This window comes from Mesorhizobium sp. M0048, from assembly GCF_040323405.1.
GTDB lineage: Bacteria > Pseudomonadota > Alphaproteobacteria > Rhizobiales > Rhizobiaceae > Mesorhizobium.
In genome coordinates this window covers 54,440-111,129 of the sequence record NZ_JAMYUV010000009.1, presented here as the reverse complement: position 1 = coordinate 111,129, position 56,690 = coordinate 54,440, and the positions used below count along the sequence as shown (strand labels likewise).

Annotated in this window: 52 protein-coding genes and 1 pseudogene (1 of these 53 cut by a window edge); 29 read left to right on the top strand and 24 right to left on the bottom strand. The window is 63.4% G+C overall.

Annotated elements, in window-relative coordinates:
• The 8 genes and pseudogenes from NKJ84_RS12235 to phnG form a co-directional block, all read right to left on the bottom strand.
• Positions 1-554 (bottom strand): annotated as a pseudogene (locus tag NKJ84_RS12235) (DUF1868 domain-containing protein); it reaches 145 nt to the left of the window's first position.
• 552 nt (positions 555-1,106) lie between these two features.
• Positions 1,107-1,724, bottom strand: a complete 618-nt coding sequence (locus tag NKJ84_RS12230; protein ID WP_352506652.1) for a DapH/DapD/GlmU-related protein — start codon at positions 1,722-1,724, stop codon at positions 1,107-1,109.
• Positions 1,721-2,428, bottom strand: coding sequence for a phosphonate C-P lyase system protein PhnL (phnL, locus tag NKJ84_RS12225; protein WP_352506651.1), 708 nt, complete (start codon positions 2,426-2,428; stop codon positions 1,721-1,723). Before phnL ends, NKJ84_RS12230 begins: the two co-directional genes overlap by 4 nt.
• Before the next feature lie 211 nt (positions 2,429-2,639).
• Positions 2,640-3,416 (bottom strand): phosphonate C-P lyase system protein PhnK, encoded by a 777-nt coding sequence (gene phnK / locus NKJ84_RS12220; RefSeq protein WP_065009749.1) that lies wholly within the window; start codon positions 3,414-3,416, stop codon positions 2,640-2,642.
• Positions 3,413-4,324 carry an alpha-D-ribose 1-methylphosphonate 5-phosphate C-P-lyase PhnJ gene (locus NKJ84_RS12215; RefSeq protein WP_352506650.1) on the bottom strand — a complete coding sequence of 304 codons (912 nt, stop codon included), beginning with the start codon at positions 4,322-4,324 and terminating at the stop codon, positions 3,413-3,415. The genes phnK and NKJ84_RS12215 overlap by 4 nt, the downstream gene beginning before the upstream one ends.
• A complete protein-coding gene (locus NKJ84_RS12210; RefSeq protein ID WP_352506649.1) occupies positions 4,321-5,433 on the bottom strand; it encodes a carbon-phosphorus lyase complex subunit in 1,113 nt (370 codons plus the stop codon). Before NKJ84_RS12210 ends, NKJ84_RS12215 begins: the two co-directional genes overlap by 4 nt.
• Position 5,434: 1 nt before the next feature.
• On the bottom strand, positions 5,435-6,046 hold the full coding sequence (gene phnH, locus NKJ84_RS12205) for a phosphonate C-P lyase system protein PhnH (protein ID WP_352506648.1): 612 nt from the start codon (positions 6,044-6,046) through the stop codon (positions 5,435-5,437).
• Positions 6,046-6,501, bottom strand: a complete 456-nt coding sequence (gene phnG, locus NKJ84_RS12200; protein WP_352506647.1) for a phosphonate C-P lyase system protein PhnG — start codon at positions 6,499-6,501, stop codon at positions 6,046-6,048. The genes phnH and phnG overlap by 1 nt, the downstream gene beginning before the upstream one ends.
• Before the next feature lie 134 nt (positions 6,502-6,635).
• On the opposite strand from phnG, the gene phnF reads away from it, so the two are divergent.
• A complete protein-coding gene (gene phnF / locus NKJ84_RS12195; RefSeq protein WP_352506646.1) occupies positions 6,636-7,379 on the top strand; it encodes a phosphonate metabolism transcriptional regulator PhnF in 744 nt (247 codons plus the stop codon).
• Positions 7,380-7,391: 12 nt separating this feature from the next.
• Here the strand turns inward: phnF and NKJ84_RS12190 are convergent, their stop codons facing one another.
• The 5 genes from NKJ84_RS12190 to NKJ84_RS12170 form a co-directional block, all read right to left on the bottom strand.
• The gene (locus NKJ84_RS12190) at positions 7,392-8,408 is read right to left on the bottom strand and encodes a zinc-binding alcohol dehydrogenase family protein (RefSeq protein WP_352506645.1); all 1,017 of its coding nucleotides are present in this window, start codon (positions 8,406-8,408) and stop codon (positions 7,392-7,394) included.
• A 70-nt stretch (positions 8,409-8,478) separates the two neighbouring features.
• The gene (locus NKJ84_RS12185) at positions 8,479-9,444 is read right to left on the bottom strand and encodes an ABC transporter permease (RefSeq protein ID WP_352506644.1); all 966 of its coding nucleotides are present in this window, start codon (positions 9,442-9,444) and stop codon (positions 8,479-8,481) included.
• Positions 9,441-10,994, bottom strand: a complete 1,554-nt coding sequence (locus NKJ84_RS12180; RefSeq protein ID WP_352506643.1) for a sugar ABC transporter ATP-binding protein — start codon at positions 10,992-10,994, stop codon at positions 9,441-9,443. The genes NKJ84_RS12185 and NKJ84_RS12180 overlap by 4 nt, the downstream gene beginning before the upstream one ends.
• Positions 10,995-11,094: 100 nt before the next feature.
• Positions 11,095-12,090: an ABC transporter substrate-binding protein gene (locus tag NKJ84_RS12175; RefSeq protein WP_254816763.1), complete on the bottom strand. Its 996-nt coding sequence runs from the start codon at positions 12,088-12,090 to the stop codon at positions 11,095-11,097.
• Between the two features lie 329 nt (positions 12,091-12,419).
• The gene (locus NKJ84_RS12170) at positions 12,420-13,925 is read right to left on the bottom strand and encodes a UxaA family hydrolase (protein ID WP_352506642.1); all 1,506 of its coding nucleotides are present in this window, start codon (positions 13,923-13,925) and stop codon (positions 12,420-12,422) included.
• Positions 13,926-14,181: 256 nt separating this feature from the next.
• Between NKJ84_RS12170 and NKJ84_RS12165 the strand changes: the two genes are divergently transcribed.
• The 6 genes from NKJ84_RS12165 to gnd all read left to right on the top strand — a co-directional run bounded on the left by NKJ84_RS12165 (position 14,182) and on the right by gnd (position 19,986).
• Positions 14,182-15,084, top strand: a complete 903-nt coding sequence (locus NKJ84_RS12165; protein ID WP_352506641.1) for a GntR family transcriptional regulator — start codon at positions 14,182-14,184, stop codon at positions 15,082-15,084.
• A gap of 119 nt (positions 15,085-15,203) precedes the next feature.
• Entirely contained in the window at positions 15,204-15,560 is a 357-nt protein-coding gene (locus NKJ84_RS12160; RefSeq protein WP_023675211.1) for a DUF2946 family protein, read from the top strand.
• Between the two features lie 99 nt (positions 15,561-15,659).
• On the top strand, positions 15,660-16,196 hold the full coding sequence (locus NKJ84_RS12155; protein ID WP_352506640.1) for a copper chaperone PCu(A)C: 537 nt from the start codon (positions 15,660-15,662) through the stop codon (positions 16,194-16,196).
• A gap of 25 nt (positions 16,197-16,221) precedes the next feature.
• Positions 16,222-16,740, top strand: coding sequence for a YcnI family copper-binding membrane protein (locus NKJ84_RS12150; protein WP_352506639.1), 519 nt, complete (start codon positions 16,222-16,224; stop codon positions 16,738-16,740).
• A gap of 56 nt (positions 16,741-16,796) precedes the next feature.
• Entirely contained in the window at positions 16,797-18,422 is a 1,626-nt protein-coding gene (locus NKJ84_RS12145; protein ID WP_352506638.1) for a copper resistance CopC/CopD family protein, read from the top strand.
• 139 nt (positions 18,423-18,561) lie between these two features.
• Positions 18,562-19,986: an NADP-dependent phosphogluconate dehydrogenase gene (gene gnd / locus NKJ84_RS12140; RefSeq protein WP_352506637.1), complete on the top strand. Its 1,425-nt coding sequence runs from the start codon at positions 18,562-18,564 to the stop codon at positions 19,984-19,986.
• Between the two features lie 192 nt (positions 19,987-20,178).
• Here gnd and NKJ84_RS12135 read toward each other — a convergent pair whose 3' ends face one another.
• The 3 genes from NKJ84_RS12135 to NKJ84_RS12125 all read right to left on the bottom strand — a co-directional run bounded on the left by NKJ84_RS12135 (position 20,179) and on the right by NKJ84_RS12125 (position 24,114).
• Entirely contained in the window at positions 20,179-21,897 is a 1,719-nt protein-coding gene (locus NKJ84_RS12135) for an adenylate/guanylate cyclase domain-containing protein (RefSeq protein WP_352506693.1), read from the bottom strand.
• A gap of 416 nt (positions 21,898-22,313) precedes the next feature.
• Entirely contained in the window at positions 22,314-22,742 is a 429-nt protein-coding gene (locus NKJ84_RS12130; protein WP_352476371.1) for a YybH family protein, read from the bottom strand.
• Between the two features lie 322 nt (positions 22,743-23,064).
• On the bottom strand, positions 23,065-24,114 hold the full coding sequence (locus NKJ84_RS12125; protein WP_352506636.1) for a LacI family transcriptional regulator: 1,050 nt from the start codon (positions 24,112-24,114) through the stop codon (positions 23,065-23,067).
• A gap of 392 nt (positions 24,115-24,506) precedes the next feature.
• On the opposite strand from NKJ84_RS12125, the gene NKJ84_RS12120 reads away from it, so the two are divergent.
• The 8 genes from NKJ84_RS12120 (at position 24,507) to NKJ84_RS12085 (ending at position 32,779) form a co-directional block, all read left to right on the top strand.
• A complete protein-coding gene (locus NKJ84_RS12120) occupies positions 24,507-25,745 on the top strand; it encodes an ABC transporter substrate-binding protein (RefSeq protein ID WP_352506635.1) in 1,239 nt (412 codons plus the stop codon).
• 107 nt (positions 25,746-25,852) lie between these two features.
• On the top strand, positions 25,853-26,746 hold the full coding sequence (locus NKJ84_RS12115; RefSeq protein WP_352476374.1) for a carbohydrate ABC transporter permease: 894 nt from the start codon (positions 25,853-25,855) through the stop codon (positions 26,744-26,746).
• Positions 26,739-27,674 carry a carbohydrate ABC transporter permease gene (locus NKJ84_RS12110; protein WP_352476375.1) on the top strand — a complete coding sequence of 312 codons (936 nt, stop codon included), beginning with the start codon at positions 26,739-26,741 and terminating at the stop codon, positions 27,672-27,674. The genes NKJ84_RS12115 and NKJ84_RS12110 overlap by 8 nt, the downstream gene beginning before the upstream one ends.
• A gap of 5 nt (positions 27,675-27,679) precedes the next feature.
• Positions 27,680-28,810 (top strand): ABC transporter ATP-binding protein, encoded by a 1,131-nt coding sequence (locus NKJ84_RS12105; protein ID WP_352506634.1) that lies wholly within the window; start codon positions 27,680-27,682, stop codon positions 28,808-28,810.
• 74 nt (positions 28,811-28,884) lie between these two features.
• Complete coding sequence (locus NKJ84_RS12100) at positions 28,885-29,631, top strand: sugar phosphate isomerase/epimerase family protein (protein ID WP_352506633.1); 747 nt, start codon at positions 28,885-28,887, stop codon at positions 29,629-29,631.
• A gap of 12 nt (positions 29,632-29,643) precedes the next feature.
• Positions 29,644-30,792 (top strand): Gfo/Idh/MocA family protein, encoded by a 1,149-nt coding sequence (locus NKJ84_RS12095; RefSeq protein WP_352506632.1) that lies wholly within the window; start codon positions 29,644-29,646, stop codon positions 30,790-30,792.
• 130 nt (positions 30,793-30,922) lie between these two features.
• Positions 30,923-31,969 (top strand): L-glyceraldehyde 3-phosphate reductase, encoded by a 1,047-nt coding sequence (mgrA, locus tag NKJ84_RS12090; RefSeq protein WP_352506631.1) that lies wholly within the window; start codon positions 30,923-30,925, stop codon positions 31,967-31,969.
• A gap of 117 nt (positions 31,970-32,086) precedes the next feature.
• On the top strand, positions 32,087-32,779 hold the full coding sequence (locus tag NKJ84_RS12085; protein WP_352506630.1) for a substrate-binding domain-containing protein: 693 nt from the start codon (positions 32,087-32,089) through the stop codon (positions 32,777-32,779).
• A 55-nt stretch (positions 32,780-32,834) separates the two neighbouring features.
• Here the strand turns inward: NKJ84_RS12085 and NKJ84_RS12080 are convergent, their stop codons facing one another.
• Complete coding sequence (locus NKJ84_RS12080) at positions 32,835-33,164, bottom strand: DUF2934 domain-containing protein (RefSeq protein WP_352506629.1); 330 nt, start codon at positions 33,162-33,164, stop codon at positions 32,835-32,837.
• Positions 33,165-33,353: 189 nt separating this feature from the next.
• Between NKJ84_RS12080 and NKJ84_RS12075 the strand changes: the two genes are divergently transcribed.
• Positions 33,354-33,704, top strand: a complete 351-nt coding sequence (locus tag NKJ84_RS12075) for a hypothetical protein (RefSeq protein ID WP_352506628.1) — start codon at positions 33,354-33,356, stop codon at positions 33,702-33,704.
• Between the two features lie 67 nt (positions 33,705-33,771).
• Here NKJ84_RS12075 and NKJ84_RS12070 read toward each other — a convergent pair whose 3' ends face one another.
• Both NKJ84_RS12070 and NKJ84_RS12065 read right to left on the bottom strand, forming a co-directional pair.
• Complete coding sequence (locus NKJ84_RS12070) at positions 33,772-34,263, bottom strand: trypsin-like serine protease (RefSeq protein ID WP_352506627.1); 492 nt, start codon at positions 34,261-34,263, stop codon at positions 33,772-33,774.
• Positions 34,233-34,859: a S1 family peptidase gene (locus tag NKJ84_RS12065; RefSeq protein WP_352506626.1), complete on the bottom strand. Its 627-nt coding sequence runs from the start codon at positions 34,857-34,859 to the stop codon at positions 34,233-34,235. The genes NKJ84_RS12070 and NKJ84_RS12065 overlap by 31 nt, the downstream gene beginning before the upstream one ends.
• A 392-nt stretch (positions 34,860-35,251) precedes the next feature.
• On the opposite strand from NKJ84_RS12065, the gene NKJ84_RS12060 reads away from it, so the two are divergent.
• On the top strand, positions 35,252-36,334 hold the full coding sequence (locus NKJ84_RS12060) for a trypsin-like serine peptidase (RefSeq protein WP_352506625.1): 1,083 nt from the start codon (positions 35,252-35,254) through the stop codon (positions 36,332-36,334).
• 83 nt (positions 36,335-36,417) lie between these two features.
• On the opposite strand, the gene NKJ84_RS12055 is transcribed toward NKJ84_RS12060, so the two are convergent.
• From NKJ84_RS12055 to NKJ84_RS12045, 3 genes are all read right to left on the bottom strand, one after another.
• Positions 36,418-37,122 carry a DUF4760 domain-containing protein gene (locus NKJ84_RS12055; RefSeq protein WP_352506624.1) on the bottom strand — a complete coding sequence of 235 codons (705 nt, stop codon included), beginning with the start codon at positions 37,120-37,122 and terminating at the stop codon, positions 36,418-36,420.
• Positions 37,119-37,499, bottom strand: coding sequence for a hypothetical protein (locus NKJ84_RS12050; protein ID WP_352506623.1), 381 nt, complete (start codon positions 37,497-37,499; stop codon positions 37,119-37,121). The genes NKJ84_RS12055 and NKJ84_RS12050 overlap by 4 nt, the downstream gene beginning before the upstream one ends.
• A gap of 102 nt (positions 37,500-37,601) precedes the next feature.
• On the bottom strand, positions 37,602-39,803 hold the full coding sequence (locus NKJ84_RS12045; protein WP_352506622.1) for a caspase family protein: 2,202 nt from the start codon (positions 39,801-39,803) through the stop codon (positions 37,602-37,604).
• A 210-nt stretch (positions 39,804-40,013) separates the two neighbouring features.
• Here NKJ84_RS12045 and NKJ84_RS12040 point away from each other — a divergent pair, with 210 nt between their 5' ends.
• Positions 40,014-40,418 (top strand): Fur family transcriptional regulator, encoded by a 405-nt coding sequence (locus NKJ84_RS12040; protein ID WP_023721937.1) that lies wholly within the window; start codon positions 40,014-40,016, stop codon positions 40,416-40,418.
• Between the two features lie 110 nt (positions 40,419-40,528).
• On the opposite strand, the gene polA is transcribed toward NKJ84_RS12040, so the two are convergent.
• Entirely contained in the window at positions 40,529-43,477 is a 2,949-nt protein-coding gene (polA, locus tag NKJ84_RS12035) for a DNA polymerase I (RefSeq protein WP_352506621.1), read from the bottom strand.
• Between the two features lie 442 nt (positions 43,478-43,919).
• Between polA and NKJ84_RS12030 the strand changes: the two genes are divergently transcribed.
• The 5 genes from NKJ84_RS12030 to NKJ84_RS12010 all read left to right on the top strand — a co-directional run bounded on the left by NKJ84_RS12030 (position 43,920) and on the right by NKJ84_RS12010 (position 49,816).
• Positions 43,920-45,305: a M20/M25/M40 family metallo-hydrolase gene (locus tag NKJ84_RS12030; protein ID WP_352506620.1), complete on the top strand. Its 1,386-nt coding sequence runs from the start codon at positions 43,920-43,922 to the stop codon at positions 45,303-45,305.
• Positions 45,306-45,408: 103 nt separating this feature from the next.
• On the top strand, positions 45,409-46,029 hold the full coding sequence (locus tag NKJ84_RS12025; protein WP_023675237.1) for a ribonuclease D: 621 nt from the start codon (positions 45,409-45,411) through the stop codon (positions 46,027-46,029).
• A gap of 43 nt (positions 46,030-46,072) precedes the next feature.
• Entirely contained in the window at positions 46,073-46,324 is a 252-nt protein-coding gene (locus NKJ84_RS12020; RefSeq protein ID WP_352468327.1) for a hypothetical protein, read from the top strand.
• 425 nt (positions 46,325-46,749) lie between these two features.
• Positions 46,750-49,002: a transglycosylase domain-containing protein gene (locus tag NKJ84_RS12015; protein ID WP_352506619.1), complete on the top strand. Its 2,253-nt coding sequence runs from the start codon at positions 46,750-46,752 to the stop codon at positions 49,000-49,002.
• A 61-nt stretch (positions 49,003-49,063) separates the two neighbouring features.
• Positions 49,064-49,816, top strand: coding sequence for an SDR family NAD(P)-dependent oxidoreductase (locus NKJ84_RS12010; RefSeq protein WP_254816795.1), 753 nt, complete (start codon positions 49,064-49,066; stop codon positions 49,814-49,816).
• A 177-nt stretch (positions 49,817-49,993) separates the two neighbouring features.
• Here NKJ84_RS12010 and NKJ84_RS12005 read toward each other — a convergent pair whose 3' ends face one another.
• A complete protein-coding gene (locus NKJ84_RS12005) occupies positions 49,994-50,443 on the bottom strand; it encodes a baeRF12 domain-containing protein (protein ID WP_352506618.1) in 450 nt (149 codons plus the stop codon).
• 435 nt (positions 50,444-50,878) lie between these two features.
• Between NKJ84_RS12005 and cysG the strand changes: the two genes are divergently transcribed.
• The 6 genes from cysG (at position 50,879) to NKJ84_RS11975 (ending at position 56,608) form a co-directional block, all read left to right on the top strand.
• The gene (gene cysG, locus NKJ84_RS12000) at positions 50,879-52,330 is read left to right on the top strand and encodes a siroheme synthase CysG (RefSeq protein WP_352506617.1); all 1,452 of its coding nucleotides are present in this window, start codon (positions 50,879-50,881) and stop codon (positions 52,328-52,330) included.
• Positions 52,327-52,632, top strand: a complete 306-nt coding sequence (locus NKJ84_RS11995; RefSeq protein WP_352506616.1) for a DUF2849 domain-containing protein — start codon at positions 52,327-52,329, stop codon at positions 52,630-52,632. Before cysG ends, NKJ84_RS11995 begins: the two co-directional genes overlap by 4 nt.
• A 73-nt stretch (positions 52,633-52,705) precedes the next feature.
• The gene (locus NKJ84_RS11990) at positions 52,706-54,376 is read left to right on the top strand and encodes a nitrite/sulfite reductase (protein ID WP_352506615.1); all 1,671 of its coding nucleotides are present in this window, start codon (positions 52,706-52,708) and stop codon (positions 54,374-54,376) included.
• Entirely contained in the window at positions 54,351-55,115 is a 765-nt protein-coding gene (locus tag NKJ84_RS11985) for a phosphoadenylyl-sulfate reductase (protein WP_352506614.1), read from the top strand. Before NKJ84_RS11990 ends, NKJ84_RS11985 begins: the two co-directional genes overlap by 26 nt.
• 209 nt (positions 55,116-55,324) lie before the next feature.
• Complete coding sequence (locus NKJ84_RS11980) at positions 55,325-55,861, top strand: DUF934 domain-containing protein (RefSeq protein ID WP_254816801.1); 537 nt, start codon at positions 55,325-55,327, stop codon at positions 55,859-55,861.
• A gap of 126 nt (positions 55,862-55,987) precedes the next feature.
• Complete coding sequence (locus tag NKJ84_RS11975) at positions 55,988-56,608, top strand: DJ-1/PfpI family protein (protein WP_352506613.1); 621 nt, start codon at positions 55,988-55,990, stop codon at positions 56,606-56,608.
• Positions 56,609-56,690: the final 82 nt, after the last annotated feature.

Below are 56,690 nucleotides of genomic sequence, written 5' to 3'. Positions count from 1 at the left end.
CGTCGAGACGGCGGATCTGATAGGCGAAGGTTATGTGGAACGTGTAGCTGTCGTGGTCGGGATGCCGATATCCGAAGGGCGCCGACAAGGCATCGCGTCATGCGCGCAGGATACGCACGTCCTCATCGGTTGCGCCGGCAACGGTCAAGCCCGTCGGCACGACATCGACAACCCTGATCTTGAAGGCGCCGCGGCCTTCGAAGCCGTTCAGGCGTTCCTGATAGAGGCGGGTCATGTCGTCGATGCTGGTGTCGAGGGGCGCATCCTCAGGCCAATAGGGAGCCGGCGCCGATATTCGATGATGTCCTGGAACAGCGTCATGTGCAGGCTGGAGAGGCCAGCCGGTCGGTATCGGGCATGGCGCGCATCCGCTCACGCACTTCGACCACCACTGCCTCGGACGGCGAGCCGTCGACGAGATGGCAGACGACCGTGTTGCCGGGCTCGGTCAGGAAATTGCCAGAGGTGTCGTAGCGCCTGCCGAGATGCAGCGGAGGGGTCGGGTTCGAGCCGGCAAAGTATCCGGCGAGCGAAGGTTTGACTGAAACAGGCATTGCGATCTCCAGAGGAAAGGCCGCGTTCTGCCCCGACGATGTGTCAGGGACATGAAAACCGTGCCAAGAAGTAGAATATCAAAGGCAGGATTCGCCAAGCGATGCTGCCGGGGTTTGCACATCATCAAGATTGAAATAAAGATTCAAACTCGTATCAAAGAGAGGCTGCCTAATTGCTACGTTGGCGCCAGTGGTTGCGGCTGTATGCTGCAGGGGTAGTCGCTGCGATAAGTTTCACAGTGGCCCTGGTTTTGATGTCCGTATATCGGGTTGGTAGCTTGAACCATCCAATATCGGGATACTTGTACAATTATGCAAATGGGCGCGACGCGGCCATTATTCTAATGATTCTCATTTTTTTAATTGCGCTAGTTACGATAAATTTTGCAAATAAGATTGAGGAAAAAACCAAATCGCTTGTAGATATTGGTTATGACAAAAAAATTATAGAACTTATCAGGTTTAATCAGACTGGTGGTGCTATTCTTATCACGTTAGGATTTCTTTCTATTATTTTGGACATTTGCCCGAGCGGCTGACTTATTCGGGACGTCAACCCCCATGCTTCTCCAAAAACTGATTGGCCGACAGTTCCCGAAAATCGTCGAGCGCGGCGCGCAGCCGGGCGTGGTCCCAATCCCACCAGGCGAGCGCCTGGTAGCGCTCCGCGGTGCGGCGGTCGAAGCGCTCGCGGATCGGCTTGGCCGGCACGCCGCCGACGATGGTGTAGGGCGCGACGTCCTTCGACACCACGGCACCCGCACCGACCGCGGCGCCATCGCCGACGGTGATGCCGGGCAGGATGGTCGAGCCGTGGCCGAGCCAGGTGTCGTGGCCGATGGTGACGCGCTTGGCGCGGCGCTGGGCGAAGAATTCGCTCTCGTGCTCGGCGTCGTCCCAATAGTCCGAGGCGCGATAGGTGAAATGGTGCAGCGTCGGCCGCCAGGTCGGGTGGTTGGTGGCGTTGATGCGCACATTGGCGGCGATGTTGGCGAATTTGCCGATCGTCGCGCACCAGACGCCGCAGTCCTGCATCATGTAGGAATAGTCGCCCAACGCACTTTCCGAAATCCGGCAGCGCTCGGCGACTTCGGTCCAGCGGCCAAGCGTTGAGTTCTCTACTTCCGCCGTCTCGTGGATCAGCGGCGCCTCCGACAGTTTCCTCGTCATGCGGCGATTTTTCCGGCGGCGAAGGCGGTCACGTCGATTATACGGTCGGCCACCGCCTCGCGCACGTCGTGGTCGTGGAAGATGCCGAGCAAAGCGACGCCCGCCGCCTTCTTGGCGGCGATCAGGGAGATCACCACGTCGCGGTTTCTGGCGTCGAGCGAAGCGGTCGGCTCGTCGAGCAGCAGGATCGGATGCTCGGTGATGAAGCCGCGCGCGATGTTGACGCGCTGCTGTTCGCCGCCGGAGAACGTCGCCGGCGGCAGCGCCCAGAGTTTTTCCGGCAGGTTCAGCTGCGCCAGCAAGGCACGTGCCTTGCCGCGCGCGACCTCACGCTCCTCGCCGCGCTCGACCAGCGGCTCGGCGACGACATCGAGCGCCGAGACACGCGGCACGGTGCGCAGGAACTGGCTGACATAGCCGATGGTAAGCCGGCGCACGGCAAGCACGGTGCGCGGGCTGGCAGTTGCGAGATCGATCAGCCCGCCCTCGTGCTGGACGATGATCTGGCCTTCATCGGCGGCATAATTGCCGTAGAGCATTTTCAGGATCGAGCTCTTGCCGGCGCCGGACGGGCCGCCGAGCACCGAGCATTCGCCGGCCCTGATCGCGAACGAGACGCCGGCGACCACCGGCAGTTTGATGCCGTCGCGCAGATGCATGGTGAAGCTTTTGGCGACGTCGGAGACAACGAGCGGGGTTGCCATCAGAGGGTTCTCCAATCGTCATTCGTCTGCGGGCCAACACCCCCCTCTGGCCTTCCGGCCATCTCCCCCTCAAGAGGGGAGATGGGCTGTCGCATTCGGTTTCGCCATTCTCCTGTGTCGCAGAACGGGCGGGACATAAAAGCTGCTGATCTCCCCTCTTGAGGGAGAGATGGCCGGAAGGCCAGAGGGGGGTACGCCGGAGCAATCATCGTCATACCTGCAGAATCGAGGAGACAAGCAACTGGGTGTAGGGGGCGCGCGGATCGTCGAGGACGCGGTCGGTGAGGCCGCTTTCGACGACGCGGCCGTCCTTCATCACCATCATGCGCTGCGACAGTAGACGTGCCACCGCAAGGTCGTGCGTGACGACGATGGCCGCCAGACCCAGATCGGTGACCAGGCCGCGCAACAGATCGAGCAGGCGCGCCTGCACCGAGACGTCGAGGCCGCCGGTCGGCTCGTCCATGAACACCAGCCGCGGCCCGGTGACGAGGTTGCGGGCGATCTGCAGGCGCTGGCGCATGCCGCCGGAAAAGGCGCGCGGCTCGTCGTCGATGCGGTCCTCGTCGATCTCGACGCGCGACAGCCAGTCGACCGCCGTGGCTCGGATTTTTCCGTAGTGGCGGTCGCCGACCGCCATCAGCCGCTCGCCGACATTGGCGCCGGCCGACACTGTCATGCGCAGACCATCGGCGGGGTTCTGGTGGACAAAGCCCCAGTCGGTGCGCATCAAAAAGCGGCGCTCGGCCTCGCTCATGCGGTAGAGCTCGCGGAATTGGCCATCGCGCATGCGGTAGCTGGCGGTGCCGGAGCTGGGCAGTAGCCTTGTCGACAGGCAGTTGAGCAAAGTCGTCTTGCCGGAACCGGATTCGCCGACGACAGCCAGCACTTCGCCCGGCCACAGATCGAAGGTGACGTTCTCGCAGCCGACGCGCGAGCCGTAGAATTTGGACAGCGCAGAGACGCGCAGCAGCGGTTCGTCGGTCATTGCGCCGGCTCCGTTTTTTCCAGGGCAAGAGGGGTTTCAGGCGCAAGGTGGCCGCGATGGCCTTGCTCGCGCCGCTTCTCGCAATGGTCGGTGTCGGAACAAACGAACATGTGGCCGCCATGGTCGTCGAGGATAACTTCGTCAAGATAGACGTTCTCGGCCGCGCACAGTGCGCAGGGCTGGTCGAAGGTCTGCACCTCGAACGGATGGTCCTCGAAGTCGAGGCTGACCACGTCGGTGAAGGGCGGCAGTGCATAAATGCGCTTTTCGCGGCCGGCGCCGAACAATTGCAAAGCCGGCGAACGGTGCATTTTCGGGTTGTCGAATTTCGGCGTCGGCGACGGGTCCATCACATAGCGGCCCTCGACCTTGACCGGATAGGCATAGGTGGTGGCGATGCGGCCATGTTTGGCGATGTCCTCGTAGAGTTTTACATGCATCAGGCCATATTCCTCCAGCGCATGCATTTTGCGCGTCTCGGTCTCGCGTGGCTCGAGGAAGCGCAGCGGCTCGGGGATCGGCACCTGATAGACCAGCACCTGACCCGCACTCAGCGGATGCTCGGGGATGCGGTGGCGAGTCTGGATGATGGTCGCCTTCGCCGTCTCAGTGGTGACAGCGACATTGGCGACCTTCTTGAAGAAGGCGCAGATCGAGACGGCATTGGTGGTGTCGTCGGCGCCCTGGTCGATGACCTTGAGCACATCGAGGGGGCCAATGATCGAAGCGGTGACCTGCACACCGCCGGTGCCCCAGCCATAGGGCATCGGCATTTCGCGCGAGGCGAACGGCACCTGATAGCCAGGGATGGCGATGCCCTTGAGGATCGCCCGGCGGATCATCCGCTTGGTCTGCTCGTCGAGATAGGCGAAGTTGTAGGTGGCGATGTCGGTTGGTTGTGCGGTCATTCCGCGGCCTCTCTCTTCTCTTCGGCCTTGCCGGCGTTCTCGCGGGCGTCGTGCTCGGCGCGCATGCGGCGCACGAGGTCGAGCTCGGCCTGGAAATCGACATAGTGCGGCAGCTTCAGATGCTCGACGAAGCCGGTCGCCTGGACATTGTCGGAATGCGAGATGACGAACTCCTCGTCCTGGGCGGCGGCGACGACATCCTCACCCAACTCCGCCGCCCGCAGCGCGCGGTCGCATAGCGCCATGGCCATCGCCTTGCGCTCGCTCTGGCCGAAGACGAGGCCGTAGCCGCGGGTGAATTGCGGCGGCGCCTTGGCCGAGCCCTTGAACTGGTTGACCATCTGGCACTCGGTGACGCGGATACTGCCGAGCGGCACTGCGAAAGGCAGTTCCGGCACGTCGAGCTCCAGCTCGACCTCACCGATACGGACCTCGCCGACGAAGGGATGGTTGCGCGCATAGCCGCGCTGGGTGGAATAGCCGAGCGCCAATAAAAACCCCTCATCGCCGCGCGACAACGCCTGCAGGCGGATGTCGCGCGCCATCGGGAATTCGAGCGGCTCGCGGGTGATGTCGCCGGGGACATGGTCTTCAGGCATGTCGCCGTCGGATTCGATCAGGCCCTCGCGGGCGAGGATGGCCGACACGCGCGGCATGGCTTCCGGCTCGCCTGCACGCTGCTCCGGCTCGGCGACTTCGCCGCCTGCGGCAAGCTCGGGATCGAGCAGCCGGTGGGTGTAGTCGAAAGTCGGGCCGAGCAACTGGCCGCCGGGCAGGTCCTTGTAGGTCGCCGACACCCGCCGCTCGACCAGCATCGTGCCGGTGTCGACCGCCTTGGTGTAGCCGAAACGCGGCAGCGTGGTGCGATAGGCGCGAATGAGGAAGATCGCCTCGATCATGTCGCCGCGCGCCTGGACGATGGCGAGTGCCGCCAATTCCCTGTCGTAGAGCGAACCTTCACTCATCACCCGGTCGACGCCGAGCGCCAGTTGCTCGACGATCTGGTCGAGGCGAAGTGCGGGCACCGAACGATCGCCGCGCCGGCGGTCGGCGAGCAGTTTGTGGGCGTTGCGAATGGCCGCTTCGCCACCCTTTACCGCGACATACATCCTATGCCTCCATCGTCTTGATGCGCGTCGTGCGCGGCAGGCAGGCAATTGCTTCGGACGTGGCGAGGATGATGTCGACGCCACGCGGAAAGCGCTGGTTGTTCTGCTTCCATTGCTCGACAAAATGGCGCGGCATTTGCGCCGGCGCAATCGTCGCCGTCTTCTCGATGCCCGGGCCTTCGAGCAGCAGCGGAGCGCCGGAGACAAGATCGCTGATCTCGAGGATCAGCGTCGTGGAGCGATCGGGATAATCCTGGGTGCCTTGCGAAAACCCGTCGAGCGCCATCATCTCGGCCGGCGTGGCGATCAGCGCGAAATGCGCGTCGGCCGGGGTGTTGGCCAGCGGCGCGCCGGTATGGAAGCCAAGCCAGGATTTCACCGTCGCTGAAGCCTGCAAGGCGGGGTCGAGCCAGAGCGGCGTGTCGTTATCGCACAGCGCCAGCGCAATGGCGCCCGCGGTGGCTGACAGCGGCGTCGGTGGACGGGTAAAGACCGGCAGGGGCTGCAGTGTGCCCGGCCGGGCCATCGCGTCCATCACTGCCCGGAAGACCGTCTGGGCGTCGAACACCGGATCGGCAAAGCCGCCTTCGATCGCTTGGGTTACGATGTCCATCAGTCTTCTCCGCGTACCATGGTGAAGAAATCGACCTTGGTCGCCGCCGTCTCGGCGCGGCGCTGGTCACGGGCCTCGGCCAGTGCCGCCTGCAAGGGCGCGACGAGCCTGGTCTCGACCTCGTTGCGGTGAGCCGGGTCCTGCCACAGCGCATCGGCGACCAGCCTTGCCTTCTGCTTGTCGCGGCCGAGCGCATAGCAGTGGCCGACCTGTCCGGAGGCGAGCCGGACGGTGGCGCGGGTGACCGTCGTCTCGCCAACGTTGAACGGCGCGCCGCCGCCACCGATGCGGCCACGCACGGTGACCAGGCCGGTTTCGGGGCCGCGCAGGAGTTCCGCCTCCGAAGGCAGGCCGGCTTCGTTCCACAGACGGACGATATCGTCGCCGGTCGATTGCGCCAGCGTTGCCATAACGGCCTTGCGCCCAGCCTGATCGCGGGCTTCCTGTCCTCGCATGGTTAACATTCCCTTGCATCGAAATTTGTCTATTGATATAGACAATTATACAAATTATACCTATTATCTAATGCGTGTCTATGACGGGTGCATGACAAGGGCGAGAAGAGGGGGCGCAAAGGTTGGGGCAGAAAATGATCGGACAAGCCAACAGCATCGAGCGGCGCAGCGGTGTCGCGCTGTGGCGGCAGATCGCCGATCAGATACTGCATTCGATTTCCGTCGGCGATTTTCCCGAAAATGCGGCGTTGCCGCCGGAGGTGGCACTTGCCGAGCGCTATGGCGTCAACCGCCACACCGTCCGCAGCGCCATTGCAGCGCTGGTGCAGGAGGGTGTGCTCAGGGCAGAGCAGGGGCGGGGCACCTTCGTGCTGTCGCGCAGGCGGCTGTCATATCCGATCGGCGCCCGCACCCGCTTTTCGGAGGGATTGCAAGGACAGGCGTCCGACCGGCATATCACCTTGCTTGCGTCATCGGTCGAGCCTGCCAACCGTCGTGTGGCAGAGAGCTTAGGCCTTGCAAAGGGGGCCGACGTGATACGTCTGGAAACGCGCGGCGAAGCCGATGGAATGCCAGTGTCCCGCGCTGCCGGCTGGTTCGATGCCAGGCGCTTTGCCGGCATCGATGCTGCCATGGCGGAAACCGGTTCGATCACCGCATCGCTGGCACGTTTTGGCATTGACGACTATCTGCGGCAATCGACGGTGTTGTCGGCGCGCCATGCCGATGCGGCCGACCTTGCGGACCTCGACCTGCAGCCCGGCGCCATCGTGCTGGTGACGGTCGCCGTCAACGTCACGCCCGACGGTCAGCCGATCCAGTTTTCGGAGTCGCGCTTCCCGGCCGAGCGGATCGAGCTCAAACTGTCGGCGCTTTGAGGTGCGCCAGCATCATGCGACCTGGATAACGGCCTTGATCAGGCCGGACTTCTCATGCGCCCAGCGGGCAAGATCGTGCGGCGTTTCGCCAAGCGTCGTGCGGTGCGTGACGAGCTTTGCCAACGGCACCGCGCCGTTGCGGATCGAGGCGGCGACATGGTCGAAATCGGCACGCAGCGCGTTGCGGCTGCCGATCAGCATCATCTCGCGCTTGTGGAATTCGGGATCGGAAAAGGCGATGTCGTCCTTGACGACGCTGACCAGGACCAGCGCCCCGCCATGCGCGACATGGGCGAAGGCCGACTGCACCGACTGGGTGTTGCCGGTGGCATCGAAAACCATGTCAAAACCGTCGCCGTCGGTTGCTTGCCGCACCAGGTCCGCAGCAGCGCCCTGCGAGCCGTCGAGGGTCGCGAAGCCGAGTTCGCTTTCGGCGAAACCCAGCCTCTCCGCACTCATGTCGAGCAGCGTCACGTCGAGCCCGGCGATGCGGGCGAACAGCGCCGTGCCGAGCCCGATGGGGCCGGCGCCAATGACCAGCGTGCGCGCACCTGGATCAGCCAGCGAGCGCCGCACGGCATGCGCGCCGATCGCCAGGAATTCGACGGCAGCAGCATCGGCCAGCGACAAGCCGTTTGCCGGATAAAGATTTTGCGCCGGCACCAGGATTTGCTCGCACATGGCGCCGTCGCGGTGGACGCCGAGCACCTCGATCTTAACGCAGCAATTCGGCTTGCCTTGCCGGCAGGCGATGCATTTGCCGCAGGCGAGATAGGGATTGACGACCACCGGTTCGCCGATTGCCAGATCGACGCCCTCACCAACCTCGATCACGGTGCCGGAAACTTCGTGGCCCATGATGCGGGGATAGGCGAGGAACGGGTGCTTGCCTTCGAAGATGTGATAGTCGGTGCCGCAGATGCCGACATGGCTGACGGCGACCAGCGCCCAGCCGGCTGGCGGCGCGCCAGGCGCCGGACGATCTTCGAGGACAAGTTCGCCGGGCGAGCGGCAGACGACGGCTTTCATGCTTCAATCCAGTCGGTTCATGGCACCGCCGGCTCTGCTGTCGCGAGGCCGGCGGTTGTGGGGAGGCGGTCTATTTGCCGCGGCGGCGTAGCCCGTCGAAGTAGACGATGACGATGATCAGCACGCCGGTGATGATGCGCTGCCAGAAGGCGTTGACGTTGAGCAGATTGGCGCCGTTGTTGATGGTGGCAAGGATGAAGGCGCCGAGCAGCGGCCCGTGCACTGAGCCGACAGCGCCGAACAGCGAGGTGCCGCCGATCACCGAGGAGGCGATCGCCTGCAATTCCCAGCCCTCGGCCTGTGTCGGATTGCCGATGCCGATGCGCGAGGCGAGCAGCACGCCGACGAATGCCGCACACAGCCCCGACAGCGTGTAGGCCATATAGATGGTGCGCTGGACGTTGACGCCTGACAGGCGCGACGCCTCGGCGTTGGAGCCGACCGAGAACAGATAGCGGCCCCAGCGGCTGTGGTGCAGGAAGATGTAGGCCGGGATGCCGACCAGGATCACCATCCAGAACAGATTGGGGACGCCGACGAAGGAACTGCGCGAGAACGTCTGGAAGGCATCGTTGATGATCGAGATCGAGTTGCCGTTGGTCATCAACAGACCGATGCCGCGCAGCGAGGTCAGCGTCGCCAGGGTGATGATGAAGGGCGGCAGGCCCATCTTGACGATGCCGAAGCCGTGGAACATGCCGATGGCGACGCCGACCAGCAAGGTAATCAGGATGGCCAGGAAAACCGGTGTTCCGGCGTTGATCAGCATCGCGACGATGACGGTAGCGAAGCCGACCACGGCGCCGACGGAAAGGTCGATGCCGCCGGTGATGATGACGAAGGTCTGGCCGACCGCCAGGATGGCGATCATCGACCCTTGCCGCAACAGGTTCGAGATGTTGTTGCCCGAGGCGAAGCTCGGCGTCGCCACCGACAGGATGACCCACAAAAGAACCAGCAGCGCCAGCAGTGTCAGCCCGAACAGGGCGTTATAGTTGCGTTTCGGCCTTTCGGCAGCGATCGCCTCGGTGCTCATATCCGTCCTCCCGGTCTTTCTTGTTTCTCGGCCAGCGCCTGGGTGAGGATCTCCTCGTGATCAGCGGTCCGAAACCCGTGCGTAGCCACCAGCTTGCCGCGCCGGAACACATGCAGCGTGTCGGCGAGTTCATAGACCTCGGGCAGGTAGGACGAGATCAGGATGATGCCGGCTCCTTTGGATAGCAGCGCGCCGAACAGGCGGTAGATCTCGGCCTTGGTGCCGACATCGACGCCAACGGTAGGCTCGTCGAAGATGAACAGCTTGGCGCCGTGGGCGAGCCATTTGCCGATGACGATCTTCTGCTGGTTGCCGCCGGACAGGCTGGAGGCCAGCGCGCTGCGTGTTGGCGTCTTGATGCGCAGGTCAGCGATCTGGCGATCGGCTTGCGCCTTTTCCTGCGCGCGCGAGATCAGCAGATTGCTCGAGATGCGCTTGTAGATCGGCAGATTGAGGTTGAGCCCGACCGGCAGGTTGAGGCAGAGGCCCTGGTCGCGGCGGCTTTCGGGGGCAAGCGCGATGCCGAGCCTGATCGCGTCATGTTCGCTATTGACCTTGACCTCCTTGCCCTCCCAGAGGATCTGGCCGGCCGATTTGCGGTGGCGGCCATAGAGCGTGGTGACGAACTCGCTGCGTCCGGCGCCGATCAGGCCATAGAGGCCGACGATCTCACCGGCACGGACGGACATCGAGACATTTTCGAAGCCCTTGCCCGACAGGTTCCTGGCTTCGACGATGGTCGCGCCGAAGGTGAAATGCTCCTTGTGGTAGACCTGCTCGATCGAGCGGTTGATCATCATCTTGACCAGCTCGGCGTCATTGGTCTCGGCAATGTTCCTGGTGCCGACCAGCGTGCCGTCGCGCAGCACCGAGACGCGGTCGGCGAGCTCGAACACTTCTTCCATGCGATGGCTGATGTAGATGATGGTGACGCCTTCGCCCTTCAGCCGGCGGATCAGCGTGAACAGCTGGTCGGCCTCCTTGCGGGTGAGGTAGGCGGTCGGTTCGTCGAAGATCAGGAATTTGGTGCCGCGCACGGTGGCGCGGGCGGCGGCGATCAGCTGCTGCTGGCCGATGGTCAGGTCACCCAGCATGACATGCGCGGGCAGGTCGAAGCCTAGGTCGTCGATGATCTTCTGCGCCTGCCTGACCATCGCCCGCTGCTGCAGGATGCCGAAACGTGCATCCTCCTCGCCGAGGAACATGTTGGCGGCGACGGTGAGATGGCGGCACAGGACCACTTCCTGATGCACGGCATTGATGCCGAGTGCCATCGCCTCATGCGGCGTTGCCAATGCGGCAGGCTTGCCCTCCCAGATGACGTCGCCGGAGGTGCGCGGCATGACGCCGGTCAGAAGCTTGATCAGGGTGGATTTGCCGGCGCCGTTCTCGCCGACGATGGCGTGGATCTCGCCGGCTTTGAAGGCGAGGTCGACCGGCTTCAGCGCGTGGGTGCCGGGATAGCGCTTTTCCAGGCCGCGGAGTTCGAGGATGGTCCTGCCCGGTTCCAGCGTTGGGGCCGGATGGAGTTCCTGCGCCGTCGACATCATGACAATCCTCCCAGATTGGCCCGCCAGATGGTCTGACGATTGGCGCGAGTGGGATGTTTCCGGGGCAAAGGCCCCGGAAACAGTTCACTTGTGGCGATGCTCAGTCGAGCTTGGGGTTGAGCAGCGCGTCGATCTTCGGATCCTTCATGTTGGCTTTGGTGACCAGGTTGGCGCCGGTGTCCACATTGGCCTCGACCTTCTCGCCCTTCGAGGCGGCGAGCGCCGTCTTGATGCCGTCATAGCCCATCCGGTACGGATCCTGAACGACGAGAGCCGAAATGACGCCGTCATTGAGGAACTTGATCAGCTTCTCGTCGCTGTCGAAACCGACCAGCGCGACCTTGCCGGCAAGATTGTTCTCGGCGATCGCCTGACCGACGCCCTGCGCCATGATTAGATTGGAGGCGAAGATGCCCTTGAGGTTGGGGTTGGCGGTGATCAGGTCGGTGGCGATGTTGAGGCCGGTGGTGGCCTGGCCGTCGGCGTATTTGTCGGCGACCAGCTTGAGGCCGGGATATTTGGCGGCGAGCTGTTCCTTAAAACCCTGGGCGCGCTGTTCGAGCGAGCCGGCGCCCGGAAGCGCGGTGATCAGGGCGACGTCACCCTCGACCTTGCCGCCATTGGCTTCGCCGATGGCTGCGGCAAGGCCGTCAGCGGCGACACGGCCGCCCTGGATGTTGTCGGTGGTCAGGAACGAGGTGAAGGCCTTGGAGTCGGCACCGGAGTCGATACCGATGATCTTGACCTTGGTGGCGGCCTCATCGATCGGCTTGCCAAGCGCCTTGGCTTCGGTCGGCGCGATGACGACGGCCGCCGGGTTGCCGGCGACGGCATTTTCAAGGATCGAGATCTGGCCGTTGACGTCTGTCTCGGCCTGGGCGCCGAGCTCCGGCACGTTGACGCCGAGGTCCTTGCCGGCCTTGCGGGCGCCGGCCAGAACGATCTGCCAGTAGAAGGACGTGGTGTCCTTGACGATGATCGGAATGGTTACGTCGGCCGCGGATGCCGGAGCCGAATGCATCACGCCGGCAAGCATCGACGCGGCTGCGAGTGCCACGAAGGCGCGGCGGTTGAGAATGCTGGTCACGAATTTCATTAGGAGTCCTCCCTAAGTCGCCCGGTGAATGTTACGGAAGCTCCATTCGGATGGCGCGGCCCAAAACGGAACTTTATCAATAAAAAACATTTACTGTATTTTGATAGTGTATCATCTCGGTCGGCGCAAGCGCTGTTTGATGGCCGCTTCGAATGGCTGGATGGAAGATTTTTTCTGTCGGAACTCCGCTGCCAATCTGCTTCAATATCCCGCATGGAATATTAGTTCCATCAACCAGTCAATATGGAATGTACATTCGTTTTGGCGGTGTACGAACTGTGACACCTGGCGCTCACGTCAGGTGCGCGCGACTTCCCGGACGGCAAGGCTTAGAGCGTCGCGCCGAGATGCCACGGCACGAACTCGTTGTCGCCGTAGCCGAATTCCTCGCTCTTGGTCTTGCGGCCCGAAGCTGTCTCGACGATCAGCTCGAAGATCTCGCGGCCCATGCCGGCAATGGTCTTTTCGCCCGAGGCGATGACGCCGCAATTCACGTCCATGTCCTCTTCCATGGCGTGGTACATGGTCGAGTTGCTGGCGACCTTGATCGACGGCGTCGGCCGGCAGCCGAAGCAGGAGCCGCGGCCGGTAGTGAAGACGATGACGTTGGCGCCGCCCGCCACCTGGCCGGTGGCCGAGACCGGGTCGTAGCCGGGCGTGTCCATGAACACCAGCCCGTGCCCGGTGACCTTTTCGGCATAGCCGAAGACGCCGTTGAGCGGCGTCTGGCCGCCCTTGGCGACCGCGCCGAGCGACTTTTCCAGGATGGTGGTCAGGCCGCCGCGCTTGTTGCCCGGTGAGGGATTATTGTCGATGGATGCGCCATGCTTGGCGACGTGGTCTTCCCACCATTTCACATAACCGTCGAGCTTGGCGGCGATCTCGGGGGTTGCGGCGCGATAGGCGAGCAGGTGCTCGGCGCCGTAGATCTCCGTCGTTTCGGAGAGGATGCCGATGCCGCCGACGCCGGCCAGGATGTCAACCGCGGCACCCAGCGCCGGATTGGCGGTGATGCCGGACATGCCGTCGGAGCCGCCGCATTGCAGGCCGACGACGATCTCGCTGACCGGGATCGGCTCACGCTGAAGCTTGCCGACCTCTTCGGCAATCTCGGCCAGCACGACCAGCGCCTTCTCAACCGATTTGCGCGAGCCGCCGGCTTCCTGGATGTTGAAATGACGTTTTCCCGCGGCAACGCCCTTCTGGCCATAGAGGGTGAGCTGGTTGACCTCGCAGCCGAGCCCGACCATCAGCACGCCGCCGAAATTCGGATGACGGGCATAGCCGGCCAGCGTGCGATGCAGCACCATCATGCCGTCGCCGGTGGCGCTCATGCCGCAGCCCTGGCCGTGGACGATCGGGACGAAGCCGTCAATGCCGGGATATTGCGGCAGAAGCGTGCGGTTCGCCGCGTCAGCGATGGCGTGGCAGACGGTGGCCGAGCAATTGACGCTGGCCAGAATACCGACGAAGTTGCGCGTGCCGGCGCGGCCGTCGGCGCGTCGGTAGCCCATGAAGGTGCGGGCGCGGTCGGCCTCGGTCGCATGCACCGCCTCGCTCGGCGGCACCACGGGCAAACGCCCGCTTTCGAAGACCAGATTGTGCGAATGGACATGCTCGCCGGGCGCGATGTCCTGCGTGGCGCGGCCGATCGCCTGGGCGTATTTGACCACGGCTTCGCTAGCCGCAATCGGCTTGATCGCCACTTTGTGGCCCGGCTCGATCAGCGCGACGGCGACGGCGCCGCCCGGCAGCACGGTGCCGATCTCGATGCGGCCATTGGCGACCGCGACATTGTCGGCGGGAGACAGAAGAATGCTGTTTGCGGCGTTCACGGGAGCTTCCTGGGTGTGTTCCTGGGTGCGCGAGCGGATTGACACGCGGCTCTTAACATATAATGTCTTTTATCGTGAAAAAACATTTTTGCGTCAATTGTTTTTTCGCCAGAGCGCGACGCGTCTTTTGGATGCGTGCAGTAGGCTCTACAACCAAGACTAGCGTTGCGCACGGTGTTTTGCGAAGCGATTCCGATTTCATGCGCGCGAAACGCTTCAAACCGGCCGCAATCGCCAATGCGCCACGGGGCAGGGGATGTCGAAGAGCAACAACGTTTACAAGGACGCTTATAATCGCGGTCTGAGGCTGCTCGACGAAACCAGGAGCCTGCCTTCGGAGCCGGAGCTGGGTACGCTGCTCGGCGTCAGCCGCACGACGGTCCGCACTATCCTTGCGCGCATGGAAGAAACCGGGCTGATCGACTGGAACAAGCGCAGCAAGACGGTCCTGCGCGAACCGCGACCGGACGATTTCTTCCCCGAGGAAGAAACCGACACGCTGGCCGAGATCATCGAGCGCTCCTTCATGCGGCGGCTGCTTGCCAGCGGTGCCGAAGCCGGCATGCAGATCAACGAGCTCGAACTGGCGCGCGAGATCGGCGTCGGCACCACCAGCGTGCGCGAATTCCTGATCCGCTTCTCGCGCTTTGGGCTGATCGAGAAGCGCCGCAACAGCCACTGGGTGCTGAAAGGCTTTACCCGCGCCTTCGCGCTGGAGCTGACCGAAATCCGCGAGATGTTCGAACTGCGCTCGGCCGCAGCCTTTGCCGCTCTGCCCGAGGACAGCCCGGTGTGGGCCGACCTCGACCGCCTGGAAGGCGAGCATCACCGGCTGGAGCGCGAGATCGCCGTGCGCTTCAACGAATTCTCCGAGCTTGACGAGCGCTTTCACCGGCTGATCCATCGGGCGTCGCACAACCGCTTCATCGTCGATTTCTACGACGTCATCGCCATGATCTTCCACTACCACTACCAGTGGAACAAGGCGCAGGAGCGCGAGCGCAACGAAGTCGCGGTCCAGGAGCATCTCGCCTATATCGCCGCGCTCAAATCGCGCGATCTTGCCAAGGTCGACGCCGCCTGCCGCAAGCACCTGAAATCGGCCCGCCACACGCTGCTGACGTCGATTCCCGAGGGCAGGCAGCCGCAACGCGGGTGATTGTGTTGCGTTGCCGCAGCAACGTTTTGGCGATTTTCCGGCCGCCGGCTCCGTGCTAGAGAGCTGACGTTGCTGCGTGAAGAGGCTGGTTCTTGACCATACGCCGGAGACGATGGAGCATGCCGGTCGCGTTCGCCGCGGCGTGGCTTTTCATGCTCCAGTCGATATTCGGCGCGTTTGCTTCCGGCGTCGCGCCGAACGCCTCGCAATTCGATGCTTTCGGCAACACGATCTGCACCCATGACGGTGCGGCGCAACTCCCCGCCGGCGATCCGCATCAGCAGCACATGCCGGCTTGCTGCATGCTTGGCTGCAATCTCGTTTCGGCGGTCTACGCGCCGCTGGATGCAGCCGGGAGCCTGGCTCGCAGCCTTTCCATCGAAACCATCGCCTTTTTCCTGCCGGCCTTCCGGCATCGCGATTTCGCCCGCGCCCGCACTCCGTCCAATCCGCGTGCACCACCGGCGACGGCCTGATCCGTTCTGGTTCGCGCCGCGCAACGCTTTGCCGGCGCGTTTATCGACATCGTTCGCGACCGGCCGTCGGCGCGGTCCCTTAAAATCCACGGAGCAATCATGTCTCACTCTTTTCGCGCTGCCGCATCCAGCCGCAGGCGCTTCGCACTGGGTAGTTTCGAGCAGCGTCTCGGCATCGCCCTTTGCGTTCTTGCCCTCCTGTTCGCCAGCGCCCAGGCGGTGTTGGCACACGAATTCAAGCTTGGCGATCTCGAGATCGGGCACCCCTGGTCGCGCGCCACGCCAGCCGGCGCCAAGGTGGCCGGCGGCTACTTCACCATCACCAACACCGGCAGTGCGCCGGATCGCCTGCTGTCGATCACCTCCGACATTTCGGCCAAGGCCGAACTGCACGAGATGGGCGTCAGCAATGGCGTGATGACGATGCGGCAGGTCACCGGCGGCCTCGAAATCCCGGCTGGCGGCAAGGTCGCATTGGCGCCCAACGGCTATCATTTGATGTTCATGGATTTGAAGCGGCAGCCCAAGGAGGGCGAAATGTTCTCCGCCACGCTGACCTTCGAGAAAGCCGGGCCCCTGCAGATTGAATTCGCCGTGCAAGGCATCGGCAGCGCGGCGCCCCAGGACGACCACTGACTTGGCCGCTTCGAGAGGTACCATCATGAAGAAATCTCTTTTGCCCGGCTGCGTGCTTCTTGTCCTCGGGACCAGCGCGGCCTTTGCCCACATCACGCTCGAAACGCCGGAGGCGGCGGTGGGCTCGACCTACAAGGCGGTTCTTCGGGTGCCGCATGGCTGCGAGGGCAAGGCGACGACCGCGCTGCGCGTGCAGATCCCGGAAGGGGTGCTCTCGGTCAAACCGATGCCGAAGCCGGGTTGGACTCTGCAGGTCAAGAACGGCAAATACGAGAAGTCCTACCAGCTCTACGGCCAGGCAGTGACCAGCGGCGTCAAGGAGATCGACTGGAGCGCCGGCAGCCTGCCGGACGAGTTCTACGACGAATTCGTCTTTCGCGCGACGCTGGCGTCCGACCTGCCGGCAGGCCAGACGCTGCATTTCCCGGTGGTGCAGGAATGTGACGGGATTGCCGATCGCTGGATCGAAATTCCGGCGGCCGGGCAGGCTGAGGACGCGCTGGAATTTCCGGCGCCCGGCCTCAAGCTGCTGCCGAAGACGTGATCCTTACGCGGCGCGCCCTATCCGAAAGAGCGCGCCGCTGTCTTTGTGGCGGTGACATGAGCGCGGCATCCATCCTGCGAACGGCCTGCACAACCGGCCGGCTTGCCATCGGCCTGCTGGCTGCGATTGTGCTGCTTGCCACCATTGCCGCGCCAAACGCAGCCTTCGCCCACGCGGCGCTGATCAAGGCCGAGCCGGCTGACGGTGCGGTGCTGGCGCAGAGCCCGTCGCAGCTGTCGCTGACTTTCAGCGAGCCGGTTTCGCCGCTGGTGCTGACGCTGGTGCGGCCCGACGGCACGGCGGTCCCGCTGACCTCTTTCCGGCTCAGCGGCCAGACCGTCGAGATCGACAATCCGCAGGCGCTGAAATCGGGCACGCATGTGCTGAGCTGGCGGGTAATCTCCGCCGACGGGCATCCGGTCGGCGGCTCGGTGCTGTTCTCGGTCGGTGCACCGAGTGCTGCGCCGGCCGCCTCGGATGCCGTTGACCGGGGGCTTCGAACGGCGATCTGGATCGGCAAGGTTTTTCTATACATCGGCCTGTTTTTCGGGGTCGGCGGTGCCTTTGCGCAGGCCTGGCTGGCGCAAGGCGGCCGATCCGGCCGGAACATGATCGTCGCGGCCATCCTGTGCGGGCTGGCCGCCGCACTCTTGTCGCTCGGTTTCCAGGGGCTGGATGCACTCGGTGCGCCGCTCGCCCGGCTGGCGCAGCCGGTCATCTGGCAGACCGCGCTCGGCACCAGCTTCGGCTGGACGGTGCTGATCGCGCTGATGGCGTTCGGCCTTGGCCTGTTGTCGCTGGTCGTGCCGCCCGCCGACGCGAAGCCGCTGGCCTTGGCCGGATTGGTTGGCGTTGGCGCAGCACTTGCTGCCAGCGGGCATGCCAGTGCCGCCGAGCCGCAATGGCTGACCCGGCCGATGGTATTTCTGCACGCCACTGGTGTCGCGGTCTGGGCCGGGGCGCTGGCGCCGCTCGGTCTTGCCTTGAAACGGCAGCCGGACAAAGCCGGGCAGTTGCTGCGCCGGTTTTCGCGAGCGATCCTGTTCGTCGTGGCCGTGCTTGCGGCAGCCGGCATCGTGCTCGCCGTCATCCAGGTGCAAACGCCGTCGGCGCTGGTCCACACTGCCTATGGCCGGCTGCTGCTGATCAAGCTGGCGCTGCTTGTCTTTCTGTTCACGCTCGCTGCCGTCAACCGCTTCAAGCTTACGGTCCCCGCCGAGGCGGGAAAGACGGAAGTCCAGAGGCGACTGGCCCGCTCGATCGGCATCGAGCTGCTGATCGTGCTGGCGATCTTCGGCGTTGCCGCCGGTTGGCGCTTCACGCCGCCGCCGCGCGCGCTGGCGATCGCCGCCGCACAGCCGGCATCGGTGCATATCCACACGCTGCAGGCGATGGCCGATCTCAGCATTGTGCCCGGCCATACCGGGCCTGTTGCCGCTTCGATCTTCATCATGACCGGCGATTTCGGCCCGCTCGACGCCAAGCAGGTGACGCTGGTGCTGTCAAAGCCCGATTCCGGCATCGAACCCATCAAGCGCCCGGCGACGAGGCTTGGCGACGGCACCTGGCGCGTCGACGATCTCGTCATTCCGGTCGCCGGCCGGTGGACGGCGCGGCTCGATATCCTGGTCTCCGATTTCGAGATGGTGAAGATAGAGGCGCCGATCGACATCAGGCCGTGACGAGAGCGCTGGTCCACGCAACACAATTCGACGAGGCGGTTGACGCGGCCGAGAACCCCCGTCAATCATCGCCATCAAGAATGGGCGTCCAACCCAATCGCGGGCTCAACCAACAAGATCCGAAAGCAGGGAAGAAACGATGGAAAAAGCCGAAATAGGCCTGATCGGCCTTGGCACGATGGGCTCCAACCTGGCGCTCAACATCGCCGAGAAGGGGCACCGCATCGCCGTCTTCAACCGCACCGCGGCGCGCACCGATGCCTTTGTCGAAAATGCCGGCGCGCTCAGGGATAGGGTGGTGCCCTGCTACAGCCTCGAAGAACTGGCCGCCGCGATCCGGCCGCCGCGGCCGATCATCATCATGGTGCTGGCCGGCAAGCCGGTCGACGAGCAGATCGCGGCATTGCGCGGCGTGCTGTCGGCCAACGACATCGTCATCGACGCCGGCAATGCCAATTTCCGCGATACGATGCGGCGCTTCTCAGAGCTTACCGATTCGGGCCTGACCTTCATCGGCATGGGCGTGTCCGGCGGCGAGGAGGGCGCACGCCACGGTCCCTCGATCATGGTCGGCGGCACCGAAGAGTCCTGGAAGCGCGTCGAAAAGGTGCTGACCGCGATCTCGGCCAAGTTCAAGGGCGAGCCTTGCGCGGCGTGGCTTGGCACCGACGGCGCCGGCCATTTCGTCAAGACCATCCACAACGGCATCGAATATGCCGACATGCAGATGATCGCCGAGATCTACGGCATATTGCGCGACGGCCTGGGCATGGGGCCGAAAGAGATCGCCGAGGTGTTTTTGCAGTGGAACACGGGCCGGCTCAATTCGTACCTGATCGAGATCACCGCCAAGGTGCTCGCCGCCGACGATCCCAAGACCGGCAAACCGGTGGTCGACATCATCCTCGACCGCGCCGGCCAGAAAGGCACCGGCAAATGGTCGGTGATCGAGGCGCAGCAGCTAGGCATCCCGGCCACCGCGATCGAAGCGGCGGTGGCGGCACGCGTGCTGTCGTCGATCAAGGACGAGCGGCTGGCCGCCGAAAAGGTCTATGGCGCCGGCGTGAGCAAGATTTCCGGAGACAGGGACGCCCTGCTCGCCGATCTCGAACTGGCGCTGTTTGCCGGCAAGATCGCCGCCTACGCGCAAGGCTTCGCGGTGATGAGCGGCGCGTCGAAGGAATTCAACTGGAACCTGCCGATGCCGGTCATCGCCAAGATCTGGCGGGCCGGCTGCATCATCCGCTCGCAATTGCTGGATACGATGGCGGAGGCCTTCGGCGCCGGCGGCGCGGCCACCAACCTGTTGATGGCGCCGGCTTTCGTCTCGTTGATGCAGGAGGCACATCCGTCGCTTCGCCGTGTCGTGGCAAGGGCGGCCGAAGCCGGCTCGCCGGTGCCGGCCCTGTCATCCGCACTTGCTTATTTCGACAGTTACCGGCAGGGCCGCGGCACTTCGAACCTGATCCAGGCGCAGCGCGATTTCTTCGGCGCGCACGGCTTCGAGCGCATCGATGGGCAGGGCGCTTTCCATGGCCCGTGGGGAAGTGGGGCGGCTGGTTAGCGCCCGGTCTCGGCCGTAGAGATCGGCTTCGCAGTTTCTTGAAAGCGGACCTTGCTGGCGATCACGCTGGAGATCGTGGTTGCGCCATCAACGGACATTGATCGAGGGAACCCACGGGCATTTGCCCTCACAGCCAAAAGACGAGCCTATGTCCTGACGAGAGCAAGCCGGCGATCCAAAGCGATGCGCTCTTTAGTCGGCAAGGCCAGCCTTGCGGTAGCCTTCGACGAAGCGCTGGAGCACTTCCTCGTCGTCGAATGGCTGCGATGTCGCCCAGTGCCTGATGCTGAAATGGGGATTGCTCATCATGAAGAACTCCGCCTCCTGACGGGCTTCATCCAGGCGTCCGAGCTGCGCGAGGGCTGCCGCAAGCATGCGCCGCGACGTGGTGCGGTAGGTTTCCGGCTTGCGTAAAGCCTCGACCGCGGATTGATAGTCGCCGAGCGCATAATAGGCTTGGCCCGCCATCCAATGGTACCACCCCGGAGGGCGCGGATTGAGCCGCAACGCCCGCTTCACGAATTCGACGCCCTTGACCGCATCGCCCCTCAAGGTGATGAGATCCGAGCGCATCGCCCAGGCATCGGCATGATTGGGATCGAGCTTGAAAGTCGCCTCGAACTCTGCATCCGATTCCGCGAAACGCCGTTCGTGACCAAGTATGATGCCCAGCACCCACCGGTTCCCGGCATCGTTAGGGTCGAGCGCCACTGCCTGCTGCGCTTCCGCGAGCGAGCGAGGTTGGTTGGTTTCCTTCGGCTCGTTCCAGAACAGCCAGCCGAGCCAAAGATTGAGGGCCAGCAAGCTATGCGCTTCGGCATAGTCGGGATCGAGTCTGATCGCCTTCTCCAGCAGCATGCGCGCTTCCTGCGCGCCTAACCCGGTCTGAAAACTGACGCCGCGGGCTTGTACACAGAGGTCATAGGCTTCGAGACTCGTCGGCCGTTTGCGCGCCGGCTGTCCGGCCAATCGGCCGACCAGGGCTTCGACGATCTTGGCCGTGACCTCGTCCTGCACTGCAAAGATATCCTCGAGGCTGCTGTCGTAGCGCTCGGCCCAGATATGATCGCCGCCGATCGCGTCGATCAGCTGCGCATTGATGCGCACGCGCCCCGCGGCGCGCCGGGCGCTGCCTTCAACCACATAGCGCACCCCAAGATCACGCGCGGCCAAACGCACATCGACCGACCGCCCTTTGTAAGCAAAGGTCGAGTTGCGTGCGATGACGAAGAGGCCGGCGCAGCGAGATAGGTCGGTGATCAGGTCTTCGGTCAAGCCGTCGACAAAGGTTTCCTGCTCCGGATCGTTGCTCATGTTGGTGAAAGGCAAGACCGCGATCGAGGGCTTGTCGGGCAATTCCAGCGATGCCAGTCGCCCGACCTGAGCGGCTCTCGGAAGCTGCAGGTTGACGCGATAGCAGTATATCGGCTCGGCTATGTTCTTCACCCGCTGCTCGCCCATAGGCTCGAACGCAAACGCCAGCTTCTGCCTGACCTCCTTGGACACCTTCTCCGAAACGCAGATGCCACCGGGCTCGGCGAGTTGTTGGAGGCGCGACGCTACATTCACGCCCTCGCCATAGCGATCGTCCCCTTCGACGATCACTTCCCCAAGGTTGATTCCGATCCGGACTTCGAAGCGCTGGTCTTCGGCGACGCTCGCGTTACGTTCCGTCATGCCGCGCTGAAGCGTGACCGCGCATTCGACCGCATCCACCACGCTACCGAACTCCGCCAGCAGGCCGTCTCCCATAAGCTTGAAGATTCGCCCGTGTCGCGTCGCGATTTCCGGCTCGAACAACTCTTTGCGGCCCCGTTTCAGCCGGTCGAAGGTGCCCGCTTCATCCACCTCCATGAGCGCCGAGTAACCGACAACATCAATGGCAAGGATGGCAGCGAGCTTCCGCTCCATGTTGAGCCTCAGTTCAGATTCGCGACACGCCAGGCGCAGGTCAGAGGCAGGTAGGACCGGCGCCTCCGGCGTGCCCTCACCGGCCTCTATACCACAGATCACGCTTCTTGAGAGTATGACTCGCGCGACGCCTTGGCTCTCCTGCGCAGCGCCACTGACGAGCGAGTCCCATCTATCCCTACCGCTTGTTCGCGGCAGTTGCCTCTCAACCGGACCCGTGACCGCTTCGGGCCAGGTCACGACGATGCCCACGCCGACCTAAATGTCCGCAATTAAAGATCTGCGGCCCGGAGCTGCCAATCCGCTTTCGGCCCGAAGATTGACTGTCAGCAACGGGCCGCCAATTCGACCGTTCGCCTACGAACCCTTGCCACGTGAAGCCGACATCCCTGTTGAGGACGTTAGGCGTTCCGGAACTACGGCAAGAGATCCGTCACAGCGCGCCCACTTCCGTCCATTGCCATAGGGAAGCTGGCATGTTCGTGGATGATTTTCCAAGAACCGCCGATGCGCCTTAGCACGATGGTTCGCCGGCTCCAGGAGTCGACCTCTGTGCCATCCGTCTTAATGCCAGTCATGCGCGACAGCCCGAAGGCCACTGCAAGATCGCCGTCGATCATGAGCTGCGGGTCAGCCATGTGAACGGTGACGCCGTTGCGCCAAGTTGCAAACCAAGCATTTATCCCTTCGATGTCGCGTGCCTGTTCGCCTCTATAGGCGAGCGGCGGCGGCAGATCGAAAACCACGACATCCGGGTCCATGGCATCGACGTTGGCGCGGGCGTCCCCCTTGGCAGTTGCGTCTTCCTGGCCCCGGATGACAGACAAGACTTCCTTTTCAGACATATCGTTGCTCCTTCATTTTCTGGAACGACGAGGCCGGGGCGATCAATCCGACATCGACACTATTCGTAACAAATATGGCCGGTCCAAGCTGCTGTTGCATCGTGGTATTAAGAGTGATGAGCCCCTTAGTCCCGAAACGTGACTGCCGCGTGCTCCTACGGCCGCTCTTTGGTGATCTCGTCCCCATATCGGACGGACAGCATTCGGTCCCAAGGTTGCCGTCGGCAGCGCACATTTTCCAGCCAAGTGGAATCACTTGGCGTCGCAGAAATGCGGCTAAGGCAAATAGATGGAGCCCATTTCAATTTGAACATATCCCGCCCTAGTCGGGGCGGCGATAGGCCTGGACTTCGCCTGGCTCGCTCAGGCTCTGCAGGGTGCCAGGTGCGGCGCCTCCGATCCAGCCCAGCACCGAGCGGGCGAGTTCGGCGCCGGCCAGCCGGAAGTTCTCGTTGACGACCAGCAATTCGCTGCGAAACAGGTGCAGAAGCTCCGACGATTGTTTGGACACCACATCGACATCGCGGCCAAGCTTGAGGCCGGCGTCTTCGATGCCGGCGACGATGGCGAGCGTCGCGGCGGCGGCGCTGCTGATGAAACCGTCCGGCCTGACATCGCGGCGCATCAACTGCGCCGTCCGCATTCTGATCTGCTCGATCGAATGATCGATCGAAACGGTGTTGAACGGGATCTCGCTGGCGCCGACCTCGCTCAGCGCATCGGCAAAGCCGGCGAGCGTGTGGCCGTGATAGGTCAGCTCGACCGGCGGCGCCAACAGAGCCATCCGGCGGCGGCCGAGGCCGGCCAGATGGCGCACCGCCTCGGCTGCGAAAGCGTAATTGTCGAAATCGTGATAGGGATGGATCAGCCCCATGTCTGTGCGGCCATGCGTGGCAAAGGGGATGCCGCGCTCCAGCATATAGCGGGCTCTCGGATCGTTCGGCTGCGTGCGCGAAATGATGACGCCGTCGGCTGAACCGGTTTCCACGAGGTAACGGATCGGGTCGAGCGGATCCTGGGAGCGCGAATAGGGTGTCACGATCAAGTGATAGGGCGTGTCGGCGATGACTTCCGAAACGCCGTAGATGATGTCGGAGACAAAACTCATGATCTCGTGCTCGGTGTTGAGCACCAGGCTGATGACATTGGTCTTGCCGGTGCGCAGGCGGACGCCGGCACGGTTGGGGCGATAGCCGATCTGCTTGGCGACAAGCTGGACGCGCCGCCGGGTCTCGGCGCCGATCTCGGGGGCGTCCTTCAACGCACGCGACACGGTGGTGACGCCCAGCCCGGTCATGAAGGCGAGCGTCTTCAGCGTCGGCCGGCCCTGGCCCGACGCGTCGTCGGCCTTCTCTTTTTGATGCCTGTTCATTCGTCCCGCCCCGTCAGGCGCATAGCAGTTGCCGGACAGCCCGGCAATCGGCCGGCCGCGGGCACGCCGCGGCCTTCACCGAATGAGACCGCTATATACTGAAACGTTACAGATTGTCACGACCATTGCCACACCACTGGTGACAGATGCAGAACGAGCGGCGCTGCAATCGGCGCAAAACAGCGATTGGAACGGGATTTTCCGATTTTTCGGCGCCGCAGCATTCTATTTTGCAGTGCAACCTCTCTGGTTGCGATGCGGTAGGCCAGCGAGCCGCGCGATTTTATTCGCGCTTCGAAAAAACTTGATGCCACCTTCGCCTGAGGGGTTGCGCGCCTCAAGCAATTGCCGTATCGAAAATCTGTAACGTTTCAGATTCTGGGAGGAACGAAATGCGATACCAACTCATGACTGCTGCGCTGGCTGCGACGGTCGCGCTGCAATTCGCCGGCCCGGCGGCCGCGACGGATCTGGAAGTCACCCATTGGTGGACCTCCGGCGGCGAGGCGGCAGCGGTCGCAGAACTCGCCAAGGCTTTCGACGCAACCGGCAATCACTGGGTGGACGGCGCCATCGCCGGTTCCGGCGGCACGGCGCGGCCGATCATGATCAGCCGCATCACCGGCGGCGACCCGATGGGCGCGACCCAGTTCAATCACGGCCGGCAGGCGGAAGAATTGGTGCAGGCCGGGCTGATGCGCGACCTCACCGATCTCGCCACCAAGGAAAAGTGGACGGAAATCGTGCAGCCGAAGAGCCTGCTCGACGGCTGTACCCTCGACGGCAAGATCTATTGCGTGCCGGTCAATATCCACTCCTGGCAATGGCTGTGGCTGTCGAACGCCGCCTTCAAAAAGGCCGGCGTGCCCGTGCCGAAGAACTGGAATGAATACGTCGCTGCGGCGCCCGCGCTGGAAAAGGCAGGCATCCAGCCGCTCGCGGTCGGCGGCCAGCCCTGGCAGGCCTCCGGCGCTTTCGACGTGCTGCTTGCGGCGGTCGGCGGCACCGACGCCTTCCTCAAGGTCTACAAGGACAAGGACGCCGAATTCGCCGCCGGGCCCGAAGTCGCCAAGGTCTTCAAGGCCGCGGACGACGCCCGCAAGATGGCGAAGAACACCAATGTGCAGGACTGGAACCAGGCCACCAATCTGGTCATCACCGGCAAGGCGGGCGGCCAGATCATGGGTGACTGGGCGCAGGGCGAGTTCCAGGTTGCCGGCCAGACCGCCGGCAAGGACTATACTTGCCTTCCGGGCCTCGGTCTCAACGAGGTCATCGCCACCGGCGGCGACGCTTTCTACTTTCCGCTGCTGAAGGATCCCGAAAAATCGAAGGCACAGGAAGTGCTGGCCCACACGCTGCTCGATCCCAAGACGCAGGTCGCCTTCAATCTCAAGAAAGGTTCGCTGCCGGTGCGCGGCGACGTCGACCTCAAGGCGGCGAACGACTGCATGAAGAAGGGGCTCGAAATTCTCGCCAAGGGCAATGTCATGCCCTGGACCGACCAGCTGCTTTCGCAGGATACGCAGAAGCAGAAGGAGGATCTGTTCTCCGAGTTCTTCGCCAAGCAGGACATGACCGTGGAAGATGCGCAGAAGCGCTTCGCCGCCATCGTCGGTTCGGCCGATTGAGCGATCGACCAACCGCCTCACTCCCGCCCCTGCGAACGCAGGGTCGGGAGCTTGGGTCAAGGCCTCTTGACCCTCCGGCCCTTCCCCGATCCAGCGCGGCTGTGCAGATGAGCAAGAGCGAACGCCCGAGCCAACTCTTTCGCAACCTCAATGCGAAAGTCGCTTCGATCCCGATGATTTTCACCGCGCTGGTGATTTTTGTCGGCGGCACCCTCTGGACGGTGTTGTATTCCTTCACAAATTCCAAGCTGCTGCCGCGGCTGCACTTCGTCGGTCTCGACCAGTACTATCGGCTGTGGGCGACGCCGCGCTGGCTGATCTCGATCGAGAACCTGCTGATCTACGGCGTGCTGTCGCTGGTGTTCTCGCTTGTCATCGGCTTCCTGCTTGCTGCCTTGCTCGACCAGAAGATCCGGTTCGAGGACACGTTCCGGACCATTTTCCTCTATCCCTTCGCCCTGTCCTTCATCGTCACCGGTCTGGTCTGGCAGTGGCTGCTCAACCCCGAATTCGGTGTCCAGGCAGTGGTGCGCAGCCTCGGCTGGACGAGCTTCAGCTTCAATCCGCTCTATGATTCCAGCATCGTCATCTACGGCATATTGATCGCCGCTCTCTGGCAAGGCACCGGGCTCATCATGTGCCTGATGCTGGCCGGCCTGCGCGGCATCGACGAGGATATCTGGAAGGCCGCGCGGGTCGACGGGATACCGACCTGGAAGACCTATCTGTTCATCATCATACCGATGATGCGGCCGGTCTTCATCACCACGCTGGTCATCGTCGCCTCCAACATCGTTCGCGTCTACGACCTTGTCGTCGCCCAGACCAGCGGCGGGCCCGGCATCGCCTCCGAAGTCCCGGCCAAATATGTCTATGATTACATGTTCTTCGCCCAGAACCTCGGCCAAGGGTTCGCCGCCTCGACGATGATGCTGCTGTCGGTGATCATCGTCATCGTGCCGTGGGCCTATCTCGAGTTCGGAGGCAAGAAGCGTGTCTGACCATACCGTTTCATTGCCCGCCATTGCCGGCGCCGGCGGGCTCGAAGCCTACGGGCCGAGCGGGCCGAAGCCGCGCCACACATTCTCGCGCCGTAACATCTTCCTCTACGGCACGCTGATCGTGGTGGCGCTCTACTATCTTTTGCCGCTCTACGTGATGGTGGTGACATCGCTCAAAGGCATGCCCGAGATACGCCTCGGCAACATCTTCTCGCCGCCAATGGAGATCACCTTCGAGCCCTGGGTCAAGGCCTGGTCGAGCGCCTGCACCGGGCTCAACTGCGACGGGCTGTCGCGTGGCTTCTGGAATTCGGTGCGCATCACCATCCCGTCGGTGATCCTGTCGATCGCGCTCGCCTCGGTGAACGGTTATGCGCTTGCCAACTGGCGCTTCAAAGGCGCCGACACTTTCTTCATCATCCTGATCGTCGGCGCCTTCATCCCTTATCAGGTGATGATCTATCCGATCGTCATCATCCTGCGCGAAGTCGGCCTCTACGGCAGCCTCAGCGGCCTGGTGATCGTCCATTCCATCTTCGGCATGCCGATCCTCACGCTGTTGTTCCGCAACTACTTTACCTCCATGCCGGAGGAGCTGTTCCGGGCAGCGCGTGTCGACGGCGCCGGCTTCTGGGGCATTTATTTCCGCATCATGCTGCCGATGTCGCTGCCGATCTTCGTCGTCGCCATCATCCTGCAGGTGACCGGCATCTGGAACGACTTCCTGTTCGGCGTCGTCTACACCCGCCCCGACACCTATCCGATGACGGTGCAGCTCAACAACATCGTCAACTCGGTGCAAGGCGTGAAGGAATACAACGTCAACATGGCAGCCACCATCCTGACCGGCCTGGTGCCGCTGATCGTCTATTTCCTGTCCGGAAAATTGTTTGTGCGCGGCATCGCCGCCGGCGCGGTGAAAGGATGATGGCGATGAACGCAAACGGCAGCGTTGCGGCAAACGGCAGCAACGGGGCAAACGGCACCAGCGTCTCGATCCAGAACCTGTCGCTGAATTTCGGCGCGATATCAGTGCTGCAGACGCTCAACCTCGATGTCGCCGAAGGCGAGTTCATCGTGCTGCTCGGCCCGTCCGGCTGCGGCAAGTCGACCTTGCTCAACTGCATTGCCGGGCTGCTCGACGTTTCCGAAGGCCGCATCTTCATCAAGGGCAAGAACGTCACCTGGGAAGAGCCCAAGGATCGCGGCATCGGCATGGTGTTCCAGTCCTACGCGCTTTATCCGCAGATGACGGTGGAGAAGAACCTGTCGTTTGGGCTGCGCGTTGCCGGTCTCGCCAAGGACGAGATCGCCAAGCGCATCGCCCGGGCCGCCGAGATCCTGCAGATCGAACCGCTTTTGCATCGCAAGCCGGCGGCCCTGTCCGGCGGCCAGCGCCAGCGTGTGGCGATCGGGCGCGCACTTGTGCGTGACGTCGATGTCTTTCTGTTCGACGAACCGCTCTCCAACCTCGACGCCAAGCTGCGCGCAGAATTGCGCGTCGAAATCAAGCTGCTGCATCGCAAGCTTGAGAACACCATGATCTACGTCACCCACGACCAGATCGAGGCGATGACGCTGGCCGACCGTATCGCGGTGATGAAGGGCGGGGTCATCCAGCAGCTCGATGCGCCGCAGACCATCTATAACCGGCCGGTCAACCGGTTTGTCGCCGGCTTCCTCGGCTCGCCGGCAATGAACTTCCTCGACGGCAGACTTGACCAAGCGGCAGGCGACTGGCACTTCGTCGCCGAGGATGTGCGGATACCGCTGGCCACCTATGCTTTCGAGAAGGACCCGGTGCCAGGGCCGGCCGTGTTCGGCATCCGCCCCGAGCACGTGGCGTTCAACAGCGGCACGGGATGGCCGTTCGCAGCCACGGCAAATGTCGAGGTCGTCGAGCCCATGGGTTCCGACACGCTGGTCTGGCTGAAGCTCGCCGGCCAGAATTTCACGGTACGGGTGACAGCCGAGCGTACGCCAAACAACGCGGAGGCGGTCGGCATCGGTTTCGACCCGATGCGGGCCTCGCTGTTCGACGCCGCCACAGGTAACCGCCTCTAGAGCCTGATTTTAGCCTCCCAAGACTTTTCCATTTCCCCCCAAGACTAACCATCCCCAAGAAACGGACAGAGACGATGAACTGGTCATTCCAACTTTACAGCGCGCGTAATTTCCAGCCCTGGGAGGGCGTGCTCAAAATGCTGGGCGAGCTTGGTTACAGCCAAGTCGAAGGGTTCGGTGGCGTCTATGACGATCCCAAGGCGTTCCGTGCCGAGCTCGACAAGAACGGCCTTGCCATGCCGACCGGGCATTTCTCGATCGACGCGCTCGAGAAGGATTTCGACGGCGTGCGCAGGACGGCCGATGCGCTCGGCATCACGCTGCTCATCTGCCCCTTCCTGAACGCCGAGTTCAGGCCGGCCGACGCGGCCGGCTGGCGCGGCTTCGGCGAACGCCTGGCCAAGGTCGGCGAGACGGCCAGGAAAGCCGGCTATGGTTTTGCCTGGCACAATCATGATTTCGAATTCAAGGCGCTCGCCGACGGCTCGGTGCCGCAGGACCATATCCTGTCCTCCGCGCCCGACATCGGCTGGGAGATGGATGTCGCCTGGGTGGTGCGGGGCGGCGTCGATCCGCTGCCCTGGATCGAGAAGCACGGCAAGCGCATCGTAGCCGTCCACGTCAAGGACTTGGCCAAGCCGGGCGAGGGCCTCGACGAGGACGGCTGGTCCGACGTCGGCCACGGCACCATCGACTGGCCCGGCCTGATCAAGGCGCTGCGCGCCAAAAGCGCTGCGAAATACTACGTCATGGAACAAGACAATCCCAACGACATCGAGCGCTTCGCCCGCCGCTCCATCGCAGCCGCCAAGACCTATTAGGAGCACATCAGCATGGCAACAAAACTTGGCATCGGCGTGATTGGCTGCGGCAACATCTCGAAGGCGTATTTCTCGCTGGCGCCGCTGTTTCGCGGCATCGAGATGCGCGCCTGCGCCGACATCAACATGGAAGCGGCGAAAGCGCGGGCAAAGGAGTTCAAGCTGCGCGCCGAGACCGTTGAGGGGCTGCTCAAGGCCGACGATATCGACATCATCGTCAACCTGACCATTCCGGCGGTGCATTACGAGGTGTCGAAGCAGATCCTCGACGCCGGCAAGCACGTCTATTCGGAGAAGCCCTTCGTGCTGTCGGTCAAGGAAGGGCTCGACCTGAAGAAACGGGCGGAAAACAAGGGGCTGCGCATCGGCTCTGCCCCCGACACCTTCCTTGGCGGCGCGCACCAGCTTGTCCGCGACCTGATCGACACCGGCAGGCTCGGCAAGGTCACCAGCGGCACCTGTCATGTGATGAGCCATGGCATGGAGCATTGGCACCCCAATCCGGACTTCTTCTTCCAGCCGGGCGCCGGGCCGGTGCTCGATATCGGACCCTATTACATCACCAACCTGATCCAGCTGATCGGGCCGGTGAAGCGGGTCGCTGCCTTCGCTTCGATCCCGATGACGGAACGCATCATCAGCTCGAAGCCGCGCGCCGGCGAAAAGATACCGGTCTCCACGCCAACGACGATCCATGGCGTGCTGGAATTCGAGAACGGCGCCGTTGTGACGCTCAACACCAGCTGGGATGTCTGGAGCCACGGCCACGCTCCGATGGAGCTCTATGGCGAGGCGGGCACGGTGTTCGTGCCGGATCCGAACTTCTTCGGCGGCGAGGTGCGCTACACCGAAGCCGCCAAGCCGGTGAAGAAGCTGCCGAAATGGCCGCATCCGTTCGGCGTGCCCAACGAGATGCATTCGCAAGGCATGATGGCCAACTACCGCACCGCCGGTTTGGCCGACATGGCGATCGCGATCAGAGAAGGCCGGCCGCACCGCTGCTCGATGGAACTGGCGCTGCATGCCGTCGACGTCATGACCGGCCTGTTGCGTTCGGGCGAAACCGGAAAGTTCGTCGCCATGCAGACCAGCTGCGAGCGGCCCGCGGCACTCGGCGTCAAGGCGGCGAAGGAGCTGCTGGCGAAGAAGAAAACCAAGTAGGCGGCGCACCTCCCAAGCACCGCAAAAAGCCTCTCCCCGTTTGCGCGGGGAGAGGCTAAGGGTGGGCCGGCCTCGACTTGCCCGTCATCGCGGCGGCAGCTGTCGGCTCGTTTCGATATGAGGATTTCCCATGCCCTATGTTCCCGCCGAAAACCGCTACGAAAAGATGGTCTACAATCGCTGCGGGCGGTCCGGCCTGAAGCTGCCGGCGATCTCGCTTGGGCTGTGGCACAATTTCGGCGACGACACGCCGCATAGAACCAAGCAGGCGATCACGCGCAGGGCCTTCGATCTGGGCATCACGCATTTCGATCTCGCCAACAATTACGGCCCGCCGCCCGGCTCGGCGGAGCGGGCGTTCGGCGAGATCCTGCGGACGGACTTTGCCGGTTATCGCGACGAGCTGATCATCTCGACCAAGGCCGGCTACGAAATGTGGGCAGGACCTTATGGCGAATGGGGCGGCCGCAAGTATGTGCTGGCCAGCCTCGATCAGAGCCTGAAGCGGATGGGACTCGACTATGTCGACATCTTCTATTCGCACCGCTTCGACCCCGACACGCCGCTGGAAGAGACGATGGGCGCACTCGATCACGCGGTGCGCTCGGGCAAAGCGCTCTATGCCGGCATTTCCTCCTATAATTCGCAGCGCACCCGCGAGGCCGCCGACATTTTGAAGCAGCTCGGCACGCCTTGCGTGATCCATCAGCCGAGCTATTCGATGCTCAACCGCTGGGTCGAGGATGATGGCCTGCTCGATACGCTGGAGGGGCTTGGCGTCGGCTCGATCGTGTTCTCGCCGCTGGCGCAAGGCATGCTGACCGACAAATATCTCGGCGGCATCCCCGATGGCAGCCGCGCCAGCCAGGGCAAGTCGCTGCGCCCGGCATTCATCAACGACAAATCGATCGCCAATATCGAGGCGCTGAACGTCATCGCCCGCCGCCGCGGCCAGACGCTGGCGCAGATGGCGCTGGCCTGGGTGCTGCGCAGGGGCAGGGTCACATCGGCGCTGATCGGCGCCAGCCGGCCGGAACAGGTCGAGGATTGCGTCGGGGCGCTGAAGGCGCTCGACTTCAGCGATGCCGAGCTCGCCGAGATCGACACCTTTGCCCGCGAGTCCGACATCAACCTCTGGGCGGCATCGGCCGAGCGCAAGGGGCCGCCGAGGAAGTAGGCGACGACGGTATCCGGTGGCCGAAGGGCGACGGCTTCCGGGACGCTGAGCATGGAATGGCCGGGCAGCTGGATGGGTATTGCAAGAAGGTCGTTTCGCCCGATTCGGGGTTAGGCGATGAATCAGGAAACCCGGCTTTTTGGCGCTATTGCGGTCCGCCCCGCCATCCTATCCCTCATACCCCAGTTCGAAACGGCCACAGGATTCACGGTTGCGGTCAGGTGGGAGCTCAATCCGACAGTAAAGAAGCAGATTGAAGCTGGGGAAGCTTTTGACCTCGTCATCACCAATCCGGACCTGGTTCAGGATCTGACTGCCTCGGGAAAGGTCAAGGCGGGGAGCCAGGTGGCGTTTGGCCGGATAGCAATGGGGGTGGCAGCCAAGGCAGGCAGTCGACCGCTCGATATCGGGTCCGTGGAAGCATTCGAACAGGCGTTGAAGAGCGCCAGATCGATCGCCTACGCCAGTGAAGGAACCAGCGGTGGCTACTTCTCCGGTTTGCTGGAACGTTTGGGGATAGCGGATGAGGTGAAGCCCAAGCTGGTAGCCATACCAGGAGGACAGACAGCGCAAGCCGTGGGCCGTGGGGAAGCCGAGTTGGGGGTCGTTCCCGTGACTTCGATTTTCGCGGCCGCTCCCGAGGTCGTGCTTGTCGGTCGGTTTCCGGCAGAACTCCAAAGTTACGTCGACTTCGCCATTGGCATCAGTGCCGGTTCAACGAACGCAGAAGCTGCCGAGCGGCTGTCGGAATTTCTGATGTCGGCAGCCGTTGACGACATGCTGGCGGCAAAGGGTGTCGAGCGCCGCTAAGAGCGTGCGATGAATCACGCCAGAGGCACGTTGGGGATTTCTCCTCAAACAGGCTCTAATTTTCGGCTGCCTTGATGTTCCGCGCGGCTTGCTCGAGCGTCGCCCTGTCGTTGCCAAGCCTGTCGATCAGCTCTTGCGCCTGATCACCGGTTATCCCGGTGCGCATCGCCAGTGCCTCGACCGTCAGAACGTCGGAACTGGCGATCGTTCCAGTGGGACCGTGCTCGGCCGCGTCATCATCAGCCTGGCCGGTCGTCGTCTCATCGTAGCCAAGCTCTTGCTTCGCCTGCTGCCAATGACGCTCATGCGCGCCATCCGGGCGGCCCTCGCGCATCCAGATTTCATAGGCTCGCTGCCGAATCTTTTCATGCCGATCGTTGTCCATGACGGTTCCTCCCTTGTGGCGTTTTCACCAACGCGGGGAGCGCCGGAACGATCCTATGTTCAGGCCGATTTCGCACACTGCCGGACAAAACCCGGTCTCTCATCGAACAAACACCGGACAGATGCGTTTTGCGGAGGAACCTAGATAGCGGGCCGGCCGTTGAGCCGAACCTGAGCAAAGGAGATTACCATGGCCGACGAACCGAACGAATCCGCAACACCGAAGATGACTCAACGTGAAGCTCAGGAAGCCCTGGAAAAGCAGGTCGCGCAGCTGAAGCGCGAGATAAGCAAGATCAATCGGACCTTGGCCGAACGCGCGGAAGAGGCGATCGAAGACGCCGGCGACTGGTATGACAGCGCTGCCGAGCGCGCCTCGCGGACGGCACAAGCCCTGCGCAACAGGGCGCAGACGGTTTCCGGGGTCGTCCAGGAGAATCCCGGCACGGTATCGTCCGCATTCATACTCGGAGCGGCCGTAGGGGCGCTACTGGGCCTCGCCTTGGCCGCCACAGACCGGCGCCGCGATCGCTGGTTCTAGTCCCAACCTAAGGTTCCGGGCAGAAACGGCGGGATTGCTCCCGCCGTCATTCAGCAAATGACACCGGTCAGGGCGTGGCGGGCTTCTGCGCCGTGCCGAGGGCTTTGGGCGCTGCAGGCGCTGCCGTCTTCATCTTCTCCTCGATCCAGCCGGTGTAATTCGCCAGCCGCGTGTAGATGCCGTAGGCGTTCTTGTGGCCGCAGGCGGTGCTGCCGTCGGCCGGACCTTCGCCCCAGCTGACGACGCCAACCTGCACCGGACCATCGGCGCCGGTCATGAACAGCGGTCCGCCGCTGTCGCCATTGCAGGCGTCGCGCTCGCCGCTGACGGTGCCGGCGCAGATCATGTTGCCGGTCAGCGGATCGGCCATATCAGCAGCAATTGCATTGGCGGCCGCCTCGATGCCCCTTTCCGAGTAACGCATGCGGCGGGCGAGCTCGCCGAGCGCAGCCTTCAAATCACGCGCATAAATCGCCCTGATGCCGTTGTTGCAGGTTGCGTTCGGCTGGAGGTCCAAGTCGGCAACCATCAGCGCGGTGGGAAATGTTCCGTCCTGCATCTTGCCCCGCCGGTGACCGTGGTCTTGCCGGCGTCGGGGGTCGGCTCACGGGCAATCTTGATGGTCGGGGCATCGGCCGGCTCGGCCAGCCGGATCAGGCCGAGATCGTTGTCCAGCGTCTGCTCGCTGTAGCCCTCGTTGACGATGATCTCTACCGCCTTGTAGCGCTTGCCCTCGCTGAGATCGGTGGCGCCGGTGAGCACGGTGACCACATCAGGCGAAATCGGCTCGCCGTCGTCGTTGAGGCAGTGCGCCGCCGTCAGCACCCATTGCGGCGCGATCAGGCTGCCGCCGCAGAACTGCGCATTCGCCTGCGAGGCCGGACTTTCGTCCAGTTTGCCGGTGGTCAGCAACGCCACCTGGAACGGATAGGCGCCCTTCTCGGCCTCTTTGCCGCCGTAGACGCGATCGGTGCCGTCGGGGTTCTCCGCCTTGGCTTTTGCCCTGGCCTCGGCCACGCGTTTCATCGGCGAGATCGCCGCCTCCGGCCGGGCGGCCGCGTCCGTGGCATGAACGGAATTGACGACCGGCAAGGCCGCCGCGATGGCAAGCAGCGAGGCTGCAGCAATCGGTCTGAACCTATGGATGATCTTCACCTCGAACCCCCTGAGACGATGTTCCGACAGATCAGCCTCGACGCGTGATCCACTGAAAGGGGAACCGGCCGGTGAGCCGATCATGCGCCGATGTGGAGCGTGATCCGTCAAAAAACCGAGTACCACTTTTGCTAAATCGTGGTGTCGAGCCAAACCCGCCCAAATCTATAATCCCCCACGGGCTATGTGGAAGCAATTTGTCGTTGCCAATGTTGGATTATTTTAGGCAGTATACCGTTGCGGGCATTTTTGGCGGGGACCTAAACTGGCTGCACTGAATAATGGCCCGGTAAAGGCGCCGGCAACCAAATTCATTTTTCGGCGCCACCACGATCTCGACAATATTTCTATATCTTGATCCAGTCCTTGCTGACTTTTGGGAGAGTCTCACCATGACAAAACTGACACAGTGCATTATTGCGTCCGCGTTGCTTTCCACCGCAATGTGGGCGGTTCCTGCCTTGGCTGCCGAGCCAGGTTCCGCCAACGCCGGCAACGGCGAAAGCATGCGTGACGTGACATCGGGCGATTACAAGCCTGGCCGGGCGAAACCGATCGCCCCGCCGAAACTGACCGAGGACGAGGCCAACCGCGCCGCGCCGCTCACCGACGAAGCAACGGCCGTCAAATCCTATGGCATCGTCGGCCGCTCCGCCGATGGCAAGGACATCAAGATCGATCCGAACGAGACGCTGAAGGACCTTGTCATCAAGGAAATGAACGCGCCCGCCGAGGGACAGAAGTCCCAGAATTCCGGGCTGAGCGGAGGCGAAGAGGCCGGCCGCCAGGTGTTCGGGACGGACGACCGGGAGCAGATCAAGAATACCAAAACCTACCCGTTCACCGCGATCGGCTACCTCGAAGGCAAATCGAAGAGCGGCAGCTATGGCAGCTGCTCGGCGACGCTGATCGGCCCGCGCACGGTGCTCACCGCGGCGCACTGCCTCTACAGCCACGAAGACAAGGCCTGGCTGGACGATATCCTGTTCGTGCCGGCTCTCAACGGCAAGACTGCCGACGACGCACCGTTCGGCGCCTTCACCTATGAAAGCGCCTATATCGTCCAGGGCTTCATCGACAATTATCAGGGCTTTTACGGCTCGGTCGTGCCATGGGATCTCGGCATCGTCACCTTGAAGCAGGATGTCGGCACCAACCTCGGCTGGCTGGGCTATGCCGATTATGTGGATCTCGGCGACTTCACCGCCAACATCGTCGGCTATCCCGGCGACAAGCCGATGGGCACGATGTGGAAGGCGACCTGCGAAGTGCTCGCCGAACACATCGCCACCGAGTATTTCCAGTACGACTGCGACACTTATCCGGGATCGAGCGGCAGCTCGGTCTACGCTTATGACAATGGCTCAAAGCAGCGCGTCATCACCGGCGTGAACGTGGCCGAGAGCCCGGATGCCAACACCGCCGTGCGTCTGAACGCCATCAACGTCCAGTGGATCAACAGCCTGTACAAATAGGCCTGCAGAGTTCCCGCCGCGATCATCGCGGAGAACTAGCCGGCGGCGGAGCATTTCCGTCGCCGGCTTCGCATTTTTCGGGATTATCTGGACTGGGCCGAGGGTGGCGCCTGGCGGACATAGTTCTCGATCGGCTGGGCGAAAGTCGGTGAACCGGCCTTGCGCTCCTTGTCGATATAGCCGGCAAAATAGCTCCAGAAGGAAGCGGCATAGTCGCGGAAATAGGAGTCGGCGACCTCACGCGAGCACAGCCCGCCTTCGACGCAGGAGGAAAGGCGGTTGAGGAAATAGACGATGCGGTCGAAATTGTCGCTGAACTCGGCAAGCGGCATGTCGCCGCCGGTTGCGCTCATCGCTTCGATGCCGATGCGTTGTCTGAACACCTGTTCCTCGGTCGGCGTCGGATTGGCACTGAGCAGATTGCCGTATTTGGCGTTGAGCGCCGCCAGGCGTTGCTTGAGGGCCCGTTGCGCCTGCTGGTAATCCTTGCTTTCCCAGAGCTCGACCAGCGACATCGTTTGCTCGACGCGCTTCTGCTCCTGGTTCGCCAGGAACTGGTAGACCGAAAAGATCAGGGTGAAGATGATCGCCAGGCGCACCAGCAATCCGGACCAGGCATAGACGAGCATGCGCCAGTCGCGATCGGTGAATGGGTTCGCCTCCTTCTTGACCTCGTGATTGCTCACCCACGGCAGGCCTTCGACGGTTTCCGGCAGCGACACCGGCTTCTTTTGCGGCACCGGCGCCGTCACTGCCTGCTGCGTTGCGTTGCCCCCCGCTTTCGTCATCCGCAGCTGTCCAGGTCTATGGTGGCGGACGGGTCGAGCACGATGCCCGGCGTCTCCAGCTTCTTCTTCAGGCAATCCAGCTGCGCCCGCGAAACGATGAACTGCACGTCAGGCGCCACCTGCGCCTTGCCCGGCGACGGCAATGGTTCGACCACGCCGCGTGAGGTGCAGCTGCTGAGATCGACGATGACGGCGGCGTTGCCGGTTTTGGCGATCTGGTCGTACTGGTCGAGAAAGCAGCTCGCCAGTTCGGAATTGATGACGACCTCCTTAGCGCAAAGGCCGCAAGCCTCGTCCGCCGAAGCATTGGCGGCCAGCAGCAGCCCGGCGACAAGACCGGCGGTTGTTGCGCGCCACGAAAATACGATCCTGTTCACGAACGCCCTCATCCGTTCCGTTCGGCCGCCGACAGCAGCGGTCGAAGAATGTTCATTATCAGCCGATTAGGCAAGAGGCCCGGCCGGGCACCTGACCCCGCCTCAGGCGCGCGGCACCGTCTCCATCGGGAAGATCATCACGGCGCCCTTCGACCCCTTGTCGTCGGTGAGCCGCATGGCCGAACGCGTCGCCGGCGCCCTGCCGATATCGGCCAGCATATCGGAGAAGTTTGGTTGTCCAAGTCCGCGCGTTACAGAGACAACGCCCTCTTGCGCCAGGAAACTCAGATCCTGCTTCTCGCTCTGCGGCGGTGCTTCGGTCAAGACGGCGATCATCCGCTCCATGCCGAAGCTGGTGTCGGTGAATTTGAACAGGCCTTCCTCGAGCACGGCGCCTTCGGTCAGGCGCTCGGCAAGAAAATGCTGGATGGAATAGTCGGAGCCGACATAGAGCACGTTGATGTCGACCAGATCGGTCGAACCGTTCCTGGCCAGCACGTGGACCTGATCGTCGGGCGAAACACGCGGCACCGTCGACGGTTCGATCGGCTGCAGCGTGTCGCTATCAAAACGCTTGATCCGGAACTCGACGCTGACCTCTTCCGGCCGATAATCGGAAGCGGCGGCCAGCCTCGACAGGCCGATGGCGCGGAAGATTTTCGTCAGGTTCTTGGCCGCTGCATCGACCAACTTTTCGCGGTCGTCCGGATGAATGACGATCATCGGCGGCTTGCTGCCCTCCTTGAGCGTCATGTCGCCCGAAGCCGGCAGGAACCACAGCGCCGGCGCGTCGGTGGCATCTTCGGCGGCGCCGGCAATGGCGTTCTCGCGCAGCACGGCGAGACGCAGATCTGCGCTCTTGCCCGGCTCGACCAGCGCGATGTGGAACCCTGAGTTCTCCCTGGCCGCCAGATCGTCGAGAACCGAGTTCGCCAGCGCGGCCTCTTTCTCGAGGCCTTTGGTCGCCGCCGGCCGCGCAATCACGAGCTTGTAGTCGACGGCGAGCTCGGCGAGCCGGGCATAGGCATTGGCGGGGATGTCGGCCAGCTTGATCGCCGGCTTGCCGCCGAACTCGACCGGCTTGACCCGGCTTTCCAGGTTTTTCGCCGACTGCACCTGGAGATAGCCAAGCGCGTTCGACAGCGGCGACAGCGCCGAGGGCAATATTGCGAGCCTGCTGCCTGGGGTGAGGCGATGCAGCAGTCCGGCGCCGATCGTGGCTTTGTCGTTCTCGATGACGATCGGCCATTGCATGACCGCGTCTGTCTTGTCGGTGCCGAAGACGCGGGCGTCGAGTTCCCCTTCGAACAGCGGCGTCGGCCGGGTGCGGCCGTCCGCCGAATATTGCTGCAGCACGGCCTGGCCGAGCTGGCGGTAGGTGATGTTGGGATTCTCGGCCAGTTTCGACAGGATGGTGAAGGTGAACAGCCCGAATCGAGGCGCATCGGCCGTGCCCTTGGGCAGCGGCATCTCGGGCGTCGTCTCCACCGTCTGCGCCGCGTAGAAGGCGACCAATTTGCCTTTGGTGGTCGGCTCGGCGCCGGTCGGCGTCAGCTTGAAGGCCGGCTTGCGCTGCCCGTCCTCGTCAAAGCCGCGCGGCGCGGCCGACGCAATCTCGTCATAGGCTTTCACCGCAGCCGCCCTGGCAGCGTCGTCGCCGCCGACCAGATCGGCGAACTCGACCTTGCGTTCCAGCTCGTCGTCGACCTCGGCGGCGCGCGTCGCAGTGCCGGAATGGCAGCAGTCGAATACGGCCCAGATAAAGGCGCCCTTGTCGCGGATAGCGTCGAGCGCGGTGCCGATCTCGTTGTCGACCAGCGCATTGGGCACGCCCGTTTCGCGGTTGACCCATTTGTCGATGTCGGACGGCAAGAAAATCTCGTCGAGGCCGTCCGTCTCGTCGCCCTTGTTCGCCGCCGGCTGCTGCGCGCCGTGACCGGACAAATGCAGGTAGACGAAATCGTCACGCTGGACCCTGGCGGCAAGGTCGGCGAGTGCTGCCTTGATCGCCGCATGTGTCGGCGGTCCGTTGGCGCCTTCGACATCCTTGGCGAGCAGCGCGACGTTTTCGGCTGAAAACTTCACCGGCGCGGGCGTGTACTTCAGGAGGTAATCGCGCACCAGGCCGGCATCGTTCTTCGGTCCGATCAGCCAGTTCTTCTTCGGCAGGTTCGGATAATCGGTGCAGGCAACAAGCAGCGCATGGTAGGTGCGCGCCGCTGCGAATGCCCGAAACGGCACCAGGCCGGCAGCGGCCAGCGCGGACGTGCCGGCAAGCAGCGTCCGCCGCGTCACCTTGATCATGATTGCTTCCCCAAGCCCGATCGAATCTTCAAGCACGGCCAGCCTGGCCGAGGATGTCAGTATTTTGAATATGGGCGTCGCCGGCCAGCCGACCATCGGCTGCGAATACAAACAGTAGCAAAAAAGGCAGTTCGTCGCTATCTCAGTGGAAGAGGCCGGATTGCATGCCTAATGGCAGCGATCGGCACGGAAGCGGCTTGGAACGGGATCATGGCGGCAAGGGATGTACTGACGAAGAACCAGCTTTGCGTTCTCGAGAAACTCGAGGCCGCCAGCGGGCCGCTCAGCGCCTATACGTTGCTCGACCAATTGCGCGAGCGCGGTTTTCGCGCGCCGCTGCAGGTCTATCGGGCGCTCGACACGCTGGTGAAGTCCGGCTTCGTGCACAGGCTCGAAAGCCTCAATTCCTTCGTCGCCTGTGCCGAGCCGCACGACCACAGCCATTCGATGACGGCGTTTGCCATCTGCGACAGCTGCGGCCAGGTGACCGAGTTCTCCGACCACGATGTCGGCCACCGGCTCGACGAATGGGTGCGCTCGACCGGCTTCGCCGCCAAGAAGGCGGTGATCGAGTTTCGTGGGACTTGTGCGAAGTGTTTGGCTGAAGCGGCTTGAAGGCCGGTTAGGCCGCAACATAGCGGTGGCGACCTTTTGATGTCGGCAGGACAGAGGGGGCGCGAAAGATCGCTACAGATTACAATTGGTCGGCCGCGGACGTCCGCACGCTAATGCGCCTCTTCCCAGTTGTCGGCGGCGCGGGCGTCGACGTGCAGCGGCACCGACATCGACACCGCCGGCATGGCGGCGTTCTCCATGACGTGGCAGACGACCGGGATCGTCGCCTCGACCTCGGCTTCGACGGTCTCGAAGACCAGCTCGTCATGCACCTGCAGCAGCATGCGGGCGGAAAGCTTGGCTTTTTCCAGGGCATCGTCCATGCGGATCATGGCGCGGCGGATGATGTCGGCGGCGGTGCCCTGCAGGCGGGCGTTGATCGAGGCGCGCTCGTTGAAGGCACGGACCGAAGGATTTGACGATCTGATTTCCGGATAGTGGATGCGGCGGCCGAAAATGGTTTCGACATAGCCGTGCTCGCGGGCATAGGCCTTGGTCGCATCGATATAGTCGCGGATGCCGGGGAAACGCTCGAAATATTTCTTGATGTAGTCGCCGGCTTCCTCGCGCGCGATCGACAGCTGGTTGGCGAGGCCAAAAGCGGAAATGCCGTAGATGATGCCGAAATTGATCGCCTTGGCACGGCGGCGCACTTCCGAAGGCATGCCCTCGACCGGCACGTTGAACATTTCAGACGCGGTGATGGCGTGGATGTCGGCGCCGTCGGCGAAGGCCTGCTTGAGCTGCGGGATTTCGGCGACGTGGGCGAGCACGCGCAGCTCGATCTGGCTGTAGTCGGCGGAAACCAGCTTGTTGCCCTTGTCGGCAATGAAAGCCGTCCTGATCTTTCGACCCTCGACGGTGCGCACCGGAATGTTCTGCAGATTGGGATCCGAGGACGAAAGCCGCCCGGTCGTCGTCGCGGCAAGCGCGTAGGAGGTGTGGACGCGCTTGGTGTCGGGATGGATGAAGCCGGGCAGCGCGTCGGTATAGGTCGATTTCAGCTTGGTCAGCTGGCGCCAGTCGACGATCTTGCGCGGCAATTCATGGCCTTCGGCGGCGAGGTCTTCGAGAAGCTGCGCCGAGGTCGACCACTGGCCGGTCTTGGTTTTGGAACCGCCGGGCAGGCCCATCCTGCCGAACAGGATGTCGCCGAGCTGTTTTGGCGAGCCGATGTTGATGCGTTCGCCGACCAGCTGGTAGATTTCGTCCTCAAGCCGTGCGGCACCCTGTGCCAGTTCGCCGGAGAGCCGCGACAGGATCTGCCGGTCGACGGAGATGCCGCGCTGTTCCATCCGCGCCAAGACCGGCACCAGCGGCCGTTCCAGCCGTTCATAGACCGAGACCAGGCCCTTGGCGGCAAGCCGTGGCTTCAGCACCTGCCAGAGCCTGAGCGCGACGTCGGCGTGCTCGGCGCCGTAAGCCGTCGCCTTGTCGAGGTCGGCCTGATCGAGGCCGACGAAGCTTCTTCCCGAGCCGGCCAGTTCCTTCAGCGGAATGGTCGCGTGGCCGAGCCATTTATCGGCCAGCGCCTCCAGGCCGTGGCCACCGTGGGTGCCGGCCTCGAGCACGTAGGAGATCAGCATGGTGTCGTCATAAGGGCCGACCTCGATGCCGTGACGGCTCATCACGACAAGGCGGTATTTCATGTCGTGCACGATCTTGAGGACGGACTTGTCCTCGAGCAGCGGCTTGAGCAACGCCAGCGCGTCGCGGACCGGGATCTGGTTTTCGACCGCGCCGCCGCCGAGCAGGTCGCCATTGCCGTTCTTATGGGCAAGCGGCACATAAGCGGCATGGCCAGGCGCGACGGCCATGGCAAGGCCGATCAGTTCGGCCCGCATCGGATCGGGCGAGGAGGCCTTAACGTCGAAGGCGACGATGCCTCTCTCCATCGCCTCGGCGATCCAGACCTTCAGCGTCGCGGCGTCGCGGATGCAGGCGTAGGCGCTGGTGTCGATCTTGCGGGCGGTGGCAGCCTCCAGGCGAAGCGCCGAAAGCAGGGATGGGGTGTCGCCTTGCTTGGCTGCGGTCGGGGCTTCGAGTGCCGCTTCGTCCGGCGGCGGCGCGCTCTCGGCGACCGCGGGCAGGCCAAAACCCATATCGGGGCCATGCGCGGTATCGGCACGCTCTATGGTGACGGGAGTGGCTGGAACATCGCCCGCGTCGGTTCCGGTCGCTTCGGCCACGCGGCGGGTCAGCGTCGAGAATTCCATGGTCTTGAGAAAGCCGATCAGCCTGGGGCCGTCCGGCGCATGCAACACGAACTCGTCAAGCCCTTCGGTCACCGGCACGTCGTTCTTCAGCCTCACCAGGTCACGCGAAATGCGCGCCTTGTCGGCATTGGCGATGATCGATTCGCGCCGCTTGTCCTGCTTGATCTCGCCGGCGCGGGCGAGCAGCGTGTCGAGGTCGCCGAACTGTTCGAGCAATTGCGCCGCCGTCTTCGGCCCGATGCCGGGCACGCCCGGCACATTGTCGACCGAATCGCCGGTCAGCGCCTGCAGGTCGATCATCTTCTCCGGCGGCACGCCCCATTTCTCGATCACCTCGGAAACGCCGATCTGGCGGTCCTTCATCGGGTCGTACATGGCAACCGTTGGGCCGACCAGCTGCATCAGGTCCTTGTCGGAGGAGATGATGGTGGTGTCGGCGCCGGCTTCGCAGGCAAGCCGGCAATAGGTGGCGATCAAATCGTCGGCCTCGTAGCCTTCCGTCTCGAGGCATGGCAGGTTGAATGCCCTGGTCGCCTGGCGGATCAGGCCGAATTGCGGGATCAAATCTTCCGGCGGCGCCGAGCGGTTGGCCTTGTATTCGGGGTAGAGGTCGTTGCGGAAGGTCTTCGACGAATAGTCGAAAATCACGGCGAAATGCGTCGGCACGATGCCGACATCGGTGTTGCGGGCGTCCTGCGTCAGCTTCCAGACCATGTTGCAGAAGCCGAGCACGGCACTGGTTGGCAGCCCGTCGGACTTGCGGGACAGCGGCGGCAGCGCGTGATAGGCACGGAAGATGTAGCCGGAGCCGTCGACAAGGAAGAGATGATCGCCTTTTTTCATGCCACGAGGGATAGCGCGGCGCAGCGCCGCGGTCCATGCCAAAGGCGGCTTGCGCCAAGGGTTCCGGCAACACCCTGACAAATGGCGTGCGAGCTTGGCCGGCCCTGGCGCTTGGCCGCAGCTTTGTTCGCTCACGCCTATGTTACAAAAGTGTAATTTTTGTGCCCTTGAATCGCCACGTTCGCAGACACAGATAAAACGCATCGGCAGTTTTCGCCGAAGTCCGGAGCAAGGCCCGTCCCCCGCCTATCCCGGACACTTGCGGCAGCCTATCCCCCCTCTCCGGGCTGCCGCATCGTTTCGAGTAAAGGCCGCCGTGGTTCCCCTCCACCACGGCGGCATTTTTTTGCCGTTGGACAGGAAGCTGTGGCCCAACGGTCGCGGGCTTTCCGTTTCGCCGCATGGACTCTAGATTTGCCGCCAGAATCGAAAGGCCCGCCAGATGTCCGCAGTTTCCCCTGTTCTCGACCGCCTAGACAAGAACTTTGACCAGAGCCTGGAACGCCTGTTCGGCCTGCTCGCCATCAAGTCAATCTCCACCGATCCGGACTACGCCGCCGACTGCCGCAAGGCCGCCGAATGGCTGGTCGCCGAGCTCAAGCTGATCGGCTTCGACGCCAGCTTGCGCGACACGCCGGGGCATCCGATGGTGGTCGCGCATCACGATGGGCCGGCGGGCGCGCCGCATCTGCTGTTTTATGGCCATTACGACGTCCAGCCGGTCGATCCGATCGAGCTGTGGGAAAGCGACCCGTTCGCGCCGGCGGTTAAGGAGATCGAGCCCGGCCACAAGGTGATCACCGGCCGCGGCGCGGCCGACGACAAGGGCCAGCTGATGACCTTCGTCGAGGCCTGCCGCGCGTGGAAGCAGGTGCATGGCGGATTGCCGTGCCGAATCACAATCCTGTTCGAGGGCGAGGAGGAGTCCGGATCGCCGTCGCTGAAGCCGTTTCTCGAGGCGAATGCGGACGAGCTCAAGGCCGATTTCGCGCTCGTCTGCGACACCGGCATGTGGGACCGCGATACGCCGTCGATCTGCGTCTCGCTGCGCGGGCTGGTCGGCGAGGAGATCACGGTGACTGCCGCCGACCGCGACCTGCATTCCGGGCTCTATGGCGGTGCGGCCGCCAATCCGATCCGCATCCTGGCAAAGATCCTGGCCGACATCCACGATGCCGATGGTCACGTCACCATTCCAGGTTTTTATGACGGCGTCGAGGAAACGCCGTCGCAGATATTGCAGTCGTGGCTGTCGCTCGGCGAGACGGCCGAGACCTTCCTCGGCCCGATTGGCCTGTCGATTCCGTCCGGCGAAAAGGGCCGCTCGGTGCTCGAGCTCACCTGGGCGCGACCGACGGCCGAGTTCAACGGCATTATCGGCGGCTATACCGGCAAGGGCTTCAAGACGGTGATCGCCGCGCAATCCTCGGCAAAAGTCTCCTTCCGCCTGGTCCACAAACAGGATCCGGAAAAAATCCGCGCCGCCTTCCAGGCATTTGCCAGGCAGCGCGTGCCAGCGGACTGCTCGGTCGAATTTCATCCGCATGGCGGCTCGCCGGCAATCCAGCTTTCCTACGACTCGCCCTTCCTGGCCAAGGCCAAGCAGGCGCTGTCCGACGAATGGCCGAAGCCGGCGGTAATAACCGGCGGCGGCGGCTCGATCCCGGTGGTCGGCGATTTCCAGACCTATCTCGGTATGGAATCGCTGCTGGTCGGTTTCGGCCTCGACGACGACCGCATCCACTCGCCGAACGAGAAGTACGAGATGAGCTCCTTCCACAAGGGCCAGCGCTCCTGGGCGCGCATTCTCGAGGCGCTGACACGCTGAAATTGCGCCAGACTCAAGTTTTTGTTGATTTTTCGCCGGATCGCGGCAAGGACGGGCACGGTCCGTCGCGCATCGCTGCACGGGGCCGCGACCGGAGAAGACGATGAGCGACATACGTTTCCACAAAAACGATCTGCCCGGCCTGCTGCATTACGATGTCGGGGCGGTCGCCATCGACACCGAGACGCTAGGGCTGAACCCGCATCGCGACCGGCTCTGCGTCGTGCAGATCTCGCCGGGTGACGGCTCGGCCGACGTCATCCAGATTGCGCCCGGCCAGAAGAAGGCGCCGAACCTCGTCAGCCTGCTCAAGAACCGCAGCATCACCAAGCTTTTTCATTACGGCCGCTTCGATCTCGCCGTGCTCTACAACGCCTTCGGCGTCATGCCGGAGCCGGTGTTCTGCACCAAAATCGCGTCGCGGCTGACGCGCACCTACACCGACCGGCACGGGTTGAAGGACATCTGCTTCGAGCTTCTCGGGGTCGGCCTGTCGAAGGCGCAGCAATCATCCGACTGGGCAGCCGAGACGCTGTCGCCTGAGCAGCTCGAATATGCCGCCTCCGACGTGCTCTACCTGCACCGGCTGCGCGACGTACTGAGCGCGCGTCTGGCACGCGACAACCGGACCAGGGAGGCCGATGCCTGCTTCCGCTTCCTGCCGACGCGTGCGAAACTCGACCTGATGGGCTGGGATGAAGAGGACATCTTCGCCCACAGCTAATGGCCTTCTGGCACTTTAACGCCGTCGGCCGGGAGGAATTGAAATGGCTGCGCGAAAACCAATCGAGACGGCACCCAAGGACGGTTCCAAGATCACGGTCTACTGGCAGGACAGCGACGGCGTGATGAACGAGAGCATCGCGCAATACCGTTCGCTCGACCGGCTGAAGGCGGCCGGCGGCGACTGGGACGAAAGCGATGCCGGCTGGTGGGCCTATACGGACGGCCATACGCAAAGGAAGATCGAGCCAATCAGCTGGCGGCCGGCCTCCGACGACCCGGACGCGGACGACTGAGGGTTGTCGCAACGGTCGAACTCGGCGCTGCCCCTCAACCCCTGCCGGGACCTTCTCCCCGTGAGAACGGCGAGAAGGGGCTTGGCCGCAACGCCGGCGATCTCCCCTCGCACCGTCTTTCACGAGGAGAGGGTAAGGGTGAGGGGCAGCGCAACCGAACGACTATTGTGCGGCAACGCGTATTTTGTTCTTGCTTTGTGCCGGCAACTATGCTACTAATGTCGCTATGGTGCTCATTGGCTCCAACAATCCGCCCGCCGAGGCGGGTTTTTTCATTTCCGGCTTTGGCGCTGTCGCGGGCCGCGCCTGCTCCGCAAACGGTTGAATACACTTTACTTCGATTTTTCCCGACTTAACCCGCCCTTAAATCGCCGCATCTAGTCTTCAACCCCAACGCCATAAGCATCGGGAAGACAGCACAGCGCATGGCGAACCGGAAAGACAACCGCATCGAGCCCAGCTTCGAGGCATCGCCGGGGGCGAGATCCTCGGCCGGTTTTTCGGTGAGCGAGGAGGACCGCGTCGTGCCGAGCAACCGTAAAGCCGCTGCAAAGCGCAAATCGACCAAGGCCAAGCCGTCTCGTGGCGGGCGCGGCAAAAGCCGGCGCGGCGTGTTCGGCGTGCTTGGCCGGCTGTTCTACTGGTGCTTCGTGCTGGCCATCTGGGGCGGCATCGCCACTGCCGGCATCGTCGTCTATTACGGCGCGAAAATGCCGGCGGCCACCACCTGGGCCATTCCCGATCGCGCCCCCAACATCAAGATCGTCTCGGTCGACGGCCAGCTGCTTGGCAATCGCGGCATGAGCGGCGGCGAGGCCGTCGGCCTGCACGAAATGTCGCCCTATATTCCCGAGGCCGTCATCGCTATCGAAGACCGCCGCTTCTATTCGCATTTCGGCATCGACCCGATCGGCCTTTCCCGGGCCATGGTGACCAATGTGCTGGGCGGGCATTTTTCGCAGGGCGGCTCGACGCTGACCCAGCAGCTGGCCAAGAACCTGTTCCTGACGCCGGACCGCACGCTGGAACGCAAGGTGCAGGAAGTGCTCTTGGCGCTGTGGCTGGAGCACAAGCATACGAAGGACCAGATTCTCGAAATGTATCTCAACCGGGTCTATTTCGGCTCCGGCGCCTATGGCGTCGAAGCGGCCTCGCGCCGCTATTTCGGTAAGAGCGCGCGTGACGTCACGCTGTCGGAGGCCGCCCTTCTCGCCGGCCTGCTCAAGGCGCCGTCGCGGCTGTCGCCGGCGCGCGATCCAAAGGCGGCCGAGCAGCGCGCGCAGCTGGTGCTCGCCGCGATGCGCGACGAGGGCAAGATCAGCGCCAAGGAGCAGACCACGGCAATGAGCGCGCCGGCGACACGCGCGCCGTCCTACTGGACCGGCTCGGAAAACTACGTCGCCGATACGATCATGGAAGAACTGCCCGATCTGATCGGCGACGTGCGCCGCGATATCGTCGTCGACACGACCGTCGATCTGACGCTGCAGAAGCTCGCCGAGCAATCGATCCGCCGGCTGATCGACCAGAGCGGCAAAAAACTCAATGTCAGCCAAGGCGCGCTGGTGTCGATCGACAATTCCGGCGCGGTGCGCGCGATGGTCGGCGGTTACGACTATTCGACCAGCCAGTTCGACCGCGCCTCGGAAGCGCGCCGGCAGCCGGGCTCGGCGTTCAAGCCGTTCGTCTATATGGCGGCGCTGGAATCCGGCCGCACGCCCGACAGCGTGCGCAACGACGCGCCGATCAAGATCGGCAACTGGACGCCCGACAATTACGGCGGCAAATATTTTGGCAAGGTGACGTTGGCGACGGCGCTGGCAAAATCACTGAACTCGGTGGCCGCGCAGCTAACCATGGAAGTCGGGCCGAATGCGGTGGTCGAGGCGGCGCACCGCATGGGCATCCAGTCCGAGCTGACGGCCAACACCTCGATCGCGCTGGGCACCTCCGAAGTGACGCCGCTGGAACTGACCTCGGCCTATGTTCCCTTCGCCAATGGCGGTTACAAGCCGGACATCCATTTCATCCGCCGGGTCACGACGAGTGACGGCAAGGTGCTCTACGAAAACAATGGCGGCGGTGCGCCGCGCGTCGTCAAGCCCGATGTCGTCGGTATGATGAACTCGATGATGACCGGCACGGTCGAGATCGGCACTGCCAGGAAGGCGGCGTTCGCCTGGCCGGCGGCCGGCAAGACCGGCACCAGCCAGAATTCGCGCGACGCCTGGTTCATCGGCTATACAGCCAATTTGACCACCGGCGTCTGGTTCGGCAATGATGACGGCAGCGCGATGAAAAAGGTCACCGGCGGCGCGCTGCCGGCGCAGGCCTGGCACGAGTTCATGGTCGCCGCGCATGAGGGCGTGCCGGTGCGGCCGCTGCCTGGAACCTGGAAATCGACGCCACCCGACACCATCGTCCCGGACGACATACCGTCCGACACGGCGCCGCCGGGGCCGGTCGCTTCCGTCGGCCAATCGGCGCCATCTACAGCAGCGACCCAGCCGGTTTCGCGTCCCGTGCGTCCTGCCGAGACGGTCGATGCCGGCGGCCTGGCCATGCCGGGCGTCGACAGCGCCACCGGATCGATCAAGCACCCGGTGCCGCCCGGCGACGTCGGCGGCCCGGTCAAGAAGCGGCAGACCTCGATATTGGATATTCTGACGGGCGGCTGAGGCTGATCCCCCTCGCAACCGCGACCGTGTTCCGCTACATGTCCGCCTGGAGACAAGCGACATGGCTGAACTCGACACCAGAAAGACGATCGTGCTGACCGGCGCCAGCCGCGGCATCGGCCATGCCACGGTCAAGCGCTTTTCACGCGAAGGCTGGCGCGTCATCACCTGCTCGCGCCAGGCCTTTGCCGAGGACTGCCCGTGGCCGGCCGGCCCGGAAGACCATATCAAGGTCGATCTCGCCGACCAGGAGGATGTCGGCATCGCCATCTCCGAGATTCGCCACCGCCTGGAAGCACATGGCGGCCAGCTGCATGCGCTGGTCAACAATGCCGGCATCTCGCCGAAGCTCAAGGACGGCAACAGCCGCATGAACTCGATCGACACGCCGATGCATGTCTGGCGCGACGTCTTCCAGGTGAATTTCTTCGCCCCGATCATGCTGGCGCGCGGTCTGTTCAAGGAGCTGGCTTCGGCCAAGGGCTCGATCGTCAACGTCACCTCGATCGCCGGCACCCGCGTGCATCCTTTCGCCGGCACCGCCTATGCGACATCGAAGGCGGCGCTCGGCTCGCTGACGCGCGAAATGGCGCATGATTTCGGCCCGCACGGCATCCGCGTCAATGCGATTGCGCCGGGCGAGATCGATACGGCGATCCTGTCGCCGGGCACGGAAAAAATCGTCGAGACGATCCCGCTGAGGCGGCTGGGCACCACGGCGGAAGTTGCCGACATCATTTTCTTCCTGTGCTCGCAGCAGGCGTCCTACGTGACCGGCTCGGAAATTCACATCAACGGCGGCCAGCACGTTTGAGCGGCTGAGTTTTGTCAATCGTCGGCGCTGCCCCTCATTCCCTGCCGGGACCTTCTCCCCGTGAAGAACGGGGAGAAGGGGGATCCCCAGCGCTGGCGACCCCCTCTCCCCATCCTTGACGGGAGGACCTGCTCCAGCCTGGGATTAATAAGGAAATTGCACGCCGCCGATGCCCGATCAGCTCGCCTGCAGCAGGCTCTCGATATCGGATATGCTGTGGTTGGTCAGCGTCTTTGGAATTTCGGCCGTTAACTTGTCGGTGACCTCCTTGTGCAGTTTCCTGCGCATGTCGCCCAGCACCGGCGGCGGCGCGATCAGCACGATCTCCTTGAATGTGCCGCGATGGGCGAGCTTGTAGAGCCTGTCGGCAATCTCTTCGGCAAAACGCTCCTTGCCGAGACGGTGCCAGTCGGTGTCCTCGACCGCACTGCGGTGGATTGAAGGGCCGTCGCTGTAGCGGCCGGGGCGGTCCGTGCCTTGTTCTCGGGTTGCCGGATTTTCCTGTTCCATCTCGTGCACGACTTGAAGGTCGGGATATTGGACGTCTCCACGGTTCTCGAGGAACAGCGCCTTTTCGCCATCTGCCACCACGATCCACAGTCCGCGTTTCAGTCTGACGTTGCTCATGGGGCGCTCCTTTTTGATTTTCGAACCCACCGCCGGGCCTTTGCCGCAGGGGTGTGACCGGCCCGGGTCCATAGGGCAAACGCGTACCGAGGCGGGAATGTTCCGGCACTCGGACCCGGTGCTCCGACAGGGTCGGCGAGAGCGCGGGCTGCCGTCGATCGCTCGGTCAGCATCCGGCGGCTTAATCTACTAAATTGATAGAATTTAGAAAAATCTGGTTTGTGGTTAGCTCCTCCGGCCGCTAAAAAGGCAGCGGATCAAGGGCTGCAACAGCAGCTTCAATCTGCTCCGCATTTGAATGTGGAATATTTTTCTCTTGGCCTTCATGCTTGCAGAAAAGAGATTGCCTGCTACGAAGCGATGCGCGAGTGGGTGCCTTCTGGTTTTTCGCGCCCCCGCGTAGAACTGACAAAAGGTTCCAGGATTCCGCTCGTCATGCCGCAAGCCACGCCCAAGCTCAATGCCTTTCCCGTCTTCATGCGGGTCGAGGGCGAAGCCGTAGCCATCGTCGGCGGCGCAGAGGAAGCGCTGGCCAAGGCGCGGCTGCTCGCGCAGTCGAGCGCTGAGCTGCGCATCGTCAGCGATGAAACAAGCCCGGAGCTGCTGGCCTTTATCGCCGAGACGGGGGCCGCCCACATCGCCGACGCCTATGATGCGGCACATCTCAATGGTGCGGTGATGGTGTTTGCCGCCAGCGGCGACGAGGCGCTCGATCGCCGCGTTGCCGGGGATGCGCGCCGGCTGGGCATTCCGGTCAATGCCGTCGACCGGCCGGAGCTATGCGATTTCTTCACGCCGGCACTGGTCAACCGCGCGCCGGTCGCCATTGCCATCGGCACGGAAGGTGCCGGCCCGGTGCTGGCGCAGATGCTGCGCAGCCGCATCGACCGCATGCTGGCGCCCTCGCTCGGGCCGCTCGCGGCGCTCGCCGCTTCGTTTCGCGACACCGCCGAAAGACTGCTGCCGAAGGGCAATGCCCGCCGCCGCTTCTGGAGCGATTTCTTTGGCGGCGCGCCGGCCCGAGCTGTCGAGGCAGGCGAGCTTTCGCAGGCGCATGATGCGGCCGTCGGCCTGCTGCTTTCGACAGAACCGGCATCGGGCCATATCGCGCTTGTAGGTGCCGGTCCCGGCGCCGAGGACCTTTTGACGCTGCGCGCCCATCGCCTGCTGATGGAAGCCGACGTGATCGTCCATGACGCGCTGGTGCCGGAGGCGATCGTCGCCATGGGCCGCCGCGATGCCGAGCGCCTGCCGGTCGGCAAGCGCAAGGGCTGCCATTCCAAGAGCCAGGCCGAAATCAATGCGCTGCTGGTCGAGCTTGGCCACGCCGGCAAGCGCGTCGTGCGGCTGAAGTCCGGCGACCCGCTGGTGTTCGGCCGGGCCGGCGAGGAGATGGCGGCACTTCGCGATGCCGGCGTCGCCTACGAAGTGGTTCCGGGCGTCACCGCGGCCTTCGCCGCCGCCGCCGATTTCGAACTGCCGCTGACGCTGCGCGGCGTGTCGTCGTCGATGGTGTTCACCACCGGCCACGACCTCAAGGGAAATTCGCTGCCCGACTGGGCAAAGCTCGCCATTTCCGGCGCGACGGTCGCCGTCTATATGGGGCGCTCGGTCGCCGCCGAGGTCGCCGGCCGGCTGATCGAAGCCGGCCTGTCGCCGGATACCGCCGTCGCCGTGGTCGAGAATGCCAGCCTTGCCAACCGCCGCCGTTTCCACGGCACGCTCGCCGACCTGCCGTCGCTGGAGGCGCGCGCCGACCTCAGCGGCCCGGTGATGACAATCATCGGCGACGCCGTCGCCGGCGCCAATTTCGAACGGTCCGAGCCGCTGGCGGCACACAGGCAGGAAAGCGTGGCCCGTGCTGCCGCGCAAGGAGTGAACCAATGAAAGTCCTGACCGCGAACCGCCTCGCCGACGGCATAGCCGTCTGGTACGCCAATGGCGGCTGGGCCGAGACCATCGACCATGCCGACATCGCCCATGACAAGGCGGCCGAGGACCGGCTGGAGGCGATCGGCGCCAAGGCCTCCGCCAACAACGAAGTGGTCGACGTCAACCTGATAGACGTGACCGTGGCCAACGGCACGGTCGAAGCGGTCCGGCTGCGTGAAAAGATCCGTGCCGCCGGCCCGACCACCCGTCACGATCTGGGCAAGCAGGCCCGTCCGCAAGCCGCCCACGCGGCATAGATGACACAAGCATGGTCCCGATCATGCTCGAACGAAGAAAATAACGGGCGGACGCGCCCGGAAAGACCTGAATATGTACCGTTACGATGAGTTCGACCACGATTTCGTCAAGGCCCGCGTCGCCGAGTTCAGCGACCAGGTCGCGCGGCGCCTTGCCGGCGAGATCACCGAGGACCAGTTCCGGCCGCTGCGGCTGATGAACGGCGTCTATCTGCAGCTGCATGCCTACATGCTGCGCATCGCGGTGCCCTATGGCACGCTGAACAGCAAGCAGCTGCGCATGCTCGGCCACATCGCCCGCAAATACGACAAGGGTTACGGCCATTTCACGACGCGCCAGAACATCCAGTTCAACTGGCCGGCGCTGTCGGACATTCCGGCGATCCTGGCGGATCTGGCAAGCGTCGAGATGCACGCCATCCAGACCAGCGGCAACTGCATTCGCAACGTCACCGCCGACCACTTCGCCGGCGCCGCCGCTGACGAGGTTGCCGATCCGCGCCCCTATGCCGAAATCCTGCGGCAATGGTCCTCGGTGCATCCGGAGTTCTCGTTCCTGCCGCGAAAATTCAAGATCGCGGTGACCGGCGCCGAGCGCGACCGCGCCGCCATTCAGACGCACGACATCGGCCTGCACCTGAAGAAGAACGCCGCCGGCGAGCTCGGTTTCGCCGTCTATGTCGGCGGCGGTCAGGGCCGCACGCCGATGGTCGCCAAGAAGATCCGCGACTTCCTGCCCGAAGCGGATCTGTTGTCCTACTGCACGGCGATCCTGCGCGTTTACAACCTCTATGGCCGGCGCGACAACAAGTTCAAGGCGCGCATCAAGATCCTGGTCCATGAGACCGGCGTCGAGGAGATCACCCGCCAGGTCGAGGCCGAATGGCAGGCGTTGAAGGACGCCGAGCTGAGGCTGCCGGAAGAAGACATCCGCGCCATCGACGCCTATTTCGCGCCGCCTCCGCTTGTCGATCGGCCGGAAGGCGACGAGGCGGTCAAGCTTGCCCGCCTCGACTCCAAGAGCTTTTCCGAATGGCTGGACCAGAATGTGGTCACCCATCGCCATCCCGACTACGCGGCGGTGACCATCTCGCTCAAGGGCATCGGCGAGACGCCGGGCGATGCCTCCGACAGCCAGATGGAAGCGGTCGCCGACATTGCCGAAAAATATTCATTCGACGAGCTGCGCGTCAGCCACGAGCAGAACCTGATCCTGCCGCATGTCGCGCGGGCCGACCTCAAGGCGGTCTATGACGCGCTTGTCGATATCGGGCTGGCGACGGCCAATTCGAACCTGATCAGCGACATCATCTCCTGCCCCGGCCTCGATTATTGCGCGCTGGCGACGGCGCGCTCGATTCCCGTGGCGCAGGAAATCTCGCGGCGCTTCGCCTCACTGGAGCGCCAGCGCGAGATCGGCGAATTGAAGCTGAAGATTTCCGGCTGCATCAATGCATGCGGCCATCACCATGTCGGCCATATCGGCATCCTCGGGGTCGAGAAGAAAGGCGCCGAGCTCTACCAGGTGACGCTCGGCGGCTCGGCCGACGAGAACACCTCGGTCGGCGAGATCATCGGCCGCGGCTTCAGTTCGGAAGAGATCACCGATGCCATCGAGCAGATCGTCGAGACCTATCTCGGGCTTCGGCTGGACAGAAACGAAAGATTCATCGACGCCTACCGCCGTGTCGGTCCTGCGCCGTTCAAGGAGGCGCTCTATGCTGGCGAAGCCAAGGCCGCTTGACCGTATTGTCGACGTCGAGGCCGGCATCGCCGCCCAAGCGGCGGGTCTCGACGCGCTCTACGGCCATCTGAAGCCGCTGGAGATCATCGAGCGGTCAACCCGGGAATTCTTTCACGGCGAAATCGCCGCCGTCTCGTCCTTCGGCGCGGATTCGGCGGTGCTGCTGCACATGATCGCCGAGATCGACCGCACGCTGCCGGTGATCTTTCTCGACACCGGCAAGCATTTCGAGGAGACGCTCGGCTATCGTGACGCGCTGGCCGCCGATTTCGGGCTGACCGATATCCGGGTGATCAGGCCCGACGATGCGGCGCTGGCAAGGATCGACCCGACCGGCAATCTGAACGAGACCGACACCGACGCCTGCTGCGACGTGCGCAAGGTCGAGCCGCTGGCGCGCGGCGTCGAGCCGTTCCGCGCCTGGTTCACCGGCCGCAAGCGCTTCCAGGCGGCGACCCGGGCAGCGCTCCCGGTGTTCGAGGCGGTCGGCTCGCGCATCCGCATAAATCCGCTGGCGCACTGGACGACATCGGACCAGGCCGGCTACATGCGCGCGCATGCGCTGCGTGAAAACCCGCTGGTCGCCTATGGCTATCTGTCGATCGGCTGCTTCCCATGCACGCAGCCGGTGCAACCGGGCGACGACGCGCGCAGCGGCCGCTGGGCCGGGCACGCCAAGACCGAATGCGGCATCCACTTGTCGGGTTTGGAAAGGTCGCTGACTGACGCCTCACTTTAGGGCATATTGATATTCAGCCGGCCTGCAAATGGCGGCTTCCTGCGCTTCCGGTGCTCGCGTACCAAAGAGTACGCTCCGCTCCGGTTTTCGGAAGCAACGCAGTTTGGTCGCTTCGCGCCCGCCTTCGGCTCCGGCTCGGCCTGACCTGAATCTCAACGCACCCTGAGGTGCTTCGCACTTTAGACTCTTTGGACTTGGGAATTTTCTTGATGAGCGACTTGATAGCCGAAAACGGCACGCGGCTGTGGACACCGGATGGGTTCCGCGAGGACGAGTGGGTTCATGCCGAAAGCGCCGAGGCGCTGGTCGGCAATGGCCGTTTCATCCTGCCGTTGCAGGCGTTTCTCGGCCTCGATCCGGAGGTGCGGCGGTCGGCGAAGGAACGCATCGGCGTGCTGCTGCAGCCCGGCGACCAGCTCGACAAGATCGCCGGCCTGCTCGACCAGCTGTCGTTGGTGGCGCTGGCCTTTCCGGCGTTCAATGACGGCCGCTCGTTCTCCAAGGGCGAATTGCTGCGCAGCCGTTACCACTTCACCGGCGCCATGCGCGCCACCGGGCAGGTGCTTATCGACCAGCTGCCGCATATGCTGCGCCTCGGCTTCGACGAATTCGAGATCTCGCACCCGGTGCTGCTGAAGCGGCTCGAGCAAGGCCGCACAGGCGGACTGCCGCTGTTCTATCAGCCGGCGGTGAAGCCGGAGCCCAAAGGCCCGAAATATTCCTGGCGGCGGGTGCGCCCCGGCTGATCTGCTCCAGAGGGCCAGAAGCCTGTCTGGTCGGACCACATTCCCGATTCAGCCTTTTTGCGCCTCTCCGCCTTAGGATAGGCCCATTATTTCGTGATCCGAATAAATGTGGCCACAAGGGAGGATATGGCTGGCAAGAAGATATTGATGCTCGTTGGCGAGTTCAGCGAGGAGTACGAGATTTTCGTCTTTGAACAGGCCATGCATGCGGTCGGCCACACCGTCCATGTCGTTTGCCCCGACAAGAAGGCGGGCGATATCCTGAAGACCTCGCTGCACGACTTCGAGGGCCACCAGACCTATACGGAAAAGCTCGGCCACGACTACATCCTCAACAAGACGTTTTCCGAGGTCAATCCCGCCGACTACGATGCCGTCCACGCGGCGGGCGGGCGCGGGCCGGAATATATCCGCATCGACAAACGCGTGCAGGCGCTGGTGCGGCATTTCCATGAGACGGGAAAGCCGATCTTCACCATCTGCCACGGCGTGCAGATCCTGATCGCAGTCGACGGCGTGGTGCGCGGCCGCGAAGTCGCGGCACTGCAATATTGCGAGCCGGAAGTCACGCTGGCCGGCGGCATCTATATCGATGTTGCGCCGACCGGCGCCCATGTCGACGGCAATCTGGTGTCGGCCAAGGGCTGGCCGGGCCTTGCCGCGTTCATGCGCGAATGCCTGAAAGTGCTGGCCACCGAGATCCGCCAAGGCGAGATCCTGATGCGCGACCAACGCCAGGCGGCTTAAGCTCGGAATTTGGAGCCTGCCGCACCCCTAACGCATGTCGCGCAAAAGTGTGTTCAGCGGTTTTGCGATAAAGAGCGCGTCG

Bases quoted from the DNA above. Each gene is read 5' to 3' on its own strand.
- NKJ84_RS12085 (WP_352506630.1), top strand. From the start codon at position 32,087: ATGAATCAGGAAACCCGGCTTTTTGGCGCTATTGCGGTCCGCCCCGCC.
- NKJ84_RS12165 (WP_352506641.1), top strand. From the start codon at position 14,182: ATGTCGAAGAGCAACAACGTTTACAAGGACGCTTATAATCGCGGTCTG.
- cysG (WP_352506617.1), top strand. From the start codon at position 50,879: ATGCCGCAAGCCACGCCCAAGCTCAATGCCTTTCCCGTCTTCATGCGG.
- NKJ84_RS12105 (WP_352506634.1), top strand. From the start codon at position 27,680: ATGAACGCAAACGGCAGCGTTGCGGCAAACGGCAGCAACGGGGCAAAC.
- NKJ84_RS12005 (WP_352506618.1), bottom strand. From the start codon at position 50,443: ATGAGCAACGTCAGACTGAAACGCGGACTGTGGATCGTGGTGGCAGAT.
- NKJ84_RS12060 (WP_352506625.1), top strand. From the start codon at position 35,252: ATGACAAAACTGACACAGTGCATTATTGCGTCCGCGTTGCTTTCCACC.
- NKJ84_RS12100 (WP_352506633.1), top strand. From the start codon at position 28,885: ATGAACTGGTCATTCCAACTTTACAGCGCGCGTAATTTCCAGCCCTGG.
- NKJ84_RS12155 (WP_352506640.1), top strand. From the start codon at position 15,660: ATGTCTCACTCTTTTCGCGCTGCCGCATCCAGCCGCAGGCGCTTCGCA.
- NKJ84_RS12160 (WP_023675211.1), top strand. From the start codon at position 15,204: ATGCCGGTCGCGTTCGCCGCGGCGTGGCTTTTCATGCTCCAGTCGATA.
- phnK (WP_065009749.1), bottom strand. From the start codon at position 3,416: ATGACCGACGAACCGCTGCTGCGCGTCTCTGCGCTGTCCAAATTCTAC.
- NKJ84_RS12095 (WP_352506632.1), top strand. From the start codon at position 29,644: ATGGCAACAAAACTTGGCATCGGCGTGATTGGCTGCGGCAACATCTCG.
- NKJ84_RS12190 (WP_352506645.1), bottom strand. From the start codon at position 8,408: ATGAAAGCCGTCGTCTGCCGCTCGCCCGGCGAACTTGTCCTCGAAGAT.
- NKJ84_RS11985 (WP_352506614.1), top strand. From the start codon at position 54,351: ATGCTGGCGAAGCCAAGGCCGCTTGACCGTATTGTCGACGTCGAGGCC.
- NKJ84_RS12025 (WP_023675237.1), top strand. From the start codon at position 45,409: ATGAGCGACATACGTTTCCACAAAAACGATCTGCCCGGCCTGCTGCAT.
- NKJ84_RS12030 (WP_352506620.1), top strand. From the start codon at position 43,920: ATGTCCGCAGTTTCCCCTGTTCTCGACCGCCTAGACAAGAACTTTGAC.
- NKJ84_RS12020 (WP_352468327.1), top strand. From the start codon at position 46,073: ATGGCTGCGCGAAAACCAATCGAGACGGCACCCAAGGACGGTTCCAAG.
- NKJ84_RS12145 (WP_352506638.1), top strand. From the start codon at position 16,797: ATGAGCGCGGCATCCATCCTGCGAACGGCCTGCACAACCGGCCGGCTT.
- NKJ84_RS12175 (WP_254816763.1), bottom strand. From the start codon at position 12,090: ATGAAATTCGTGACCAGCATTCTCAACCGCCGCGCCTTCGTGGCACTC.
- NKJ84_RS11995 (WP_352506616.1), top strand. From the start codon at position 52,327: ATGAAAGTCCTGACCGCGAACCGCCTCGCCGACGGCATAGCCGTCTGG.
- phnG (WP_352506647.1), bottom strand. From the start codon at position 6,501: ATGCGAGGACAGGAAGCCCGCGATCAGGCTGGGCGCAAGGCCGTTATG.
- NKJ84_RS12180 (WP_352506643.1), bottom strand. From the start codon at position 10,994: ATGATGTCGACGGCGCAGGAACTCCATCCGGCCCCAACGCTGGAACCG.
- NKJ84_RS11980 (WP_254816801.1), top strand. From the start codon at position 55,325: ATGAGCGACTTGATAGCCGAAAACGGCACGCGGCTGTGGACACCGGAT.
- NKJ84_RS12135 (WP_352506693.1), bottom strand. From the start codon at position 21,897: ATGGAGCGGAAGCTCGCTGCCATCCTTGCCATTGATGTTGTCGGTTAC.
- NKJ84_RS12215 (WP_352506650.1), bottom strand. From the start codon at position 4,324: ATGACCGCACAACCAACCGACATCGCCACCTACAACTTCGCCTATCTC.
- NKJ84_RS11990 (WP_352506615.1), top strand. From the start codon at position 52,706: ATGTACCGTTACGATGAGTTCGACCACGATTTCGTCAAGGCCCGCGTC.
- polA (WP_352506621.1), bottom strand. From the start codon at position 43,477: ATGAAAAAAGGCGATCATCTCTTCCTTGTCGACGGCTCCGGCTACATC.
- NKJ84_RS12125 (WP_352506636.1), bottom strand. From the start codon at position 24,114: ATGAACAGGCATCAAAAAGAGAAGGCCGACGACGCGTCGGGCCAGGGC.
- NKJ84_RS12115 (WP_352476374.1), top strand. From the start codon at position 25,853: ATGAGCAAGAGCGAACGCCCGAGCCAACTCTTTCGCAACCTCAATGCG.
- phnH (WP_352506648.1), bottom strand. From the start codon at position 6,046: ATGGACATCGTAACCCAAGCGATCGAAGGCGGCTTTGCCGATCCGGTG.
- gnd (WP_352506637.1), top strand. From the start codon at position 18,562: ATGGAAAAAGCCGAAATAGGCCTGATCGGCCTTGGCACGATGGGCTCC.
- NKJ84_RS12210 (WP_352506649.1), bottom strand. From the start codon at position 5,433: ATGTATGTCGCGGTAAAGGGTGGCGAAGCGGCCATTCGCAACGCCCAC.
- NKJ84_RS12070 (WP_352506627.1), bottom strand. From the start codon at position 34,263: ATGCAGGACGGAACATTTCCCACCGCGCTGATGGTTGCCGACTTGGAC.
- NKJ84_RS12075 (WP_352506628.1), top strand. From the start codon at position 33,354: ATGGCCGACGAACCGAACGAATCCGCAACACCGAAGATGACTCAACGT.
- NKJ84_RS12130 (WP_352476371.1), bottom strand. From the start codon at position 22,742: ATGTCTGAAAAGGAAGTCTTGTCTGTCATCCGGGGCCAGGAAGACGCA.
- mgrA (WP_352506631.1), top strand. From the start codon at position 30,923: ATGCCCTATGTTCCCGCCGAAAACCGCTACGAAAAGATGGTCTACAAT.
- NKJ84_RS12185 (WP_352506644.1), bottom strand. From the start codon at position 9,444: ATGAGCACCGAGGCGATCGCTGCCGAAAGGCCGAAACGCAACTATAAC.
- NKJ84_RS12230 (WP_352506652.1), bottom strand. From the start codon at position 1,724: ATGACGAGGAAACTGTCGGAGGCGCCGCTGATCCACGAGACGGCGGAA.
- NKJ84_RS12045 (WP_352506622.1), bottom strand. From the start codon at position 39,803: ATGATCAAGGTGACGCGGCGGACGCTGCTTGCCGGCACGTCCGCGCTG.
- NKJ84_RS12120 (WP_352506635.1), top strand. From the start codon at position 24,507: ATGCGATACCAACTCATGACTGCTGCGCTGGCTGCGACGGTCGCGCTG.
- phnL (WP_352506651.1), bottom strand. From the start codon at position 2,428: ATGGCAACCCCGCTCGTTGTCTCCGACGTCGCCAAAAGCTTCACCATG.
- NKJ84_RS12040 (WP_023721937.1), top strand. From the start codon at position 40,014: ATGGCGGCAAGGGATGTACTGACGAAGAACCAGCTTTGCGTTCTCGAG.
- NKJ84_RS11975 (WP_352506613.1), top strand. From the start codon at position 55,988: ATGGCTGGCAAGAAGATATTGATGCTCGTTGGCGAGTTCAGCGAGGAG.
- NKJ84_RS12055 (WP_352506624.1), bottom strand. From the start codon at position 37,122: ATGACGAAAGCGGGGGGCAACGCAACGCAGCAGGCAGTGACGGCGCCG.
- NKJ84_RS12010 (WP_254816795.1), top strand. From the start codon at position 49,064: ATGGCTGAACTCGACACCAGAAAGACGATCGTGCTGACCGGCGCCAGC.
- NKJ84_RS12150 (WP_352506639.1), top strand. From the start codon at position 16,222: ATGAAGAAATCTCTTTTGCCCGGCTGCGTGCTTCTTGTCCTCGGGACC.
- phnF (WP_352506646.1), top strand. From the start codon at position 6,636: ATGATCGGACAAGCCAACAGCATCGAGCGGCGCAGCGGTGTCGCGCTG.
- NKJ84_RS12015 (WP_352506619.1), top strand. From the start codon at position 46,750: ATGGCGAACCGGAAAGACAACCGCATCGAGCCCAGCTTCGAGGCATCG.
- NKJ84_RS12080 (WP_352506629.1), bottom strand. From the start codon at position 33,164: ATGGACAACGATCGGCATGAAAAGATTCGGCAGCGAGCCTATGAAATC.